The 53245-nt window shown below is 67.9% G+C and carries 61 protein-coding genes (1 of these 61 running past the window's edge); 21 read left to right on the top strand and 40 right to left on the bottom strand.

What is annotated here, in order from left to right; all coding sequences use genetic code 11:
• Together alaS and AC1DQJ_RS09345 are read left to right on the top strand one after the other, a co-directional pair.
• Nucleotides 1-2160, top strand: partial view of an alanine--tRNA ligase gene (alaS, locus tag AC1DQJ_RS09350; RefSeq protein ID WP_477602507.1) — the 3' portion only. It extends 480 nt beyond the left edge of the window; the window shows 2160 of its 2640 coding nt (coding positions 481-2640); its start codon lies off the left edge, out of view; its stop codon occupies nt 2158-2160.
• 290 nt (nt 2161-2450) lie between these two features.
• Nucleotides 2451-3077 carry a PEPxxWA-CTERM sorting domain-containing protein gene (locus AC1DQJ_RS09345; protein ID WP_477602505.1) on the top strand — a complete coding sequence of 209 codons (627 nt, stop codon included), beginning with the start codon at nt 2451-2453 and terminating at the stop codon, nt 3075-3077.
• A 74-nt stretch (nt 3078-3151) separates the two neighbouring features.
• Here the strand turns inward: AC1DQJ_RS09345 and AC1DQJ_RS09340 are convergent, their stop codons facing one another.
• The 5 genes from AC1DQJ_RS09340 to AC1DQJ_RS09320 form a co-directional block, all read right to left on the bottom strand.
• Complete coding sequence (locus tag AC1DQJ_RS09340; protein ID WP_477602503.1) at nt 3152-4081, bottom strand: hypothetical protein; 930 nt, start codon at nt 4079-4081, stop codon at nt 3152-3154.
• Nucleotides 4082-4141: 60 nt separating this feature from the next.
• Nucleotides 4142-4519 (bottom strand): VOC family protein, encoded by a 378-nt coding sequence (locus tag AC1DQJ_RS09335; protein WP_477602501.1) that lies wholly within the window; start codon nt 4517-4519, stop codon nt 4142-4144.
• Nucleotides 4520-4581: 62 nt separating this feature from the next.
• Nucleotides 4582-5313 carry a ribonuclease T2 gene (locus AC1DQJ_RS09330; RefSeq protein ID WP_477602499.1) on the bottom strand — a complete coding sequence of 244 codons (732 nt, stop codon included), beginning with the start codon at nt 5311-5313 and terminating at the stop codon, nt 4582-4584.
• Entirely contained in the window at nt 5310-5876 is a 567-nt protein-coding gene (locus tag AC1DQJ_RS09325) for a DUF2939 domain-containing protein (protein ID WP_477602497.1), read from the bottom strand. The genes AC1DQJ_RS09330 and AC1DQJ_RS09325 overlap by 4 nt, the downstream gene beginning before the upstream one ends.
• Nucleotides 5877-5880: 4 nt before the next feature.
• Complete coding sequence (locus AC1DQJ_RS09320) at nt 5881-7104, bottom strand: NADP-dependent isocitrate dehydrogenase (protein ID WP_477602495.1); 1224 nt, start codon at nt 7102-7104, stop codon at nt 5881-5883.
• Nucleotides 7105-7260: 156 nt separating this feature from the next.
• Between AC1DQJ_RS09320 and AC1DQJ_RS09315 the strand changes: the two genes are divergently transcribed.
• Nucleotides 7261-8043 (top strand): RNA methyltransferase, encoded by a 783-nt coding sequence (locus AC1DQJ_RS09315; RefSeq protein WP_477602493.1) that lies wholly within the window; start codon nt 7261-7263, stop codon nt 8041-8043.
• On the opposite strand, the gene AC1DQJ_RS09310 is transcribed toward AC1DQJ_RS09315, so the two are convergent.
• A complete protein-coding gene (locus tag AC1DQJ_RS09310) occupies nt 8040-9758 on the bottom strand; it encodes a hypothetical protein (RefSeq protein WP_477602491.1) in 1719 nt (572 codons plus the stop codon). The genes AC1DQJ_RS09315 and AC1DQJ_RS09310 overlap by 4 nt on opposite strands.
• A 72-nt stretch (nt 9759-9830) precedes the next feature.
• Complete coding sequence (locus AC1DQJ_RS09305) at nt 9831-10025, bottom strand: hypothetical protein (RefSeq protein ID WP_477602489.1); 195 nt, start codon at nt 10023-10025, stop codon at nt 9831-9833.
• Nucleotides 10026-10070: 45 nt separating this feature from the next.
• On the opposite strand from AC1DQJ_RS09305, the gene AC1DQJ_RS09300 reads away from it, so the two are divergent.
• The 3 genes from AC1DQJ_RS09300 (at nt 10071) to AC1DQJ_RS09290 (ending at nt 12558) form a co-directional block, all read left to right on the top strand.
• Entirely contained in the window at nt 10071-11006 is a 936-nt protein-coding gene (locus AC1DQJ_RS09300) for a sulfotransferase domain-containing protein (protein ID WP_477602487.1), read from the top strand.
• 462 nt (nt 11007-11468) lie between these two features.
• Nucleotides 11469-12086, top strand: a complete 618-nt coding sequence (rpsD, locus tag AC1DQJ_RS09295; protein WP_477602485.1) for a 30S ribosomal protein S4 — start codon at nt 11469-11471, stop codon at nt 12084-12086.
• Nucleotides 12087-12186: 100 nt separating this feature from the next.
• Entirely contained in the window at nt 12187-12558 is a 372-nt protein-coding gene (locus AC1DQJ_RS09290) for a hypothetical protein (RefSeq protein WP_477602483.1), read from the top strand.
• Here AC1DQJ_RS09290 and AC1DQJ_RS09285 read toward each other — a convergent pair.
• From AC1DQJ_RS09285 to AC1DQJ_RS09255, 7 genes are all read right to left on the bottom strand, one after another.
• Nucleotides 12555-13277: an N-acyl homoserine lactonase family protein gene (locus tag AC1DQJ_RS09285; RefSeq protein ID WP_477602481.1), complete on the bottom strand. Its 723-nt coding sequence runs from the start codon at nt 13275-13277 to the stop codon at nt 12555-12557. The two genes, AC1DQJ_RS09290 and AC1DQJ_RS09285, sit on opposite strands and share 4 nt — an antisense overlap.
• A 22-nt stretch (nt 13278-13299) precedes the next feature.
• A complete protein-coding gene (locus AC1DQJ_RS09280; RefSeq protein ID WP_477602479.1) occupies nt 13300-13719 on the bottom strand; it encodes an acyl-CoA thioesterase in 420 nt (139 codons plus the stop codon).
• Complete coding sequence (gene grxD / locus AC1DQJ_RS09275) at nt 13716-14060, bottom strand: Grx4 family monothiol glutaredoxin (RefSeq protein ID WP_477602477.1); 345 nt, start codon at nt 14058-14060, stop codon at nt 13716-13718. Before grxD ends, AC1DQJ_RS09280 begins: the two co-directional genes overlap by 4 nt.
• Before the next feature lie 74 nt (nt 14061-14134).
• Nucleotides 14135-14968, bottom strand: a complete 834-nt coding sequence (locus tag AC1DQJ_RS09270; protein ID WP_477602475.1) for an aldo/keto reductase — start codon at nt 14966-14968, stop codon at nt 14135-14137.
• 85 nt (nt 14969-15053) lie between these two features.
• Nucleotides 15054-15287: a BolA family protein gene (locus AC1DQJ_RS09265; RefSeq protein ID WP_477602473.1), complete on the bottom strand. Its 234-nt coding sequence runs from the start codon at nt 15285-15287 to the stop codon at nt 15054-15056.
• 87 nt (nt 15288-15374) lie between these two features.
• Nucleotides 15375-15779, bottom strand: coding sequence for a VOC family protein (locus AC1DQJ_RS09260; RefSeq protein ID WP_477602471.1), 405 nt, complete (start codon nt 15777-15779; stop codon nt 15375-15377).
• A 17-nt stretch (nt 15780-15796) separates the two neighbouring features.
• Nucleotides 15797-17029, bottom strand: a complete 1233-nt coding sequence (locus AC1DQJ_RS09255; protein ID WP_477602469.1) for a serine hydrolase domain-containing protein — start codon at nt 17027-17029, stop codon at nt 15797-15799.
• 95 nt (nt 17030-17124) lie between these two features.
• On the opposite strand from AC1DQJ_RS09255, the gene AC1DQJ_RS09250 reads away from it, so the two are divergent.
• Nucleotides 17125-17604, top strand: a complete 480-nt coding sequence (locus tag AC1DQJ_RS09250; RefSeq protein WP_477602467.1) for a CinA family protein — start codon at nt 17125-17127, stop codon at nt 17602-17604.
• 112 nt (nt 17605-17716) lie between these two features.
• On the opposite strand, the gene AC1DQJ_RS09245 is transcribed toward AC1DQJ_RS09250, so the two are convergent.
• The 4 genes from AC1DQJ_RS09245 to AC1DQJ_RS09230 form a co-directional block, all read right to left on the bottom strand.
• Entirely contained in the window at nt 17717-18142 is a 426-nt protein-coding gene (locus tag AC1DQJ_RS09245) for a hypothetical protein (protein ID WP_477602465.1), read from the bottom strand.
• Between the two features lie 2 nt (nt 18143-18144).
• Nucleotides 18145-20346: a phosphoribosylformylglycinamidine synthase subunit PurL gene (purL, locus tag AC1DQJ_RS09240; RefSeq protein ID WP_477602463.1), complete on the bottom strand. Its 2202-nt coding sequence runs from the start codon at nt 20344-20346 to the stop codon at nt 18145-18147.
• 67 nt (nt 20347-20413) lie between these two features.
• Nucleotides 20414-20623 carry a hypothetical protein gene (locus tag AC1DQJ_RS09235; RefSeq protein WP_477602461.1) on the bottom strand — a complete coding sequence of 70 codons (210 nt, stop codon included), beginning with the start codon at nt 20621-20623 and terminating at the stop codon, nt 20414-20416.
• Between the two features lie 74 nt (nt 20624-20697).
• A complete protein-coding gene (locus AC1DQJ_RS09230; RefSeq protein WP_477602459.1) occupies nt 20698-20967 on the bottom strand; it encodes a hypothetical protein in 270 nt (89 codons plus the stop codon).
• 313 nt (nt 20968-21280) lie between these two features.
• Here AC1DQJ_RS09230 and AC1DQJ_RS09225 point away from each other — a divergent pair, with 313 nt between their 5' ends.
• Nucleotides 21281-21910 carry a helix-turn-helix transcriptional regulator gene (locus AC1DQJ_RS09225; RefSeq protein ID WP_477602457.1) on the top strand — a complete coding sequence of 210 codons (630 nt, stop codon included), beginning with the start codon at nt 21281-21283 and terminating at the stop codon, nt 21908-21910.
• Nucleotides 21911-21959: 49 nt separating this feature from the next.
• Here AC1DQJ_RS09225 and AC1DQJ_RS09220 read toward each other — a convergent pair whose 3' ends face one another.
• The 3 genes from AC1DQJ_RS09220 to AC1DQJ_RS09210 all read right to left on the bottom strand — a co-directional run bounded on the left by AC1DQJ_RS09220 (nt 21960) and on the right by AC1DQJ_RS09210 (nt 25429).
• A complete protein-coding gene (locus tag AC1DQJ_RS09220; RefSeq protein ID WP_477602455.1) occupies nt 21960-22841 on the bottom strand; it encodes a PEPxxWA-CTERM sorting domain-containing protein in 882 nt (293 codons plus the stop codon).
• Between the two features lie 71 nt (nt 22842-22912).
• The gene (locus AC1DQJ_RS09215; protein ID WP_477602453.1) at nt 22913-23233 is read right to left on the bottom strand and encodes a DMT family transporter; all 321 of its coding nucleotides are present in this window, start codon (nt 23231-23233) and stop codon (nt 22913-22915) included.
• Between the two features lie 120 nt (nt 23234-23353).
• Nucleotides 23354-25429 carry a hybrid sensor histidine kinase/response regulator gene (locus AC1DQJ_RS09210; protein WP_477602451.1) on the bottom strand — a complete coding sequence of 692 codons (2076 nt, stop codon included), beginning with the start codon at nt 25427-25429 and terminating at the stop codon, nt 23354-23356.
• A 161-nt stretch (nt 25430-25590) separates the two neighbouring features.
• Between AC1DQJ_RS09210 and AC1DQJ_RS09205 the strand changes: the two genes are divergently transcribed.
• A complete protein-coding gene (locus tag AC1DQJ_RS09205; protein WP_477602449.1) occupies nt 25591-26001 on the top strand; it encodes a hypothetical protein in 411 nt (136 codons plus the stop codon).
• An 89-nt stretch (nt 26002-26090) separates the two neighbouring features.
• Complete coding sequence (locus AC1DQJ_RS09200; RefSeq protein WP_477602447.1) at nt 26091-26834, top strand: hypothetical protein; 744 nt, start codon at nt 26091-26093, stop codon at nt 26832-26834.
• A gap of 13 nt (nt 26835-26847) precedes the next feature.
• Here the strand turns inward: AC1DQJ_RS09200 and AC1DQJ_RS09195 are convergent, their stop codons facing one another.
• On the bottom strand, nt 26848-28038 hold the full coding sequence (locus AC1DQJ_RS09195) for a hypothetical protein (RefSeq protein WP_477602445.1): 1191 nt from the start codon (nt 28036-28038) through the stop codon (nt 26848-26850).
• A 195-nt stretch (nt 28039-28233) separates the two neighbouring features.
• On the opposite strand from AC1DQJ_RS09195, the gene AC1DQJ_RS09190 reads away from it, so the two are divergent.
• On the top strand, nt 28234-28719 hold the full coding sequence (locus AC1DQJ_RS09190) for a VOC family protein (protein WP_477602443.1): 486 nt from the start codon (nt 28234-28236) through the stop codon (nt 28717-28719).
• 93 nt (nt 28720-28812) lie between these two features.
• Here AC1DQJ_RS09190 and AC1DQJ_RS09185 read toward each other — a convergent pair whose 3' ends face one another.
• Entirely contained in the window at nt 28813-29643 is an 831-nt protein-coding gene (locus AC1DQJ_RS09185) for an acid phosphatase (protein WP_477602441.1), read from the bottom strand.
• A gap of 123 nt (nt 29644-29766) precedes the next feature.
• On the opposite strand from AC1DQJ_RS09185, the gene AC1DQJ_RS09180 reads away from it, so the two are divergent.
• On the top strand, nt 29767-30021 hold the full coding sequence (locus AC1DQJ_RS09180) for an acylphosphatase (RefSeq protein WP_477602439.1): 255 nt from the start codon (nt 29767-29769) through the stop codon (nt 30019-30021).
• Here the strand turns inward: AC1DQJ_RS09180 and AC1DQJ_RS09175 are convergent.
• The 3 genes from AC1DQJ_RS09175 to AC1DQJ_RS09165 all read right to left on the bottom strand — a co-directional run bounded on the left by AC1DQJ_RS09175 (nt 30018) and on the right by AC1DQJ_RS09165 (nt 32341).
• Nucleotides 30018-30842, bottom strand: coding sequence for an enoyl-CoA hydratase/isomerase family protein (locus tag AC1DQJ_RS09175; protein WP_477602437.1), 825 nt, complete (start codon nt 30840-30842; stop codon nt 30018-30020). The two genes, AC1DQJ_RS09180 and AC1DQJ_RS09175, sit on opposite strands and share 4 nt — an antisense overlap.
• A gap of 68 nt (nt 30843-30910) precedes the next feature.
• On the bottom strand, nt 30911-31150 hold the full coding sequence (locus AC1DQJ_RS09170; RefSeq protein ID WP_477602435.1) for a hypothetical protein: 240 nt from the start codon (nt 31148-31150) through the stop codon (nt 30911-30913).
• Nucleotides 31151-31195: 45 nt separating this feature from the next.
• Nucleotides 31196-32341, bottom strand: coding sequence for a pyridoxal phosphate-dependent aminotransferase (locus tag AC1DQJ_RS09165; RefSeq protein WP_477602433.1), 1146 nt, complete (start codon nt 32339-32341; stop codon nt 31196-31198).
• A 68-nt stretch (nt 32342-32409) separates the two neighbouring features.
• Here AC1DQJ_RS09165 and AC1DQJ_RS09160 point away from each other — a divergent pair, with 68 nt between their 5' ends.
• Nucleotides 32410-32871, top strand: a complete 462-nt coding sequence (locus AC1DQJ_RS09160; protein ID WP_477602431.1) for a GNAT family N-acetyltransferase — start codon at nt 32410-32412, stop codon at nt 32869-32871.
• Nucleotides 32872-32886: 15 nt separating this feature from the next.
• Nucleotides 32887-33396 carry a GNAT family N-acetyltransferase gene (locus tag AC1DQJ_RS09155; RefSeq protein WP_477602429.1) on the top strand — a complete coding sequence of 170 codons (510 nt, stop codon included), beginning with the start codon at nt 32887-32889 and terminating at the stop codon, nt 33394-33396.
• Here AC1DQJ_RS09155 and AC1DQJ_RS09150 read toward each other — a convergent pair.
• Nucleotides 33374-34702: an amidase family protein gene (locus AC1DQJ_RS09150; protein ID WP_477602427.1), complete on the bottom strand. Its 1329-nt coding sequence runs from the start codon at nt 34700-34702 to the stop codon at nt 33374-33376. The two genes, AC1DQJ_RS09155 and AC1DQJ_RS09150, sit on opposite strands and share 23 nt — an antisense overlap.
• A 95-nt stretch (nt 34703-34797) precedes the next feature.
• Here AC1DQJ_RS09150 and AC1DQJ_RS09145 point away from each other — a divergent pair, with 95 nt between their 5' ends.
• The gene (locus AC1DQJ_RS09145; protein ID WP_477602425.1) at nt 34798-35625 is read left to right on the top strand and encodes an AraC family transcriptional regulator; all 828 of its coding nucleotides are present in this window, start codon (nt 34798-34800) and stop codon (nt 35623-35625) included.
• Here the strand turns inward: AC1DQJ_RS09145 and AC1DQJ_RS09140 are convergent.
• Nucleotides 35622-36128: a response regulator gene (locus AC1DQJ_RS09140; protein ID WP_477602423.1), complete on the bottom strand. Its 507-nt coding sequence runs from the start codon at nt 36126-36128 to the stop codon at nt 35622-35624. The genes AC1DQJ_RS09145 and AC1DQJ_RS09140 overlap by 4 nt on opposite strands.
• 162 nt (nt 36129-36290) lie before the next feature.
• Between AC1DQJ_RS09140 and AC1DQJ_RS09135 the strand changes: the two genes are divergently transcribed.
• Both AC1DQJ_RS09135 and AC1DQJ_RS09130 read left to right on the top strand, forming a co-directional pair.
• Complete coding sequence (locus tag AC1DQJ_RS09135) at nt 36291-37559, top strand: MFS transporter (protein WP_477602421.1); 1269 nt, start codon at nt 36291-36293, stop codon at nt 37557-37559.
• A 147-nt stretch (nt 37560-37706) separates the two neighbouring features.
• The gene (locus AC1DQJ_RS09130) at nt 37707-38120 is read left to right on the top strand and encodes a hypothetical protein (RefSeq protein ID WP_477602419.1); all 414 of its coding nucleotides are present in this window, start codon (nt 37707-37709) and stop codon (nt 38118-38120) included.
• 63 nt (nt 38121-38183) lie between these two features.
• On the opposite strand, the gene purQ is transcribed toward AC1DQJ_RS09130, so the two are convergent.
• The 5 genes from purQ to purC are packed head-to-tail and all read right to left on the bottom strand — an operon-like array spanning nt 38184 to nt 40731.
• Nucleotides 38184-38846, bottom strand: a complete 663-nt coding sequence (gene purQ, locus AC1DQJ_RS09125; protein ID WP_477602417.1) for a phosphoribosylformylglycinamidine synthase subunit PurQ — start codon at nt 38844-38846, stop codon at nt 38184-38186.
• An 11-nt stretch (nt 38847-38857) separates the two neighbouring features.
• Nucleotides 38858-39343 carry a DUF3291 domain-containing protein gene (locus tag AC1DQJ_RS09120; protein ID WP_477602415.1) on the bottom strand — a complete coding sequence of 162 codons (486 nt, stop codon included), beginning with the start codon at nt 39341-39343 and terminating at the stop codon, nt 38858-38860.
• A gap of 13 nt (nt 39344-39356) precedes the next feature.
• On the bottom strand, nt 39357-39734 hold the full coding sequence (locus tag AC1DQJ_RS09115) for a hypothetical protein (RefSeq protein WP_477602413.1): 378 nt from the start codon (nt 39732-39734) through the stop codon (nt 39357-39359).
• A complete protein-coding gene (gene purS / locus AC1DQJ_RS09110; protein ID WP_374653939.1) occupies nt 39731-39973 on the bottom strand; it encodes a phosphoribosylformylglycinamidine synthase subunit PurS in 243 nt (80 codons plus the stop codon). The genes AC1DQJ_RS09115 and purS overlap by 4 nt, the downstream gene beginning before the upstream one ends.
• Nucleotides 39973-40731: a phosphoribosylaminoimidazolesuccinocarboxamide synthase gene (purC, locus tag AC1DQJ_RS09105; RefSeq protein WP_477602411.1), complete on the bottom strand. Its 759-nt coding sequence runs from the start codon at nt 40729-40731 to the stop codon at nt 39973-39975. Before purC ends, purS begins: the two co-directional genes overlap by 1 nt.
• Nucleotides 40732-40973: 242 nt before the next feature.
• Here purC and AC1DQJ_RS09100 point away from each other — a divergent pair, with 242 nt between their 5' ends.
• Together AC1DQJ_RS09100 and AC1DQJ_RS09095 are read left to right on the top strand one after the other, a co-directional pair.
• Complete coding sequence (locus tag AC1DQJ_RS09100) at nt 40974-41297, top strand: DUF1476 domain-containing protein (protein WP_477602409.1); 324 nt, start codon at nt 40974-40976, stop codon at nt 41295-41297.
• A gap of 162 nt (nt 41298-41459) precedes the next feature.
• On the top strand, nt 41460-41870 hold the full coding sequence (locus AC1DQJ_RS09095; protein WP_477602408.1) for a hypothetical protein: 411 nt from the start codon (nt 41460-41462) through the stop codon (nt 41868-41870).
• A 12-nt stretch (nt 41871-41882) separates the two neighbouring features.
• Here the strand turns inward: AC1DQJ_RS09095 and AC1DQJ_RS09090 are convergent, their stop codons facing one another.
• Both AC1DQJ_RS09090 and AC1DQJ_RS09085 read right to left on the bottom strand, forming a co-directional pair.
• A complete protein-coding gene (locus tag AC1DQJ_RS09090; protein ID WP_477602406.1) occupies nt 41883-43307 on the bottom strand; it encodes a coniferyl aldehyde dehydrogenase in 1425 nt (474 codons plus the stop codon).
• Nucleotides 43308-43419: 112 nt separating this feature from the next.
• The gene (locus AC1DQJ_RS09085; RefSeq protein ID WP_477602404.1) at nt 43420-44964 is read right to left on the bottom strand and encodes an arylsulfatase; all 1545 of its coding nucleotides are present in this window, start codon (nt 44962-44964) and stop codon (nt 43420-43422) included.
• Between the two features lie 159 nt (nt 44965-45123).
• Between AC1DQJ_RS09085 and AC1DQJ_RS09080 the strand changes: the two genes are divergently transcribed.
• Entirely contained in the window at nt 45124-45477 is a 354-nt protein-coding gene (locus AC1DQJ_RS09080; RefSeq protein WP_477602402.1) for a DUF1428 domain-containing protein, read from the top strand.
• Between the two features lie 99 nt (nt 45478-45576).
• Nucleotides 45577-46815 carry an acetyl-CoA C-acetyltransferase gene (locus AC1DQJ_RS09075; protein ID WP_477602401.1) on the top strand — a complete coding sequence of 413 codons (1239 nt, stop codon included), beginning with the start codon at nt 45577-45579 and terminating at the stop codon, nt 46813-46815.
• An 89-nt stretch (nt 46816-46904) separates the two neighbouring features.
• Here the strand turns inward: AC1DQJ_RS09075 and AC1DQJ_RS09070 are convergent, their stop codons facing one another.
• From AC1DQJ_RS09070 to AC1DQJ_RS09050, 5 genes are all read right to left on the bottom strand, one after another.
• Nucleotides 46905-47393: a pyridoxamine 5'-phosphate oxidase family protein gene (locus AC1DQJ_RS09070; RefSeq protein WP_477602399.1), complete on the bottom strand. Its 489-nt coding sequence runs from the start codon at nt 47391-47393 to the stop codon at nt 46905-46907.
• Between the two features lie 89 nt (nt 47394-47482).
• Nucleotides 47483-48805, bottom strand: coding sequence for an adenylosuccinate lyase (gene purB, locus AC1DQJ_RS09065; protein WP_477602397.1), 1323 nt, complete (start codon nt 48803-48805; stop codon nt 47483-47485).
• Between the two features lie 60 nt (nt 48806-48865).
• The gene (locus AC1DQJ_RS09060) at nt 48866-49549 is read right to left on the bottom strand and encodes a MarC family protein (protein ID WP_477602395.1); all 684 of its coding nucleotides are present in this window, start codon (nt 49547-49549) and stop codon (nt 48866-48868) included.
• Nucleotides 49550-49633: 84 nt separating this feature from the next.
• Nucleotides 49634-51121 carry a spinster family MFS transporter gene (locus AC1DQJ_RS09055; protein WP_477602394.1) on the bottom strand — a complete coding sequence of 496 codons (1488 nt, stop codon included), beginning with the start codon at nt 51119-51121 and terminating at the stop codon, nt 49634-49636.
• A gap of 75 nt (nt 51122-51196) precedes the next feature.
• The gene (locus AC1DQJ_RS09050; RefSeq protein ID WP_477602392.1) at nt 51197-52942 is read right to left on the bottom strand and encodes an ATP-binding protein; all 1746 of its coding nucleotides are present in this window, start codon (nt 52940-52942) and stop codon (nt 51197-51199) included.
• Nucleotides 52943-53245 lie beyond the last annotated feature (303 nt).

The following is a 53245-nucleotide window of genomic DNA, read 5'->3' as shown; positions in this document are numbered from 1 at the left end:
TGGTCCATGGGCGACACTGGCCCCTGCGGCCCGTGCTCGGAGATCTTCTACGACCACGGCGCCCACATCCCCGGCGGCCCGCCCGGCAGTCCCGATGAGGACGGCGACCGGTTCGTCGAAATCTGGAACCTGGTCTTCATGCAGTTCGAGCAGTTCGCCGACGGCCGTCGGATCGAGCTGCCAAAGCCGCAGATCGACACCGGCATGGGCCTCGAGCGGATCGCCGCGGTCATGCAGGGCGTGCACGACAACTATGACGTCGACCTGTTCCGCACTCTGATCGAGGCTTCCAAGAGCCTGGTCGGCGGCGGCTCCAACGGTCCCTCGCACCGAGTGATCGCCGACCACCTGCGCTCCACCAGCTTCCTGATCGCCGACGGCGTCTCACCGTCCAACGAAGGCCGCGGCTACGTTCTGCGCCGGATCATGCGCCGCGCCATGCGCCACGCGCACCTGCTGGGCGCCGAGGAGCCGTTGATGCACCGCCTGGCGCCGGTCCTGGTCGCCGAGATGGGCGAGGCCTACCCGGAACTGCGCCGCGCCGAGCCGGTGATTGTCGAGACCCTGCGCCAGGAAGAAGATCGCTTCCGCCGCACCCTTGGCCGCGGCATGACCCTGCTCGACGAAGCCACCGCCAAGATGAACCCGGGCGACATGCTGTCGGGCGAGACGGCGTTCAAGCTCTACGACACCTACGGCTTCCCGCTCGACCTGACCCAGGACGCGGTGCGCACCAAGGGCCTGAGCGTCGACCTGTCCGGCTTCGAAGACGCCATGAAGCGCCAACGCGACCAGGCGCGCGAAGCCTGGACCGGTTCTGGCCAGGCGTCGGCGGCGACCGAGTGGTTCGCGATCCGTGAGCGCCTGGGGGCCACCGAGTTCCTGGGCTACGACACGACCGAGGCCACCGGCAAGCTGCTGACCATCGTGGTCGGCGGGACCGAGGTCGCCAAGGCCAACGCCGGCGACACGGTTCTGGCGGTGTTCGACCGCACGCCCTTCTATGCCGAGAGCGGCGGTCAGGCGGGCGATGTCGGTGAGATCGAATGGAACGGCGGCAAGGCGCGGGTGCTCGACACCCAGAAGCAAGCCGGCGACCTGTTCGTGCACGAGATCGAGATACTCCAGGGCATCCTGGAGCCGGGCGCCGAGGTGCGCCTGGCGGTCGATCCCGACCTGCGCACGACGACCCGGGCCAATCACTCGGCGACCCACCTGCTGCACGCGGCGCTGCGCAACGTGCTCGGCCCGCACGTTTCGCAGAAGGGCCAGATGGTCGATGGCGAGCGGATCCGTTTCGACTTCAGCCATGGCGGCCCGCTGACCGCCGAGGAAATCGACCGCATCGAGGCCGAGGTGAACGCCGTCGTCCGTCAGAACCTGCCGGCGGTGACCCAGGAGATGGCGCCCGAGAAGGCCATCGAGGCCGGCGCCATGGCACTGTTCGGCGAGAAGTACGGCGATCGCGTCCGCGTGCTGGCGCTCGGCAAGGCGCTGGACGGCGAGGGTGACTACTCGGTCGAACTGTGCGGCGGCACCCATGTGGCGCGCACTGGCGACATCGCGCTCTTCAAGATCGTCTCCGAGGGCGGCGTGGCCGCCGGCGTGCGGCGCATCGAGGCGCTGACCGGCGAGTCGGCGCGTCGCTGGCTGATCGATCAGGCCGGCGTCGCCAAGGCGCTGGCTGATCAGTTCAAGGTTCCGGTGGCGGAGGTCGGCGCTCGGGTGGAGGCGCTGGAAACCCAGCGTCGCAAGCTCGAGAAGGAGCTGGCCGAGGCCAAGCGCCAGCTGGCCATGGGCGGCGGCGCGGGCGGCGCGGCGGCCGGTCCGGAAGAGATCGGCGGCGTGCAGGTGATCGCACGCGTCATGGAAGGCGTGGGCGGCAAGGACCTGCGGCCGATCGCCGAAGAGTTCAAGAAGCAGGTTCCGGACGGGGTCATCGCCCTGGTCGGCTCGGCCGAAGGCAAGGCGTCCGTGACCGTCGCTGTCACCGGCTCCGCGACCGGCAAGTTCAGCGCTGTGGAACTGGCAAAGGCGGCTGTCCAGGCGATGGGCGGTCAGGGCGCCGGCGGACGTCCGGACTTCGCCCAGGGCGGCGCGCCGGACGGTTCGAAGGCGGCCGAAGGGCTTGCCGCGGTCAAGGCGCTTCTGACCGTCTAGATTGCGACATCAGAGGGTAAGTCAGGCGGCGCGGAGAGCCCTCTCCGCGCCGTTTTTCTTAATGCGTCGGACGTCGGTGATTCGGTGCCGCCCCGCTCGAAATGTCGGCTATCCGCCTTATGGCGTGGCGTTTCGGGCCTTCGGTGTTCAAAATTCTAACGACGGTCGACGAACACGCAATCTTAATTCGCGCCTAAGGCGAGTGCTATTGTCTGCGTAATCGTTAAGGCCTAATTCACCACGTGAAATAGCGTCAGTTTGACGCGGGCTGTAACCAACCAGGGGCTTACATGAAGTACCTATCGTCCATCGTTGCGGCTGGCGCGCTCGCGGTCGCCGCCATCGCCGCCACCCCGGCCGCCGCCGTGACCTTCGTCGGCTCGTTCAACACCCAGTACCATGACGGCTCCAGCAACGGTCTGAACATCGACCTGAGCCGCTCGACCGGGAACCTGAACTTCAACCTCGACGCCACCTTCCCGTGGGATTTCGAAGTCGTGAAGCTGTTCGACATCTGGGCCGGCGAAAGCATCGGCTCGGACGATTTCGAAGCCGACCCGTTCAAGATCAACTTCACCTTCACCCAGCCGTCGGTTGGCGGTGACGTTTCGGGCAGCACCGAGGGCAACTTCGGCTGGTTCATCTTCCCGAACTACGGCACGATCGACTTCTCCAACCCAACCGACAGCTTCAGCTTCGGCGGCACCGGCCTGATGAAGGTCTTTGTCTTCGCTGACAACTCCGGCACGTTCGGCCAAGGCCAGAACAACTCGACCGGCGTCTACGCCAAGTTCTACCTGGAAAGGATGCCGACCTCGGCGGTTCCGGAACCGGCGACCTGGGCGATGATGATCACGGGCTTCGGCCTGGCCGGCACGGCGATCCGCCGCCGCCGCTCGGCCTTCGCGACCGCCTAAGCAACGCCGAATTCCATCTACGGAAAAGGCCGGGGTTCGCCCCGGCCTTTTTTGTCGCTCAGTTCCTGCCGCGGCTAGTCCTGGCAGAGCACGCGCTTGATCGGCGCGCTCTTGGAGCCACGGGCCAATTCGGTGTCGTAGAGGAAGCCCTTGCCATCCGGCAGCCAGGCCACGGCTTCTTCCTGAGGCATCGGGTCGAGCTTCACGACCCGGTAGTCGCGGCCCTCGATCCATTCGGCCGGCATGCCCTTGGAGAGATCGAAGCCCAGGTCCACGGCCGCCAGATAGGTCAGCAGGATCGCCCGCTTGCCGTCGGCGGAGATATCGAGGCCGGTGGAGATCGAGGCGGGGAAGGGCGCCTTGCCCATGAAGGTCGGCAGGTCGATTTCGCCGACGTGCTCGAAGGTCTGCACCTCGTGGTCGTTGCGGAGCTGGGCGGCGCTCAGCCGGTAGACCCTGGCCGGGACCGGCGTCGCCATCACCGCGTCCGCGGGCTTGGTGACCAGGAAGAGGTCGCCGTTCGGATGAACGGCGAAGGCCTCGGCGTTGTGCGGGCCGTCCGGATAGCGGGCGCGCACGGTGCGCAGCGGGTTCACCTTGTTTGCGAAATCCTCGACCTCGCGGACCAGCGTAAAGACCACCTCGGTGCGCTTAACCGGGTTGTCGCCGATATCGCCGAGGTAGAGGCAGGTGTCCTGGCCGCAGGGACCCAGGGACAGTTCTTCGATATCCAGCGGCTTGGGGCCTTCGACGTCGACGGCGCGCGCGGCTTCGCCCTTGAGGTCGGAGAGGTAGAACCGCAGGTCGTCGCCGGAATCGTTGTTGTGGTAGAGCCGGTCGGGATAGCCGACCGAGACGTCGAGACCGCTGGCTTCGTTCACCAGCGCCGTGTCGAGCACGCCGAACGGCTCGGCCGGTCCCCAGGTCTTGCACACCTCAGCCCCCGCGGCGCCTGGACCAGCGAGCATAAGAATGCAGGCGAGCGTGGAGGCTGCAGTGCGCATGGGACGATCCTCAGGGGGCGAGGCCGCCAGGATGGGAGACCCCGCCCGCCATGGTCAAGCTCAGGGCTTGGTGAAGATGGCGATCTTGTTGCCCGTCGGATCGCGCACATAGGCGCCATAGAAGCTGGTCGACTCAGCCGGGCGGGCGCCTGGCGCGCCCTCGTCGCTCCCGCCATGGGCCAGGGCCGCGGCGTGGGCGGCGGCGACCGCCTCCTTCGTCTCGCCCTTGAAGGCGATCATGATGCCGTTGCCGCCGCGGGCCGGCTGGCCGTCGAAGGGCGGGCAGATGAAGGTGTTGGCGTCCTGGCCGGAGGGGCCGTAGCCGGCCCAGCCGCCGTCGAAGAACTGCCGCTCATAGCCGATCGCGCCCAGCACGGCGTCGTAGAAGGGCATTGCGTCCTCGACGTTCAGCGCGCCGATCGTGACATAGCCAATCATGTGGTTCGTCTCCCGTTGATTGGCGCGAAACCTAACGCCGCGGCGAGAACGAAACAAGAACCTTAGCGACCTATCGGTTCGATGGTCAGACGAACATGGTCGGGCGCGCCGAGGCCGGCGCAGGCCTTCGGTTCGAACTTGAGGTCGTAGCAGACGCGGACCTCCTCCAGCCGATTGCCGGAGCCGACCTTCACGTAAAGGCTGTCGCGGCCCAGGCGGGGATTGGCGGCCACGAAGGCTTCACGCAGGTCTCCCGCGGTGCCGGACCCGGCGGGGAGTGCGCGGAGATCGGGAGCGTCCAGCTGCCGCCAAAGGCGGTCGGCGGCCCGGAAATACTGGTCGGGGTTGGTCCAACCACAGACGCCGTGGGCGGCCCACTCATGCTGCAGCAACTGCGGCGATGGGGTCATGCAGAAGTGGCGGCGAACGGTGGCGGGCTCTAGCGCGCCGGCCGGCTGGCAATAGCGGGGATGTCGCTTGCCGGTCCCGTTCGGCCACAGCCCATGGACGGTGAAGCTGAAGCGGTTGTCGCGGCACTGGCCCCGGCCCTCGGCTGTATCCGCGTGCGTGCGGCACCATTCCGGCGACCAGATCAGGGCCAGCATGTAGGAGACGGTCTCGGCGTCGCGGACGATCTCGTGCGGCGGGGCAGGCTCGACCGGCGCCGGTTGCAGGTCAACGGGCACCGCGCAGGCGGCGTCTTCGGCCTCGGCGGCGGCCAGCGGGGTGTTGGGGGCGGCCCGGCTGCAGGCCCCGAGCGCCAGCGCGGCGAGGATCGGCGTCAGGGCTCTCATGCGGCCTGCGGCAGCCTGATCTGGACGAGCTTCCAGGTGAGCAGGTCGCGGCGCTCGAAGGTGAAGATCACGCCGTCGTCCTTGGCGTCCTTGGCGCCCTTGCCCTTGGGCCGGGCGATGAACCGGGCCCGATTGGGGTCCCAGTAGCGCAACTGCGGCAGCCACGAGCTCTTCGCGCCTGCCGGAGCGGCGCCTGGGGCGAAGCCGCGGGTGAGGTCGTAGAGCCCTGGCGCGCCGAGGAAGGGCTCGATGTTCGCCGGAACCGGGACGACCGGCTCGATGGCCCGCCGGACGGCTCCGATCGGGTCGGTCCAGATGTCGGGCGGCGCGGGGCCGGCCACCGGCTTGGCGGAGACCTGGGGGCGCAGGCCTTGGCGCACCGCCGGATAGTCGATCAACTGCGCCAGGGTGTAGCCGTCGCCGTCGCGGGCCGCGGCCTTCACGGCCCGAAATGCAAAGAACGGCGCGGCCACGAAGGCCAGCGCCGCTCCCACGATCAGTGTGACGATCAGCCGGAAGACCGCGCGGCCGAGGTCGAACTCGCCGGCCGCGCGGTCGTTCACGGCCTTAGGCCGCCGACTTGGCCAGGGCCACTTCGAGATTGGCCGCGACCTTGTCGATGAAGCCCTCGGTGGTCAGCCAGCCTTGGGTGTCGCCGACCAGCAGGGCCAGGTCCTTGGTCATCGAGCCGCTTTCGACGGTGTCGACGCAGACCTTTTCCAGGGTCTCGGCGAAGTGCTCCAGCTCCGGATTGCCGTCCAGCTTGGCGCGGTGCTTCAGGCCCTGGGTCCAGGCGAAGATCGAGGCGATCGAGTTGGTCGAGGTCGATTCGCCGCGCTGATGCTGGCGGAAGTGGCGGGTCACGGTGCCGTGGGCGGCTTCCGATTCCATGATCTTGCCGTCCGGGGTGATCAGCACCGAGGTCATCAGGCCCAGCGAGCCGAAGCCCTGAGCGACCTGGTCGGACTGCACGTCGCCGTCGTAGTTCTTGCAGGCCCAGACGAAGCCGCCGGACCACTTCAGCGCCGAGGCGACCATGTCGTCGATCAGGCGGTGTTCGTAGACGATGCCGGCTTCCTTGAACTTGGCCGCGTATTCGGCCTCGTAGACCTCGGCGAAGATGTCCTTGAAGCGGCCGTCATAGGCCTTGAGTATCGTGTTCTTGGTCGACAGGTAGACCGGGTACTTCCGCTGCAGGCCGTAGTTCAGGCAGGCGTGCGCGAATTCGCGGATCGAGTCGTCGAGGTTGTACATGCCCATGGCGACGCCGCCGCCCGGGAACTCGAACACTTCGTGCTCGATGGTCTCGCCGTTGTCGCCTTCCCACTTGATGGTCAGGCGGCCCTTGCCGGGAACCTTGAAGTCGGTGGCCTTGTACTGGTCGCCGAAGGCGTGGCGGCCGACGATGATCGGCTGAGTCCAGCCGGGAATCAGGCGCGGCACATTCTTGCAGATGATCGGCTCGCGGAAGACGACGCCGCCGAGGATGTTGCGGATGGTGCCGTTCGGCGACTTCCACATCTTCTTCAGGCCGAACTCTTCGACCCGGGCTTCGTCGGGGGTGATCGTCGCGCACTTCACGCCGACGCCATGGCGCTTGATGGCCTCAGCCGCGTCCACGGTGACCTTGTCGTCGGTGGCGTCGCGGTGCTCGATTCCCAGGTCGTAGTAATCCAGATCGATGTCCAGATGCGGGAAGATCAGCTTGTCCTTGATCCACTTCCAGATGATGCGGGTCATCTCGTCCCCGTCGATATCCACGACGGGGTTGGCGACTTTAATCTTGGCCATGAGGGCGGAGCGCTCCAGTGGGAGTGAACGGATGGGGTAGTGGCCGTATACTAGGCCGGGGCGCGGACGCAAAGAGCACGGCGCGCGGTAGCTTCGCCTGAAGCCGCCGTGCAGGCCAAGCTTGCATTCGGCGCCCTCGCCAGTCGAAAACGCGGCATGGAATCCGCCGCCCCGCCCTGCATCATCCTCAACGCCCCGCAACTGGCCCAGAACATCGGGGCGGTCGCCCGGGTGATGGCCAATTTCGGCCTCGCCGACCTGCGCCTGGTCAATCCGCGCGACGGCTGGCCGCAAGAGCACGCCTGGGCCGCCGCGTCCGGGGCCGAGTGGCCGCTCAACGCCGCCCGGGTCTATGACAGTGTCGAGGAAGCGATCGCCGGCCTGCACCTGGTCTACGCCACGACCGCGCGCCCGCGCGAGCTGCAGCTGCCGGTGATCACGCCGCGCGAGGCGGCGGCCACGCTCTCGGCCGAGGTCGCGGAGGGCCGGTCGGTCGGCCTGCTGTTCGGCGGCGAGCGCGCCGGCCTGGAGACCGCCGACATCGCGCTTTGCCAGGCGGTGGTCACCCTGCCGATCGACCCGCGCTTCCGCTCGCTCAACCTGGCCCAGGCCGTGGCGATCAACGCCTACGAATGGCGGATGACGGTGGAGACCGGCGCGCCGCCGATCTTCCGCGAAGGCCCGCCGCCGGCCGACGCCACCGCCATGCTGGGCCTCTACGAGCACTTCGAGCGCGAGCTGGAGGACGCCGGCTTCTTCCATCCGCCGGAGAAGAAGCCGTCGATGGTCCAGAACCTGCGCTCGGCCCTAAGTCGGGCGCGGTTCTCCGACCAGGAGGTGCGCACCTTCCGCGGCGTGGTGACGGCGCTCTCCAAGGGCCGCGGCCGCTCGCTGGAGAAGATGGCGCGCGAGAAGGCGGCCCAGAAGCCGCCCTCCTAGAACCGCGAAGCGGTGAGCTTCACGTCGGCCATCTTCCAGGCGTCGTTGAACTGCGCCGTGGCGGCCGCCGCATCCTGCGTCTTGCCCTGGCGGGCGAGGGCCTGGCTCAGGCCATAAAGCGCCCAGCCGTCGCGACGGTAGTGCATCAGGCTGTCGCGATAGACCGCCTCGGCCTCGCCCGCACGGCCAGCCTCAAGCAGCGCCGCGCCCAGATAGTGGGCGACCGGCTGATGCCAGTAGGCCGGTTCGGTATAGGGCAACTGCCGCTCCATCGCCGACGCGCGCTTGAAGCTGGCGACAGCCAGATCAAGATTGCCGTCCTTGCGGGCGATCTCGCCGTCCAGCATGGCCAAGGCCAGCTCGGTCATCGGCTTGGCCGGGATGGCGAAGGGCTCATAGGCGGAGAAGTCGGCCCTGGTCAGCGTCTCCAGCTCGGCGCGGTTCGCGCGGGCCGTGGCGCGGTCGCCCTTATTGGCCGCCGCGATCCCGTGCGCATAGAGCCAGATCGCGTTGTCGAGCTTCAGGCCTGCAGGCGGCCGCGGCGTCGCCAGCACCGCGTCCCACTGTCCAAAGCGCAGGTTGTTCACCATCGGGGTGAAGACGAACAGTTCGGCCAGCGGAAGCTGGGCGGCCGTCTTCTCGGCGTCCACCGCCTTGACCAACCGGCGCGCGGCGTCAGCTGAAGTCTTGGAGCGGCCCTCCATCTCCGCCGAGGTCCACAGGAAGTGGATGTTGTGGCCGTAGTAGCCGGCTGGATAGAAGCCCTGCGCACGGCAGGCGGCGATGTAGGCCTCGTCGGTCAGGGCCGCCTGCTCGTTGACGCGTGCGGCGTCGGCGTAGCGGCCGACCCGGTAATAGATGTGCGAGGGCATGTGCACGATGTGGCCGGCCTGGGGCATCAGGGGCGCCAGTCGGTCGGCGGCGGCTTCGGCCCGTTCGGGCGTGTTCGAGGCCTCGACCGCATGAATATAGAGGTGCAGCGCGCCGGGGTGGTCAGGCGCCTTGGCCAGAACGCTCTCAAGCGTGCTGAGGATCGCGGCGCCGTTGCCCTTTGGCGTCTTGGCGTCGGCCTCCCAGTAGTCCCATGGCTGGGTGTCCATCATGGCTTCGGCGTAGAAGGTCGCCGCGTCCAGGTCGGTTGGATCGGCTCGCGCCAGATCGCCCATGGCCTTGGCGAAGGCCACGTCCAGCGGCTTGCGGTCAGCGGTCGGCGCGGCGGCATAGCGGGCGGCCAGGGCGTCGATCCAGGCCTGTTCGCGCGGCGAGGCCTTGGCGCGCAGGGACTTGGCTTTGTTCAGCGCTTCCCAGGCGGGGGCGACGGCGTCCTCCGGCATCGGAAGGTTGATGTTGGGGCCCAGGGCGAAGGCCACGCCCCACCAGCACATCGCGCAGTCCGGATCCAGGCGCGCGGCCTCCCGGAACGAGCGGATCGCCTCGGCGTGGTTGAAGCCGAACAGCAGGTTGACGCCTTGATCGAAGAGCTTCTGAGCCTGCGGGTTCTTGGTCGAGATCGGGTGCTTGTGGGCGCCCAGCCCATCGAAGATCGGTGCGCCCGGCTTGTCGGCCTGGCCCATATAGACCGTCGGCATCGGGGCGCCCGGCATCCGCATCGGTCCCATCGTGTGACCGGCTGGCATGGATTGGGCGCTGGAGACGGCAGGCGACAGGTAAATCAGGCCGGCGCCAAGCGCCGCGGAAAGCAAAGCCACTCGCATCGGGATCTCCCAGAAACGATCTTCGTGACGTCGCCTGCTAGTTACGCCTGAAAACTGCGCTCTGGGAAGGCGCTACTCCCGGTAGCCATAGACGCGGCGGCGGTCGCCCGCCGACAGGTCTTCGGGATTGGGCCGCATGGTCGTGACCTTGACCCCGTCGGCGCGGACCGGGCGCGTCCGGCGCGACGGCGATGTGAGCGCGGCAGTGGCGCCAAAGAGGGCGAGGGCGGTGATGGCCTGCGCCACAGAAATGCGGGAAATTGCCAACCCCGCGAGAGGGTCATAGCATCGCCCGGAAGACTGGGAACGGCCATGCTCACTCACGCGCCGACGCGCGTCGTCCGCGACTATAACTCCGACAGCCGCTACTGGGAGCAGTACAAGCCCCGGCCGGGCGACATCATCATTGGCACCGCCGCCAAGGTCGGCACCACTTGGACGCAGCAGATCGTCAACCTGCTGGTCTTCCAGTCCCCGGAGCCGCGACATCTGGGCAGGTTGAGCCCCTGGCTGGACGCACGATTCTTCGCGCCGCTGGAGGCGATCCTGCCGGGGCTGGAGGCCCAGGAGCATCGGCGCTTCATCAAGACGCACCTGCCGATGGATGCCTTTCCGCTCTACGACGAGGTCCGCTACCTCCACACGGCGCGTGACGGGCGCGACGTGGCGATGTCGCACCTGAACCACCTGAACAACCGCACCGCCGAAGCCTGGGCGCGGTTCGACGCCGTCGGGCTTGGCGATCCCGCCATTGGCGCGCCGATGCCGCGCCCGCCGCGCACCGCGCGTGAGTTCTTCCACTACTGGGTGGAGGCCGAGGGCATGCATACCGCCGAGGGTTTCCTTGCGCTGGAGCGCACCTACTGGGACCGGCGCGAGGCGGACAACGTGCTGTTGGTCCACTACGCCGACCTGAAGGCCGATCTGGACGGCGAGATGCGGCGCATTTCCGCCTTCCTCCACATTCCCGTGAACGAGGCCATCTGGTCCGCACTGGTGGAGGCGGCCACGTTCGAGGCGATGAAGCGCGATGGCGACCGCTTGCTGGCTGGCATGGAGATGGGCCTCGAAGGCGGCCACAGGAGTTTCATGCACAAGGCCACCAACGGCCGCTGGAAGGGCGAGGTCGACGAGGCCGATCTCGCCCTCTACCGCGCCAAGGTGGAGGCCGCTCTGCCGCCAGCCCTGATCGCCTGGCTGGAGGGCGGCCGCGCCATCGCGGGTGATCCGCGCGTTTCGCCCGACTAGTCCCCGCCGATCTGCGCGTCCGACGGCGGAGCTGTGGCTATGTCCGCAATGGGTCAGTAGCGGAGATAGCCGTCGCCCCCATGAGCGGAAGCTACTGGCGTCCGCTACTCGCATTGGCGCGCTCGGAACGTCTGTTTGTGGGTGCGGAGCTCTGGTGAAGTCGTGATGCCGAGAGTCAGCGGGTAGGCTGCCCCGACGATTCCGCACCGACGCCATGGGCGCCACGGTGGTGCGCGACCAGAACGGCGTCACCACCCGCTGTCGCGTCGACGCCATGGGCAAGCCCCGCTGCCGATAGCTCCCGGCGTTGACTCCTGACGCCCGGGAGGTCATACACCGCCCCTTCGCGCCGCCGGGCACTGTCCGGTGGCCGCGATACTATGACGGGTGACCAGACGCCGCCGTTGAGATCGCGTCCCCAGTTGCGGGGACGCCGGCCCGGTCGAATAGAAAGAGACGACTATGTCGAAGCGCCATAGCGCCAAGTACAAAATCGACCGCCGGATGGGCGAAAACATCTGGGGTCGCCCGAAGTCCCCGATCAATCAGCGCTCGTACGGCCCCGGCCAGCACGGTCAGCGCCGCAAGTCCAAGGTCTCGGACTTTGGCCTGCAGCTGCGCGCCAAGCAAAAGCTGAAGGGCTATTACGGCAACCTGACCGAGAAGCAATTCTCGCGCACCTACGAGGAAGCCGCCCGCCGCAAGGGCAACACCTCGGAAAACCTGATCGGCCTGCTGGAAAGCCGCCTGGACGCGGTGGTCTACCGCGCCAAGTTCGTGCCGACCGTGTTCGCCGCCCGTCAGTTCGTGAACCACGGCCACGTGCTGGTGAACGGCAAGCGCGTCAACATCGCGTCCTACCGCGTGAAGGCCGGTGACATCGTGTCGGTCCGTGAGCGCTCGAAGAACATGGCCCTGGTGCTGGAAGCCCTGCAATCGGGCGAACGCGACACGCCGGACTACGTCGAGGTCGACGCCAAGGCGATGAGCGCGAAGTTCATCCGCGCTCCGGAATTCTCCGAGGTCCCGTACCCGGTGAAGATGGAACCGAACCTGGTTATCGAATTCTACGCGTCCTAATCGGCGCCGACGACCAGCGACAATTAGCGAAGGCCCCGGAGCGATCCGGGGCCTTTTGCTTTGCGGCGTTGTGTGGCGGATTAGGGCGATGAATCGCCGCTTGTTGCTTATCGCGGGGCTCGCCCTGCTGTCCGGCTGCGCGACCGCTGCGCCGCCGCCTGTGCTGACCGCCGCCGACAACAGCACGCATCCCGAACTAGAGGCGGTCTATTCCGCCATCGCCGGCCGGGACGCGCTGGTGATCCAGGTCGCGTCCAACGGCTGCACGAAAAAGGCCGACTTCGCCTTCTATGTTGAGCGCAAGGGCCAGGCGGTGACTCTGTCCTTCGCCCGCAAGCGCCTCGACCAATGCCGCTCGTTCGCGATGGGCAAGACCGAACTGAGCTTCACCTGGGCCGAGCTGGGGCTGGATGCGCGGGCGCCAGTCTTCCTGATGAACCCGCTGGCCGCCTGGACTGGGCCGGGCAGTTAGAGCCGGCTGACAGCGCTGGCCCGCACCGCGCTGCCGGCCGGGATGTTGTCCAGGAACGCCTCGTCGTGGCCGGGAATGACGAAATCTCCCTGCGCCCGCATCTGCACCAGGCGTCGCTTGGTCGCCAGGTACTGGGCCTTGTCGAACGGGTGAGGCTGATCGACGTCGTCACGGTCCAGCGAGCGGCAGAAGTAGCAGGCGTCGCCGGCCAGCACGTCGGCCCCGCCTTCCCGGAAGACCCGCAGCGATTGGTGGCCGCAGGTGTGTCCCGGCGTTGCGAACACCTCGACCGAGCCGTCACCGAACAGGTCGTGAGCGTCCTCGGTGCGCAGCAGGTCGTGGCCGCTGTCGAGAGTGCGCAGCTCCTCGTCCCGGTGAATGAGGATCCTGGCGTTGGGGATCAGCGGCGCGCCGCCGACGTGGTCGTAGTGGGAGTGCGAAAGGACCAAGGCCTCGATCCGCGTCGGGTCGACGCCCGCGGCGCTGGCGCGGGCCGCCACGTCATGTCCCACCGGCAGCTCATTGTAGAAATCCTCGAACAGGGTCGTGCCGTGATCGCTCAGCGCCAGGCCGGCGTCGAACAGGGCGTGGCGACCGCTCGGATGCCTGATGAGGAAGGCGTAGACCGGAATGGTCAGGTCGCCCGTCGCAGCGGTCTCGAGGCGCCTGGCGGGCGCACGCAGCGTGCCGCAGCGCAGGGGCAGGATCTCGGTACTCAACACTGACCCTCCTGGAACGGGCTCAGATGAAGCGTTCAACGATCTCAGGCGTGACCCGCTTGGGCCGGCCGGTGGACTGTTCGATCATGCACCAGACGGTGCGGGCCTGCGCGCACATCGCGCCGTCCGGGCCGTCGATGCGCACGAAGCGGTCGAAGCGCGGCCCTTCGGGCGCGTCGGAGACCCAGGTGCGGCCGGTGGCCGTCTCGCCCGGCATCAGGGCGCGGCGATAGTCGATCTCGTGCCGCAGCACGATCCAGGCCCACCGGGCCTGTTCGTCGTGCGGCTGGCGGGCGTTCCAGTGCGAGGTCGCCATGTCCTGAATCCAGCGAACATAGACGACGTTGTTCACATGGCCGTTGCCGTCGATGTCCGACGGCGCGGGGGTGAACTCTCGGGTGAAGACCTGTCGGCCGGCAGGCGGCTCGAGCAGTCGACTCACGCGGCCAGGACGCCCTGTTCGACCAGCAGGGTCTTCAGTTCGCCGGACTGGAACATCTCGCGGATGATGTCCGCGCCGCCGACGAATTCACCCTTCACGTAGAGCTGCGGGATGGTCGGCCAGTCGGTGTAGGACTTGATGCCATCGCGCAGGACGTCGCTCTGCAGGACGTCGACGCCGACGAAGTCCGCGCCCAGGTGATCGAGGATCTGCACGACCACCGAAGAGAAGCCGCAGCGGGGCTCTTCCGGCACGCCTTTCATGAACAGGACAACCGGGTTCTCGGTCACGGCCTTGGCGATGAACTCGTGGGAGGGATTGGCGGTCGTGGCGTCGGTCATGACTTGGGCCTTTGCGGCGAAGAATTCGCCTCAGAGCTAGGGAGCCCGGGGCTTCGGGTCAAGCACCGGGCGCGTCAGGCGCGGCGCTGGGTCGCGATCTGGCCGAACCGGGCCATCTCGATCTGGGCGGCGACGCCGGTCGGCATGTCGCGGTCGGGCACGGCGGCCATCTGCTCGATGGAGGCGGCTCGCCAGGCTTCCAGCTGGATCGTGGCGAAGGCCGGCTCGGTCAGGGCGAAGGCCAGGCAGAGCTCCTCGTGGGTCCAGCCCGGCGTGTCCTCGAGGAATCCATAGGCGCCGACGCTGGCCTGCAGCGGGTCCGGGCGCCGGCCGCCCAGCAGGCCGCGGCGCATCGGCCGCTCGGCTTCGGGGCGCACCGAGGGGGTGGCCTGCAGACCGGCCGGGAAGGGATCGCAGCCGATCAGGGTCATGTTGGCTTCGGAGGCGTCGCGAATGCGTCGCCGCGCCTGCCAATCGGAGACCAGGTTGAACGAGGTCGCCAGGACGTCGAAGACCTCGCTGGCGATGCAGCGCTCGATGGCCGGTCCGTCGCCGGCCACGCCGACCTGGAGGCAGACGCCGCTCGACTTCAGGTCGCCCAGATAGTGATGGGCGTCCGGCGTCAGGGTCTCGATCGCCGCCTCGTCCATCATCAGCAGGTCGAGATAGCCGGCGCGGGTCTTCTGCAACGCCATGCGAACGCTGTCGGCGACGTCGCGCGCGGTGATGACCCCGGCTGGGGTCCCACGCATCCGCCACCCGAGGAAGATCAGTCGCCGTTCCACGGCGCTCAGCGCCTCGCCGACGCCCAGCGCCAGGACTTCCGAACCGGCGGTGACCTCGAAGCAGTTCACGCCGCACTCCATCGCGGCGAAGGCGGTCGCCCGCCAGGCCGACGGCGAGCTCATGTTAGGAGCGTCCCGCAACAGCAGGCTTACGGCGGAAACCGCCTTTCCCGACGCGCCGAAGGGACGATAGCGCACCGGTCCCCCTTCAGCTCGGGGCGGAGGTTTCAAGGGCCAGGGCGTGCAACTCGCCGCCCACCTTGCCCTTCAGAGCGCCGTAGACCAGCTGATGTTGCTTGACCCGCGAGAGCCCAGCGAAGACGGGGGAGACGATGCGCGCGCGGTAGTGGTCACCGTCGCCGGCCAGATCGTCGATCGAGATATCGGCGTCCGGAAACGCCTCTCTCAGGTTGCTTTCCAGGTCGGCGATGGACATGGGCATGATGGCGGCTCCACTCAACGAATCTTTCTGCGTCAGAAAGCTTAACAACCGCTGGATTGGGCAGGCGGTTCGCCTGGGCGCAAGCCTTCAGATCGCGGGGGCGACCTCCTCATAGCCGCGCCCCAGAAACTGCAGCAGGCAAAAGCCGTTGCCGAAGGGGTCGGCCAGCACCGCGATGCGGCCCCAGGCGTGGGTCTCCGGCTCGGAATCGAGGGTGGCTCCGGCGGCCAGCGCACGGGCGAGGGCCGGGTCCAGGTCCTCGACCACGACGTCTAGATGCACGGGCGTCCAATGGCGCAGATAGCGGCGTGGATCCTCGCCGGCCCCGACCGAGCCTTCGGGCTTGAGCAGCAGATAGAGCCGCACCGGCAGGCCCGACAGTTCGACCCCGCCGTCGCCGAAGCGGCGGGTGACCTTGAGGTCGAAGGCGCTGGTGTAGAAGGCCTCGGCGGTGGCGAGGTCGGGGACGTCGATGTTGACGAGCAGGTCCATCGACGTCCCCTAAGTCCTCAGTCGACGATGGCGGAGTAGATCAGGCTCTTGAGCTGGCCGCGGAAATTGAAGGTTCCCGACGGCATCAGCTGGGTCATGAACACCACCGAGAGCTCTTCCTTCGGGTCGACCCAGAAGATGGTGGAGGCCGCGCCGCCCCAGTAGTAGTCGCCGGCGCCCAGCGAGCCGGTCTCCACCTGGCCCTTGGTCGAGGCGAAGCCGAGCCCGAAGCCGACGCCGTCGTTGGCGGTCTCCGAGAAGGAGCCGATCGCCATGGTCGACAGGTCCTGGCCGCCGGCCAGGTGGTTCATGTGCATCATCTCGAGCGTGCGCGGGCCGAGGACGCGGTGGCCGTCCAGTTCGCCGCCGCGGCGGAGCATCTCGCAGAAGCGCATGTAGTCGTCGGTGGTGCCGGTCAGGCCGCCGCCGCCGGACTTGAAGCCGGGATCCTGGGTGAAGGCCGAGGTGGCGGGATCGTCGATCAGCTTCAGCTTCTTGTCCGGGCCGCGCTGATAGTTGGCGCAGAACCGGTCGACCTTGTCGGGGGCGACGAAGAACGAGGTGTCCTTCATGCCGAGCGGGCCGAAGATCTCGTCCTGCAGGTACTCGGCGAACGGCTTGCCGGAGATCACCTCGACCAGGGCGCCGCAGATGTCGGTCGCCAGTGAGTACATCCAGCGCTCGCCGGGATGATAGAGCAGCGGCACCTGGGCCAGCTTGTCCAGGAAGGTCGTCATGGTGTCGGCGCCGCCGACGCTGCGGACCTTCAGGTCGCGGTAGATCTTGTCGACCGGGTGTTGGAGGCCCACGCCCGGCAGGCCGCCGCCATAGGTGAAGCCGCCGGTGTGGCAGAGCACGTCGCGGAAGGTGACCGGGCGGCGCGGCGCCTCGGTGACCATGCTCTCGCCTTCACCGGAGACCCACACGCGGTGGTTCTTCCAGGACGGGACGTAGCGGCTGACCGGGTCGGTCAGCTGGAAGTGGCCCTTTTCATAGAGGGTCATCAACGCGACCGAGGTGATCGGCTTGGTCATCGAATAGATACGGAAGATGGCGTCGTCGGCCATCGGCTTGTTGCGTTCCAGGTCCATGGACCCGAACGATTTGCGGTAGGCCAGCTGGCCGCGGCGGGCGACGGCGATCTGGGCGCCCATGATCTTCTGCGATCCGATGTAGGATCGTTCCATATGCTCGTCGATGCGCTCCAGGCGACCGGCGTCGAGCCCCGTCCACTGAGATTGGGCGTCCATAAAAATCCTCCCGAAAGAATACCGTTGGTTCTAATTGCGGGCATCATGAGCCGCGTGCGCCGGCTGGCAACGGAAAATCTGAGGGGAAGATCGGGATGCGGGCTCTAATGACGCAGGCGGCTGAACTGGGCGAGCGGCTGAAGGCGGCCAAGCATACCGTGGCGGTGGCGGAAAGCTCGTCCGGCGGGTTGATCAGCGCGGCGCTGCTGAGCGTGCCGGGGGCCTCGGCCTACTATCTGGGCGGCGGGGTGGTCTATACGCCCAAGGCGCGGGTGATGCTGATGGAGATCCCGAAGGAGGCGCTGGCGGGCATGCGCTCGTCCAGCGAGCCATACGCCATGCTGCTGGCCCGCACGGTGCGCGAGCGGTTCGGGGCGACCTGGGGCGTCTCGGAGACAGGCGCGGCGGGACCGACCGGCAATCCCTACGGCGACGCCGCGGGCCACACCTGCGTGGCGATCTCCGGCCCGATCGAATTCGTGACCACCATCGAGACCGGCTCGGACGACCGGGCCGCGAACATGGAGGCGTTCGCCGCCGCGGCCTTGGAGCTGCTCAGCAAGGCGACGGTCTAGACCCTTTCCGGTTCAGGTGGATTCACCTGAACCGGACAAAAAAAGGGTCTATCTTCAAAAGTGTAGAGCGTGACGGTCGCTTCAACCGGCTTCCACTTGAAGCTGTCAAGCTCTAGCGGCGGTCGCGCCGGAACTTGGCGGCGTCGGCGGCGAGGGACGAATAGACCGCGTCGTCGGGGTCGGCTTCGGCCTGGAAGGGCAGTTCGCCGGCCACGCCGCGCAGGGCGAGCCAGAGCTGCGGCGCGAAGTGGTCGAGCATCCGCAACGGGCGGCGCTTGTCGTCGGTGACGTCCCAGCCCTCGGCCTCGAAGGCGATCACCTGGTCGCGGGCCGGCTTGCGGTCGATGCGGTCCCAGCCCTCCGGCCGAGGCACGTCGTCGGCCTCGTCCTGGGTGATGCCGAAGAGGGCGCGCGAAAGCTCGTCGATCTCGGGATAGGTCGTGCGGGCGTCGGCGTCGGCGTAGCGCGGCTGCATCAGCGCCTTGTCCTCGAGGTCGCGGACGCCGGGAAGGTCGATGAGGCGGCGGAGCTTGGCCATCGTCAGCTGCCCATATAGGCGGGCATCCAGCCCTCGTGGGCGGTGCGCAGATCGGTCAACGGCAGGCTGAAGAGGCCCTCGACCGCCAGGTCCGAACCACCGGCCCGGCCGATCACGGCGGCCTCGACACCGGCCGCTTGCGCCGCGGCGAGGATGGGGGCGGCGTCCTTCACGGCGACCAGATAGCGGGCCTGGTCCTCGCCGAACAGCTGGGCGTGGACGTCGTCCAATTTGCGAAACACGAGGGAGAAGCCGCGCTTCGAGGCCAGCGCCATCTCGGTCGCCGCGGCGATCAAGCCTCCGTCAGAAAGATCATGACAAACAGTGACTTGGCCGGACAGGATCAGGTTTCGCACGAGGTCGCCGGTCTTGCGCTCCAGCGCCAGGTCGACCGGCGGCGGGGCGCCGGCTTCCTGGCCGAGCACCTCGCGCAGGTACATCGAGGCGCCCAGCTCGCCGACCGTCGCCCCGATCAGCACCAGGGCGTCGCCGTCCTGCATGCCGGCGAAGTCCGCGCGGCGGGCGTAGTCGGGGATCAGGCCGACAGCGCCGACCGTCGGGGTCGGCGGAATGGCCGCGCCGTTGGTCTCGTTGTAGAGCGAGACGTTGCCGCTCACGACCGGGAAGTCGAGCTCGCGGCAGGCCTGCGCCATGCCTTCGATCGCGCGGACGATCTGGCCCATGATCTCGGGCCGCTCCGGATTGCCGAAGTTGAGGTTGTCGGTGATGGCGACCGGGTCGGCGCCGACCGCGGTCAGGTTGCGCCAGGCTTCGGCGACCACCTGCTTGCCGCCCTCGTAGGGATCAGCCAGCACGTAGCGCGGGGTGCAGTCGGAGGTGACGGCCAGCGCCTTCTTCGACCCGTGCACGCGCACGATGCCAGCGTCGGCCCCGGTGGCGGAGTCCTCCAGGGTGTCGGCCATGACGTGGCGGTCGTACTGCTCCCAGAGCCAGCGCTTGGAGGCCATGTCGGGGCTCGACATCAGCTTCACCACAGCGGCGGCGTAGTCGGCCGGGGCGGCGACGTCGGCCGGAGCCAGGCGCGGCTGCAGAGCCGGGGCGACCCACGGACGGTCATAGAGCGGGGCGTCGTCGAACAGCGGCGCCAGCGGCACGTCGCAGACGACCTCGCCCTTGTGCTTCAGGACCAGGTGGCCGGTGTCGGTGGTCAGCCCGATGATGGCGGCGTCCAGGCCCCACTTCTCGAAGATGGCGTGGCCGTCGCGCTCGCGGCCGGGCTTGAGGATCGCCAGCATGCGCTCCTGGCTTTCCGACAGCATCATCTCGTAGGCGGTCATGCCCGTTTCGCGCTGCGGCACATGGTCGAGGTCGAGCTCGATGCCGACCCCGCCCTTGCCGGCCATCTCGACCGACGAGGAGGTCAGGCCGGCCGCGCCCATGTCCTGGATGGCGGCGACGGCGCCGGACGCCATCAGTTCCAGGGTGGCTTCGATCAGCAGCTTCTCGGCGAAGGGGTCGCCGACCTGCACGGTCGGGCGCTTCTCGTCCGAGGCGTCGTCGAACTCGGCCGACGCCATGGTGGCGCCGTGGATGCCGTCGCGGCCGGTCTTCGAACCGAAGTAGACGACGCTGAGCCCGGCGGCCGGAGCGGCCGAGTAGAAGATCTTGTCGGCGTCGGCCAGGCCCACGCACATGGCGTTGACCAGGATGTTGCCGTCATAGCCGCGGTGGAAGTTGGTCTCGCCGGCCACGGTGGGCACGCCCACGCAGTTGCCGTAGCCGCCGATGCCGGCGACGACGCCCGACACCAGGCGCTTGGTCTTCGGATGGCTGGGATCGCCGAAGCGCAGGGCGTTCAGCAGCGCCACGGGCCGCGCGCCCATGGTGAAGACGTCGCGCATGATGCCGCCGACGCCGGTCGCCGCGCCCTGGTAGGGCTCGATGTAGGACGGGTGGTTGTGGCTCTCCATCTTGAAGATGCAGGCCTCGCCATCGCCGATGTCGATCACCCCGGCGTTCTCGCCCGGGCCGCAGATCACCCGCGGTCCCGTGGTCGGGAACTTGCCCAGGTGGATCTTGCTGGATTTGTAGGAGCAGTGCTCGGACCACATCACCGAGAACACGCCGAGCTCAACCTCGTTGGGCTCCCGATTCAGGCGTTGCAGGATGACGTCGTATTCTTCCGACTTCAGGCCGTACTCGGCGGCGGTTTCGCGGAGGGTCTTGCCAGGCTGAGCGCTCATGGGCGCGCGTATAGCCGGACTCTCGCTCGAGGGGGAGGGGGGAGGCGGAAACTGCGGCGATCGTGTCTCAAGTCGACGGCGTAGAGTTGGCGCAGGAGAAGACCAGCTTGAAGTCGTCCTGCTCCGGGGGGCGGGGCGTCGCCAGCGTCGGCGGCGCCTCGGCGGCGACCGGGATGGGGCAGGCCGGCGTCAGCGACGCCGCCGCGTCGAGTCCCGCGCCGTGGGCTGCTTCCGAGGGCGCAAACGCGGCGACAAGAATGATGGTGCGAAGGAGCATCGGCTCGCCTTTCTGGCTGCTGTGCCGACCCGCAGCTCACGCCGCCCGTCGTGGCGGCGTGAGGGCCGTCGGGCCTAGTGCTCGGCGTGCGGATTGCAGGCGTCGCCGGGATTGAAGTCCTTCGGGTTGAGGTCGAAGAACAACATGTTGTGGCCCCAGTTCTGGACGCGGCCGACCGGGGGCAGTTCGGGGTCGTCGTTCAGCCCCGAGAACGCGCAGATCGAATTGGCGTGGTCCGGGGCCGCCGTCGATTTGCTGCTGCCGGTGATTTCGCCGGCCAGGACCGGAGTGACGACGAAACCGGCGATCGTTGCGCCGATCGCGATTAACGAAATAAATTTCATGCTCTTAATTCCCGCTAATCTGGTCGGCGGCCATTCGCCGAAGAACACAGGAAGAAACCGATCAGTCTCTGGCGTCATCCCGCAATTGCGGGATGCTCAATGTGTATTGCGACTATGTATCCGTGTACCTGCTTGCGGCTTAGCTTGGCAGGCGTACATTCTGAGTGAGTTGGTCGCGAGCGTCGGCATTCACCTAAGAGGGGCTTAGCGCATGGTTGAGGGGGAAGGACACCGATCCTGGGCGCCGGTCGCGCCCCCGCGCACGCCGCTGGACCCGTTGTTTTTGCTTGAGCCGATCGAGGCGAGATCCTTCATGCCCGCAGAACGCGGCGTGCAGCGCGCGGAGGCGAGCGGACCGCCGATCGTCATTGGCGGTCCGCTCGGCGCCCTTGGCATTGCCGCTTTCGTCTGCGACGGCCTAGCCAAGGTCAGGGCGTTGACGCCGGGCGCGGCCTCGGCGCTGGCGGTCGGACGGATCCGACTGGTCGATGGCAGGCTGCGGGCGCCGCGGAACTATGATGCGAGCGAAATGGAGACGGCCATCGCAGCCGCGGCCTGTCGCGATCTGGCGGCCACACAGGGCGAGACGGTGGTGAACCGCAATCACCGCGAACCGGCCGCGGTGCAGGTGGTCGACGTCATCAGCCTGCCCCGCGCGCCGCCCCCATCAGGGTTCGAGCCGCGGGCTATCGTCGTGCTGCGCGGCGGCGAACCGAGCTGGCAGGGCCTGGAGAAGGTGCTCACCCGCGCCTTCGGCCTCACTGCAGCGGAGGCTCAAGTGGCGGCGCGCATGGCGCTCGGCGTCCCGCGCGTGCAAATCGCCGCCGAGCGTGGCGCCTCTCTTCAAACCGTGCGCAGCCAGATCAAGAGCATCTTCGCCAAGTTGAACGTGACCCGCGAACGCGAATTGGTGTCGATGCTGGCAAGGCTCGCCCAGCGTTGAACCGTCGCCAGGATCGCCGGAGCGACGGCGCATCGCCCGATGGTCGCCTCTAGGCCAAGAGGCGCGCGCCTCGCGCTCGAAGTGTCGTCCCGACCAGCCCGAAACCGACGATCAGCATGGCCCAGATCGAGGGCTCCGGCACGGCAAGCGACACATTGCTGAGATAGCGCGACGCGAGGGCGACCTGATCGTCGCTCATCTCTGACGAGAAGCCGATGCTGAAGGTGTGCAAGGCGTCTGTGAGCCCCGGTTGGGACTGGAAAGTCAGCAGCCGAACGACGACGAAGAACTCCTGGCCGGGGGCCACATGGATGAAGCCGTCGCCAGCCCCACACATGCCGGAAGCGGTGTCGAACGTCGTGGAGCTGGCCAGCCGCCCGGGGTTGAGCACGGAGATAGCGCCGGTTCCGGAAGCGCAGCCCGTGGTGAAGAGACCGTCGGACGTGGAGCCGCTCCAAAGGCTGGCGACGGCCTCGTCGCGAACGCTTGAGTCCAGGACCGCCATGGTTGGCGTCACGAACCCGAAGTTGGTGGTGCGGTCGAAGTCCACGGAGCCGGTGAACCTGAGCAGCAGCTCTTGGTCGCCGGTGTTCGTAAAGCCCTGGAAGGCCGTGACAAACGCAGTGCTGGTGGCGGCGCCCTCAACCGTTGAAGCGGCGCCGAGGATTGGGAAGCCCAAGTTGCTGCTCGGCGTCGCATAGAGTTGGGCGCTGCCCTTGCCGTCGACGGCGATGCTGATGTCCGCGTTGTAGTTGGCGGCATAGGTGTTCTGCAGCGCGAGTTCGGCCTGCGAGCAGGATCCCGGCTGGCAGTCTCGGATCGCGGCAAAGCCCCAACTCCAAGGCAAGAGCTCGACGGCTTCTGCCGGAGCACCGTAGCCGACAGACAAAGCGACAGTCGCAGCCGCCGCGCACAGGGTTTGCTTCAGCATGGTCAGGCCTTTTTCAGATAACCATGTTCATTGAGCATCAGCGCTGGCGTGAGTCAAAGCAGGCGCTTCGCTCAGCCCTGCGTCGCGGCTTTCATGCCGACGACGCCAATAACGATCAGGCCCATGAAGCCGATCTGCATCGGCGAGAGCCGCTCGCCGAACAGCAGGGCGCCGCAAACCCCGACGCCGACCGCGCCGAGGCCGGTCCAGATGGCGTAGGCGGCGCCGGCCGGCAGGCCGCGCATCGCTAGGGCCAGCAGGCCCATGTTCACGAAGCTGAGCGCAATCGGCACGCTGGCGGCCTGCCAGGTGGCCTGGACCCCGGCCCACTTGAGGCTGAGCGCCCAGATGACTTCGGTGAAGACGGCGATACCAAGGGCGAGCCACGCCATGGGATTTCTCCTGCATGCGGGCTCGAGCGACGCGCGGCGGCCGGAAACCCGTAAGAGGCCGTTGCGCATGGGATAGGCGGCGGGTCTTACAGGAACGCCCCTGCCGGGCCAACCTGCTGCTCACTCAGCGGCGGGGACGTGTTCCAAGGGTTCGGCCTCCAAGGCCTGGGCGACGGCGGCGATCAGCTCGTCGCGGTCGATCGGCTTGGCCACGTGATTGCTCATCCCCGCCGCGCGGCAGCGCGCGACCTGTTCGGGCAGGACGTCGGCGCTGAGGGCGATGATCGGCACCGCGCCGACCGGGTGGGGCAGGGCGCGGATGGCGCGGGTGGCGGCCAGGCCGTCCATGACCGGCATGTGCACGTCCATCAGGATCAGGTCGTAGCCGCCGTGCTCGGCGGCGGCGAGCGCCTCGGCTCCGTCCCGCGCCGTTGCGACCTCGCAGCCGGCCAGGGTGAGGATCGCCTCGCCCAGCTCGCGATTGAGCGGATGGTCGTCGACCAGCAGCACGCGCGGCGCGGCTGCGGCTTGGGGCATGGCGGCGTCTCTTGCCGCCGAGACGGCCGGTTCGACGGCCTGGGCGGTTGCGGCGGTCAGCTCGATCCAGAAGGTGGAGCCGCGGCCCGGCGCGCTCTCGACGCCGATCCGCCCGCCCATCTGGGTGACCAGGGCGCGGCTGATGGCCAGGCCCAGGCCGGTTCCGCCATAGCTGCGGCTGATCGAGGTGTCGGCCTGGGTGAAGCGCTGGAAGAGCTGGGCTTGGACCTCCGGCGCGATGCCGATGCCGGTGTCGGCGACCTCAAAACGCAGCGCGCTCGCTGCCGGCCCGACGGTGAGCCGGGCGACGACCTCGCCCTCGGCGGTGAATTTTACGGCGTTGGCGAGCAGGTTCAGCAGCACCTGCCGCAGCCGCGCGGCGTCGAGCTGGAAGAGTTCCTCGCCCGCTTGGTCGACTCGGACCTGAAGCGCCAAACCCTTGGCGGAGGCTGACGACGCGACAATGGCGGCGGCGTCGCGCAGCGCTGTGGAGGGCGAGGCCGGGGCGAGATTGAGCTGCAGGGCGCCGGCCTCGACCTTGGCGAAGTCGAGAAGGTCGCCGACGATCTCGGCCAGCGACCGGCCCGCGCTGCCCACCAGTTCCAACCGGCGACGGTTCTCGGACGAGAGTTCGGCCTCGTCCGCGACCAGGGCGGCGAAGCCGAGGATGCTGTTCAGCGGTGTGCGGATCTCATGGCTGATGGTGGCCAGGAAGTCGGACTTGGCCTGACTGGCGGCCTGGGCGCGTTCCTGGGCGGCTCGGGCGGCGGCGTTGCGATGGACGAGCAGGGCCTGCAGACGCGACTGCCGGCTGAGCGTCAGCGCCGAGGCCATGCAGACGCCGTAGAGCACCATGTGGATCAACTCGGCGTAGCGCAGCGGCGGCAGGGCGGTTTCGACGTTGAGGCCGGTCTTGTACAGCACCGCCGGTATCGTGGCCGCCAGCGAGGCCGGAATCATCAAGGCGGCGGCGCGGGGGCCGCCTCGAAAGACGCCGAGCAGGGCCGGCGCGCACAGCAGCACCTGCAGCGCCGGGTCGATCAGGAAAATCGCCGCGGCGCTGGCCGCGGTCAGGATCGTCGAGAGGGCAATCTCGGACACGGAAGCCGGAAAGCTGTCGCGGTGCCGAGGGTCGAAGAGGATCAGCAGCGTCGGGAGGACGATCGCCACGCCCAGCACATTGGAGGTGATCCAGCCGTTCCAGCCGGTCCAGAACGGGTGGCCGGCCCACAGGCTGAGAACGCCGTTGACGAGGATATTGGTCGCAGCGGCGATGGTGCTGGACACCATGACGATGGTCAGGAACCCGCGCATGTCGCGCACGCGGATCGGGGTGCGCAGGAACTTCATCAGCTCCGCGCCGGCATAGACCTGAGCAAGGTCGAGAAGGGAAATCGCCAGCGTGAAGGGCAGCGGATCGCCGCCCAGCAGTCCGAGGGCCACGTGCAGGACCAATGCGGTCGCCAGCAGGAACGCGCCGTGGCGTCGGCTGAGCAGCAGCAAGCCGGCCACGATCACCGCGTTGGCGGTCCAGATGGTGGGAATGGCGTGGGTGGCCCCTGACAGGAACAGGCCATGGGCCAAGGCGGCCGCATAGACCGCCGTCAGAATCGCCAGCCGCCGCCAGCCGGCCCAGTCGCGTCCTCGACGCTGTCCCAAGCAGCCTTCCTCCCCACCCTTGAAGCGAACATGGACGTCGATCCGTGCGGTTTTGGTTAAGGCGCGGGTTTGTCGCCGCCTGCTCGCCGTGCCTAAACTCCCGGTCGAGGAGCAGCGGTGCACACGCCGCGGCTCAGGCTCGGGCGCAGGGGCTGGCGACGATGAACGGGATCACGCGAGTAGCCGGAGCGGCGTTCGTCTATTTCTGCACCCTGTTCACGACGCTCGGCATATCCCGCCTGGCGCGCGACGTGCTGGAACTGGCCGGCATCGAAGGCAAGCCGAGCCAGATCGTCGGCGCCCTGCTGGTGGCGTTCCTGCTGCTGCCGTGCGCCGGGTTCGCAGTCCGCACCTTCAGCGTCGCGCCCTCCACGCTGCAGAGGCTTGCAGTCGGATTTGGGGCTACCGCACTGATCTTCGCGGTGGGCGCGGTCGAGGTGACCTTCTTCCGGCGCTTCTTCGCTGCGGAGCTTCACCAGCCTGCGGATCGCTTTCTGGCCTATCTGACGGTGGGGCTGCTGTTCTACGCCGCGCTGCTTCCTCTGCTTCGCGAGCGCCACCATACCGGCTAACTGAAGCTGCAACGGGCGAGTCGGCTTTGACCGGCGCCCCAATGTGGACATCCTGGCGGGCCTAGCTCGCGCCCATGTGGAACTCGCCGATGCGTCAGCCGATTGCGGCGGTGCTCGCCGTCGCGATGCTCGTGACCGCCGCCGCCGCCCACGCTCAGAACTCCCCGGCCGCCCAACAGGTCCTCGACCGGGCCAGGTCCGCTTCCGGCGGCTCGGCCGGTTGGAACGCCCTGCGCGGCGTCCATGAGGTCGGGGAGGAAGACGGCCAGGCCTTCGAGCGCTGGCTCGACCCCTTGCGCTACGGGATGCGTGTGGAGACGCCGGCGCCCGGCGGCGGGGAGCTGGTGCAGGCCTATAACGGCGCGGCCGAGTGGCGCGTGCTGGCGGGCGGGGTGCTGACCGGCTCCGACCAGGGCGAATTCGTCGCCAAGGTGCGGTCGGAAGCCTTCTTCGGCGTCTATGGCTTCTACTATCCGAGCCGCTACGACCTTCGCAGCAGTCACCTTGGCGTGCGTGAACGCGGCGGCCGCTCGTTCGATGTGCTGCGGGTGCAGCCGGCCGGCGGCGTCCCGCGCGAGCTTTGGTTCGATCGCCGGACCGGTCTGCTCGGCGTGATGGTCGAGACCGTCAACGGGGAGCAGGTGACCACCGAGTTGTCGGACTATCGCAAGGTCGGGCCGGTCACCGCGCCATTCAAGCTGACCGTCTACGGACACGGGGCGGGCGAGCCGCGAGTGAGGGTGCTGAAGAACGTCGACTTCCGGCCGGTCAGCCGCGATCTCTTCAGCCTGCCGCCACCCAAGTCGGCGACGCCCGCCAAGCGGCCCCGCTGACCGCCGGCGCGGGTCAGAACAGCAGCGCCTTCACCTCCGACAGGATCACGCTGGCCGGCATCGAGATGAGAGCCGCCGGCACGAACGGCGCCAAGGTGAAGCCGACCAGGATCAGAATGCTGCGCGGGTCCACAGGCAGGAAGCGCATCGAATTGACGTTGCCGACGACCTGGTAGAGGTCGGTCGTCGCTGAGAAGTCGGGCTCCGCCAACATGGGGCGCGGCTGTGGGCCGGGCGGGCCGAGCCAGGCGTTTTCCAGCTGCAGGCCGATCTGGGTGGCCAGCCGTCCGTACGCCATACCCCCTTTGCGCCAGGCGCGCGCCAACGGGATTGCAAAGACTGCCAGGGGGCCCACGGCCAGCAGCAGAACGACCCCCACGGTGCCGCCGAGCAGCAGGCCGTTGGTGAACGGATTGGCCAATCCGTGCATGTACACGTAGGCGAAACGGCCGGCGACGATCCCGCCGAGGCCGATTCCCACAGCAGCGAAGGCCCGGACCGATTGAGCCAGGAAGCCTAGGCCGCCGGCCTGATCGGGGTGGGAAGCGATCAGTTGCAGGTCGAGCCGAGAGACTTGGCCCAGGAACCAGGCCCAGTTCGCGATGCGCCACGCCCAGCCAAGCAGCAGGATCATCAGCAGCGGAACACTCACCATCGCATGCCACCATCCGGCGGCCGTGAGATCGACGCCGTTCGCATCTGTCTGCCAAGCCGACAAGCGCAAGGCTTCGCCTTCGGTATTGAGCGCCGTGAAGGCCAGCAGGTAGGTGGCGATGAAGACCAGGGCTTCGGCCCACAGGGACCGCACGCGCCGCCGCGTCGCCTCCAAGGCGGCCGCCATCCGGCGCTGGTCATGCTCGTTCAGTAGTCCGGCGACGAGGAAGTGGTGGGCGATCGCGCCGAGACGTCGCGCGCAGAGCGCATGGGCGAGCACCAGGGCCGGCGCCGCGAACGCGTAGCGTGCGTGAACCCCGATGTCCCTGCCGAAGGTCGGCAAGACCTGGGGGCGGCCGGTCAGCGCATCCAGCAGGACCAGCGCCGCCAGGGGCGCCCAGGCGATGCCGATCACCAGCAGTAGCCGAACGAAGGCGTTAGGGCAGAGCGGCGAGGGCAGGCGGGCGAGCGCGGTGAGCCGGCGGGGGGGACCGCCTTCGAAGATGCCTTCCACGTTGTCCAAAGCGGTCGTGGAAGGCTGCGCCGTCATGGCCGTCGTCCTGTTGGGGGCGGCTGAAGCTTGGGCGCTCGGCAAGGGACTGGGCAATCAGGCGTTTCACGGAGGGGGCAGAGCCAGTGTCGGATTGGCGAGGGCGCGTTCGTCCTTTGAACGCCGCTGGCTTTCGGCCGGCGTCAGCCCTCTAAATCAGCGGGCCGCGCGCGCGCCCAATGGAAGGACGACGACATGCAGAAGATCCATCCGTTCCTGTGGTTCGACGGACAGGCCCACGAGGCCGCCGAGCTCTACTGCTCGCTGTTCCCCAACTCGAAGATCCTGTCGGTGGTGCGCTATCCGGCAGGCTCGCCGGGCGGCATGGCGGGCCAGGTCATGACGGTCGAGTTCGAGCTCGACGGGGTGAGGTTCTCGGCCCTGAACGGCGGGCCGAACTTCAAGTTCACCGAGGCGGTGTCCTTCGTCATCGATTGCGAGGACCAGGCCGAGGTCGACCGCTACTGGGACGGGCTGATCGCCGGCGGCGGCTCCCCCAGCCAGTGCGCCTGGCTGAAGGACCGGTTCGGCGTCTCCTGGCAGGTCGTGCCCAAGGCGCTGCCGCGGCTGATGAGCGACTCCGATCCGGCCAAGGCGCAGCGCGTGGTCCAGGCCATGCTCAAGATGAGCAAGATCGTCGTCGCCGACCTCGAGGCCGCCTACGCCGGCGAGACCGTGTGAGCGTGACAGCCGCAAGTGGGCGCCGGTTGCGGCGCCCGTCACGCTCCACTCTCTAAGCAAGACCGGTTCAGACGCTTCCGTCTGAACCGGGGGCTAGCCGGAGGCCAGGGCGGCGGCCTCGGCGGCGCAGTCGCGGGTCGGCTTGTGGCCGGCGGCGCGGGCGGCGGTGAGCTCGGCCCGGGCCGCCTCCACGTCGGCGAGGAAATCCGCATTGCCTTGCAGCTTGGCGACCGTGGCCGAGCCCATCATGCGGCCCTCCTCGGTGTCGCTGGTCCAGTGGACGTTGCAGACCACCCGGCTCTGGGTGAAGGCGCGGCCGCGCGACAGGATGGCGTCGGCCCGGTCCGGCGCGACCTGGGTCAGGATCAGCGCCCAGCCCCAGCCGATGGCGCTGTGGCCCGAGGGATAGGAGCCGTCCTTGCGCAGGGCCGCTTCCTCCGCCGGCGTGCAGATCGGTGTGTTGCTGACCGTGAACGGCCGCGCGCGCTGATACTTGTTCTTGGTCGGATAGGTCGAAAGACCGCTGTCCGCCAGGGTCCGCCGCAGCAGGGTGTAGAGCCGTGGCGTGGTCTCGGGGCTGATCTTCACGTCGAGCGGGCAGGAGAAGGTCTCCGCCGCGGCCGGGAACTTCAGGTCGGCGTCCTGGATCGCAACGTTCCAGCGCGGCGTCCCCTGAATGGCGACGGCGGCCTTGGCGGCGGCGTCGTCGCGGGCCTGCGCCGCGGAGCCGGGCGCGGGCGGCGGCGGGACGATCGCCAGGCTGTTGGGCGCGCCGCCCATCGGCAGGTAGCCGGCCAGCACGCCGGGGCGGAGCTCCGGGATCGGCTTGGCGGCCTGCGCCTGCGGCTGAGGCTTGCTAGGCGCGGTCGCCGCGCATCCTGCAGTCAGCGCCGCCAGCGCCAAGGTCCATCCCAGTCTGGCCATGCCAGGTCCTCCCACCAATTTTACTCACGCCAGATTAGGCCGATGACCATGGGGCAAGGAAAGGGGTGGAAACCCGGAGCCGTGGTCCCGCATTTCCCGTCCATGGAACGGCGAGCGGTCAGATTGCGGATCAGCGGCCAGGTGCAGGGCGTCGGCTACCGCTGGTGGGCCGAGCGCCAGGCCCAGGCGCTCGGGCTCGACGGCTGGGTGCGCAACTGCGCCGACGGCTCGGTCGAGCTGCTGGCGATCGGCGACGAGGCGGCGCTCGAGCGCCTCACCGAGGCCTGCGCGAACGGGCCGCCGGCGGCGTCCGTCCGCGCAGTGCAGAGCCTGGGGGCGGACGACGACGGCAGCGTGGGGTTCGCCGCGCGGGCCTAGCGTCCGTGGAAGTCCGCGGGCCGCTTTTCCAGGAACGAGGTCATGCCCTCCTTGAAGTCCTGGGTGCGGATCAGCTGCAGGAACTGCAGATAGACGTGGTGGACGTGGTCGTTGAACGTCTCCGACAGGCCCATCCGCATCAGCCGCTTGGCCGACTGCACGGCCAGCGGTGCGTTGGCGGCCATCTCCAGGGCGATCTCGCGGGTCTTGGCGGCCAGTTCGGCGTCGGGGACGACGTGGTTGACCAGGCCCAGTTCGAGGCTCTCGCGCGCCGACAGGGTGCGGCCGGTGAAGATCAGCTCGGCGGCCTTGGCCCAGCCCAGCAGGCGCGGCAGGATCCAGGTGCCGCCGCTCTCGGGCACCACGCCGCGCTTGACGAAGGCGGCGGCCATCTTGGCGCTCTCGCCGGCGATGCGGATGTCGCAGCCCATGGCGGTGTCCATGCCGTAGCCGGCGGCCGAGCCGTTCAGCGCGCAGATGGTCGGCTTGTCCATGGCGAACAGCACGGTTGGCGGGGTGTTGCGCAGGTCGATGTTCACCGAGACCGTGGAGACCTGCTTGTCCGAGCCGATGCCCGAGCCCTGGGTGGCGTCGACCAGGTCGAGCCCGGCGCAGAAGGCGCGGCCGGTTCCGGTCAGCACGATGACGCGGACCGCGGGGTCCTCGTTGGCCTTGATCAGCAGCTGGGTCAGGCGCGCCAGCATCGGGCCGGAGATGGTGTTGAGCCGCTCGGGGCGGTTGAGGGTCAGGGTCGCGACGCCCTCGGACACCTCGTAGAGAACCTCTTCGGATTTCTGGACCGTTTCCACCGCCGCGCTCATCGTCGCTTCCCTTTATGGCGTAAATTATTGGTCCGAGCCTAGGCCCCCGATTACCGGCGAGCAAGCGTTCAGGACACGCCGCGCAGGGCCACCCAGATCATCCGCAGGCCCACGATCAGCGCGATCTGGCCGATCGCGGCGACCAGCGCCGAGCCCGCCAGGCCAAGGTCGATCATCGCCCGCTCGCAGGTCGCGCCGCTGCAGTTGAACACATAGACCAGCGCCGCCAGGATCGCCGCGCCGACCAGACTGAGGGCCACGCCGCCGGCCAGGCGCCAGCCGTCGGCAGGGGCGGTGATTTGGGCCATCGGACGCTCCAGGTTCGCGTCCAGATCAAACGCGCGAAACCGCCGTCAGGCGCCGGGCGTGCGCGCCTGGGCGGCAAGCCAGGGCTCCAGGCGGGAAATCGCCTCCTGGATTTCCGGGGTCGAGACCGCGAACGACATGCGGATGTAGTGCTTGCCCTCGACCGGGTCGAAGTCGATGCCTGGCGCGGTGGCCACGCCGGTGTCCTGCAGCAGGCGCTGGCAGAAGGCGAGGCTGTCGTCGGTCAGGTGGCCGATGTCGGCGTAGATGTAGAAGGCGCCGTCGGGCGGGGCGATGGCGGTCAGGCCCAGCCGCGGCAGGGCTTCCAGCAGCAGGGCGCGATTGGCGCGGTAGACCTCGACGTGGCCCTCCAGCTCCTCGGTCGCATCCATGGCCGCCAGCGCCGCATGCTGGGCGAGCGACGGCGGGGTCAGGAACAGCGCGCCCATATAGGCGACCGCCGCCTTCACATGATCGGGCGGCGACAGCAGCCAGCCCAGCCGCCAGCCGGCCATGCTGAAGTATTTGGAGAACGAGTTGACGATGAAGGCGTTCGGCTCGAACTCCAGCATCGAGCGGGCCGGCTCCACATAGGAGAGGCCGTGATAGATCTCGTCGGAGACGATCTTGATCCCGCGCTCGCGGCAGACCTTGGCGATGGCCTCCAGCTCGTCGGCCGGGATGATGGTGCCGGTGGGATTGGCGGGGCTGGCGATGATCACGCCCTGCGGCGGCGGGTCGAGCGCGGCGATCCGCTCGGCGCTCAGCTGGAAGCGCTCACCCACGCCGCAGGCCAGCTCCACCGGCTCGATGTGCAGGGCCTTCAGAGTGTTGCGATAGGCGACGTAGCCGGGCCGGGCCAGCGCCACGCGGTCACCGGGCGAGAAGGCCGAGGACAGCGCCAGCACCAGGGCCGGCGAGGCGCCGCAGGTGAGGGTCAGCTGGTTCGGCGCGACGGTGACGCCGTACTTCTCCTGGTAGTGCTGGGCGATGCGCGCCTTTAGCGTCGGGCTTTCCCAGTAGCCCATCGGATCGCTGTCGAGCACGCGATGAGCCGTCTCGATCGCCGCCTTCGGGGCGCCGGTGGAGGGCTGGCCGAACTCCATGTGGATGACGGATCGCCCCTCGCTCTTCAGGCGATGGGCCAGGCCGCTGACTGAGATGGCGTGGAACGGATCGATGCGCAGGGACATGCCGCTCCAGTGGCCCAAGGCCGCGGCCAAATCAAGGAATGGCGGCTATCTGTGCTAGGCTCGAACCCATGCAGGTGCGGCTGGCGAGCGGTGCGGAGCGGGAGGCGGCGATCGCGCGGCTGGTCGCCGAGTGGGGCGAGCCGATCCTGGCGCGGGGCGAGGCCTACACGATCGGCGAATGCGAAATCTTCGTGGCCGGCGAGATGGCGGGGCTGGCGGCGGTCAGCGGCCGCGACCGGCCGACCGCGGAGTTGGTGGCGATCAACGCGTTCGCACCCCGCGAGGGCGTGGGCACGGCGCTCCTGAACTTCATCGCGGACCACCTCGAAGGCTTCGTGGCCCTGCGGTTGACAACCACCAACGACAATCTCGACGCGCTGCGCTTCTACCAGCGGCGGGGCTTTGAGCTGGCGGCCTTGCGGCGCGGCGCGGTCGATCAAGCTCGGAAGCGAAAACCTTCGATCCCCCGGCGCGGGCACTACGACATCCCGATCCGTGACGAGCTCGATCTGGTGCTAAGGCTGGGCTGAGACCTGGAGGGAGCGATGCCGGACGTCGAACTGAAGGTCGCCGAACCCCACGAGCGGACGGCGATCGAGAACCTGATGCAGCTCTACACCCACGACTTCTCGGAGTTCTGGGCCGGGCGCGCCGACGGCGAACTCGGCGCGGACGGGCGCTTCGCCGAATACCCGCTCGATCCCTACTGGCGCGACGAGGGCCACGTTCCGCTGCTGCTGCGTTCGCAGGGGCGGCTGATCGGCTTTGCGCTGCTGAACAGGACACCGCACTCGGGCCGGCCGCTGGACCGCAACATGGGCGAGTTCTTCATCGTGCGGAAACACCGCCGCGGCGGCATGGGCACGACGGCGGCGCACGCCATATTCAGCCGCTTTCCCGGGATCTGGGAAACCGCTGTCGCCCGGCGCAACGTCGCGGCCCTGGCCTTCTGGCGCCGCGCGGCCGCCAGCCATCCGCAGGCGCAAGCGATCGAGGAGGCCGACTTCGACACCGCCGACTGGAACGGCCCGATCATCCGGTTCCAGATCGGCTAGGCGGAGCGACGAAACCGCCGAACTCGCGCTCCACAAGACCGGCGAAGGCCAGGGTCGTACGGTCCTCGCCGATCGCGCCGATCGCCTGGGCGCCGATGGGCAGGCCTTCAGGAGAGAGACCAAGCGGGATGCTGGTGGCTGGATTGCCGGCGATGGTGGCCAGGCTGCCCCACAGCGGCTGGCTCTCGTAGGCGATCTCGATCCCGTCCTGTGCGAGGACCGTCCCCATCGGGTCGCCCTCGCGCAGGGGAAAGGCGGTGGTCGGCATGGCAGGGCAGAGCACGACATCCCATTGCTCGAACAAGGCGCGCCATTGGCGGCCGATCTCCTGGCGCCGGCGGTCGGCCTCGGTCCAGGCGGCCTGGTCGGCCTCGGCGAAGAGCGCCATCAGCAGGACCTGGAACACCTCGGCCAGCTCCGCCAGGTCCGGAAGCAAGGGGCTGCCGCGGCCGACTCGGCAGCCCACAGCCTCCAGCTGGGCCCCCAGATTGGCCAGCGCCCCGCGCACGACCGGCGAGGTCTGCAGGAGCGGGTGCTCGTCCAGCACCAGCACGCGGTGGTCGGCCAGCGTATGGTGGCGCGGGGCCGGGAGGGAGGCGCCCGCGGCCACATCAAGCGCCAACTCCAGATCGGCCGGGCAGCGCGCCAACGGACCCAGCACCGAGAGGTCGATGGGCGGCCCATCGGCCGGTGCGCCAGGTGGAGCAAAGCCGCCGGTGGGAACCAGGCCATAGGACGGCTTGTGCGCATAGACGCCGCAGAAGGCGGCCGGGCAGCGCAGCGAACTGGCCAGGTCGGAGCCGAACTCCAGGGCCGAGAAACCCGCCGCCACGGCCGCCGCGCCGCCGCCGGACGAACCGCCTGGCGTGTGTGTCTGGTCCCAGGGGTTGCGGGTGACGCCATAGACGGGATTGGCGCTCTGCCAGTCGGCGAGCATGGCCGGGGTGTTGGTCTTGCCCAGGATGATCGCCCCGGCGGCCTTCAGCCGCTCGACCACGACGGCGTCGCGGGCGACCGGGATGTCGGCGGTTCCCGGAAGGCCCCAGGTGGTCGGCAGTCCGGCGATGTTGAACGACTCCTTGATGGTCATCGGCAGGCCCAGCAGCGGGCGGTCCTCGCCGCGGGCGCGGGCCGCATCGGCGGCCTGGGCCGCCTGGCGGGCGCGGTCGAAGTCGCGGACCACGACGGCGTTGATCGCCCCGTCCCGGGCCTCGATGTCGGTGATGGCGGCGGCGGTCAGTTCGGCGGCGCTGACCTGGCCGGTGCGCAGGGCGGCGAGAAGCTGTTGGGCGGTGTGCGTTTCCACGGGACGCCTCCTCTGATGAGCAACGGGTAGCGCAGGCGCTCAGAGCGCATTTGATCGCGATTGCGGGTCGGCCAAATTGTTGCGACCACTGCCCCATGTCGCTGACGCGTCGGGCGCTTTGGGTGATCGACCGCAACCTCGGCCGCGACTTGTCGCTGGGGGAGATCGCGCAGGCCTGCGGCGTCTCGCGGCACCACCTGGCCCACGCCTTCGGCGAAGCGAGCGGCATGTCGGTGATGGCCTATGTCCGCGGCCGCCGGCTCGGCGAAGCCGCCCGCGCCCTCGCCGGCGGCGCGACCAGCATTCTCGATGTGGCGCTGGAGGCCGGCTACGGCTCGCATGAGGCCTTTACCCGCGCTTTCGGCGCTCAGTTCGGCGTCAGCCCCGAACAGGTGAGGGCGCGCGGCGTGGAGGGACTGATCTTGCAGGAGCCGCTGAAGTTCGCCGACGATCCCTTAGCCACGGTCGGTCCTGCGCGGTTCGAGACGGCCGGCGAAATCCTGGCGGTCGGCCTGCGCGGTCCGTGCGGGTTCGACAACGCCGAGGCCATCACCCTGTTATGGCGGCGGTTCGGCCCGCAGTTCGCCGGTATCTCCGACCTGGCGAACCCGATTCCGGTCGGCCTGATGACCCCGGCCGACGAGGGCGGGGGGTTCGACTATGTCTGCGCTGCGGAAGTGACGAGCTTCGCCCAGGCGCCGGACGGTTTCGCGCGGGTGCGTATCGCCCCGGCCCGCTATGCGGTGTTCGACCACCCGGGGCACGTGACCACTATTCGCGCCACCTATCGCGGCATCTGGGATCGCTGGCTTGGCGAGAGCGGCGAGATCGCCGCCGAGGCGGTGAGCCTGGAGCGCCACCATCCGAGCTTCGATCCGCGCACCGGGCTGGGCGGCCTGGAGGTCTGGATTCCGCTGGCCTAGAGCTCGAGGAAGTCCACGCGGTCGGCCGAACGGCGCATCGGGCCGGTGTAGTCCGGTCGGCGGCGGCGGCGGCGGTCAGGCCCGAAGAACTCCTCGCACTGCACGTAGGCGCGCGCCTTGAAGATCACCGAGTTCAGCCTCAGCACGATGTCGCGCGCGGTCACCGGCTTGGCCAGGAATTCGTTCACGCCGCGGTCGCGCGCCGCGTTCAATCGGACCAGATCGGAGTGGCCGGTCAGCATGATGATCGGCAGGAAGCGGACATCGCCCGGGCGGGCGCGAACCTGGGAAATGAAATCGAGGCCGTTCATGACCGGCATCTCGTAGTCGACAAAAGCCACGTCGATCTGTTCGCGGGTCAGCACATCCAGGCCGTCGCGGCCGTCCTTGGCGTAGAACAGGCGACCGACGCCGAGGGCCAGAAGCACGGTGCCGATGATGATCCGCATCTGCTCGTTGTCGTCGACGACGAGAATGCGCAGCGCCTTCAGGCCTTGAGCCATACCGGTTCGCCCTCCGAATCACCCTGTCCTTAGGTAACCGAGTTCTCTGGTCTCGGCAGCTATCAGTTGCAGGCTTTGCAATTGTTCAGGTGCGACCGGCCGGCCGCTTGACCTCAAGGCCCGCAGGAGCCAAGCCGGGCGGCGTAAAAACCGGGGATGGGAATGGCGAAGAGTACTGAGGCGCCGTCGGCGCGGCGGGTCCTGGGCGCGAGCCTGGTCGGGACCGCAGTCGAGTTCTACGATTTCTACATCTACGCTACCGCGGCCTCGCTGGTGTTCGGCCCGCTGTTCTTCCCCGCCGCCTCGCCTTCGATGCAGCTGCTCTCGTCCTACGCCAGCATGGCGGTGGCGTTCTTCGCTCGCCCGGTCGGCGCGATCGTCTTCGGACACTTCGGCGACCGCATCGGGCGCAAGTCGACCTTGGTCGCCTCCCTGCTGCTGATGGGCGGCTCGACCGTGGCCATCGCCTTCCTGCCGACCTACCAGATGGCCGGCTGGCTGGCGCCGGTGCTGCTCTGCGTGCTGCGCTTCGGCCAGGGCTTCGGCCTGGGCGGCGAGTGGGGCGGCGCTGCGCTGTTGGCGGTGGAGAACGCGCCGCCCGGCTGGCGCGCCCGCTATGGCATGTTCCCGCAGCTCGGCGCGCCGGTCGGCTTCATCGCCGCCAACGGCCTGTTCCTGATCCTCGGCGTGCTGCTGACCCCCGAACAGTTCCAGGCCTGGGGCTGGCGCCTGCCGTTCCTGGGCAGCGCGCTGCTGGTCGGCGTCGGCCTGTGGGTGCGGCTCAAGCTCACCGAGACCCCGGCCTTCGCCAAGGCGCTGGAGGAGGAGAAGCCCTCCGACGTGCCATTGGCCGAGCTGTTCAAGCGCCACTTGCTGCCGACCCTGGCCGGCACCTTCGCGGTGGTGGCTTGCTTCGCCACGTTCTACCTCTCGACCGCCTTCGCGCTCGGCTACGGCACCCAGACCATGGGCCATAGCCGCGAGACCTTCCTGGGCGTGCAACTGGGGGCGATCGGCTTCATGGCGCTGGGCATCGTGCTGGCCGGCTATTGGTCGGACGCCACCAACCCGCGCCGGGTGCTGATGGCCGGCTGCGTCATGGCGATCGGGGTCGGCGCGCTGATGGCCCCGATGATGGGCGGCGGCTCGCTGCTGGGCAGCTGGGCGTTCCTGTCGCTGGCGCTACTGGCCATGGGCTTCGTCTATGGCCCGCTGGGCGCGTTCCTGCCCGGTCTATTCCCGGCGCGGGTCCGCTATACCGGCGCCTCGATGTCCTTCAACGTCGGCGGCATCATCGGCGGCGGCCTGACCCCGATGATCGCCCAGGCCCTGGCCACCAAGGGCGGCCTGGTCCCGGTGGGGATCTACCTGGCGGTGGCGGCGCTGATCAGCCTGATCGCCTTGCTGCCGCTCAAGCAGCAGCAGGCGTGAAGGAAATTTGCCTTCTGCGGCGCGGGTGGTCTTGCTTCGCATCCAGACCTGCCGATGACGCGGCGCACCGCGGCCACGATCCATTAGGCTTGGCCGCCTTATGAGGCGCATGGATCGAGGGATCTGTCGCACACAGGAGCGGGATCAATGAGCGAATTTGGCGAAGAGCCCGGCTTCGACGGCGGCGGCTACGATGTCGACGACTGGACGCGGCTGACCGCGTTCACCGGGTCGGTGGCGACGCTCGAGAACGTGCAGGCGCGCCAGGCGATCTTCGCCCTGGGCGACACCCGCGGCGGCCGGACGATCGACATGGACCTGCCGCAGCCGGTGATCTGGTGGGACGACGACGGCGAGGTCGCCGCGGTGGCCGTTCAGGCCGAGGCCCACGACAGCGAGGACGGCGAGACCATGGAAGTGCTCGGCCTGGTCCTGCCCGACGGGGCCGGCGCGGTGGCGCTGCTGGAAGACGTCGACCTGGTCGACGATAGCGACCCGGTGTGGCGAAAGCTCGTCGCCGAGGCGATCGGCGACGAGACCGGCGAGGACGATGACGACTAGACCCGGTCCTTAGAGCGTGGCGGTCGCTTCAACGGCTTCCACTTGAAGCTGTCACACTCCAGATCAGGCGCTGGCCAGGGCGCTCTGGAACAGCAGGGCGCCGTCGGCCGAGCCGAGCTCGGCCTCGAAGGCGCGGTCGGGGTGGGGCATGATCCCCAGCACGTTGCCCTGCTTGTTGACGATGCCGGCGATGCTGCGCGAGGAGCCGTTCGGGTTGTCGAGATAGCGGAAGACCACCTGGCCTTCGCCCTCCAGCCGGTCGAGGGTTTCCTCGTCGGCGAAGAAGTTGCCCTCGCCGTTGCCGACGGTCATCTCGACCTCGCGGCGGCCGTTGTAGGCGGCGGTGAAGCGGGTCTGAGCGTTGGTGACTTCCAGCGCCACCGGCTTGCAGACGTACTTCAGCTTCTCGTTCCGCAGCAGGGCGCCGGGCAGCATCTTCGACTCGGTCAGCACCTGGAAGCCGTTGCAGATCCCCACGACCGCCACGCCGCGATCGGCGGCGGCGCGAACCTCGGACATCACCGGGGCCAGCGAGGCCATGGCCGCGCAGCGCAGGTAGTCGCCATAGGAGAAGCCGCCGGGCAGCACGATCAGGTCCAGGCCATCGGGCAAGGAGGTCTCGGCGTGCCAGACCATGTCGACCTTGGCGCCCGTGGAGCGCTCGACGGCGACCTTGCAGTCACGATCGCAGTTGGAACCGGGGAAGACGATGACGGCTGCTTTCATGGGCGGGCTCTTTAGGCGCATTTGTCGAGAATTGGGAGGGGGGAGGTGGTCGCATCCGGCGCCGGGAACGGCTGGCGGAAGGTGAAGGCCTGCGCAGTCGGGCCGTCGCGTTCGATCAGGGCCAGCTTGGCGAGCGCCTCGGCGAGGGACGGCGTGTGGTCCGCGGGGACCCACCAGAGCGCCATGAACACCTCCATCTCGTGGAACCACTCGGCGCGGCGGCGCATGATTTCCACGTGGCCGGAGCGGTAGACAAAGGCGCCCAGGGCGGCCGGGCTTTCCCACACAGACATGTTGGTGATGATCATCGGGTCGTCGAAGGCGACCAGGTCGGTGGCGTCGTCGCCCTCGCCGGTCAACCGCCAGACGAAGCCGGGCGAGGCCTCGGCGATCGCGTTGATGCGGTCGAGGTTGTTCTTGAAGTCCGCCGTCTCCGGCGCGTCCATCGGCGCCTTGAGGCGCGCGACGTTGATCTGGGCGAGGTGATGACCGCTCATGGGATGTGCCCCCTCATCTGGCGCTGAGGCTCTCCAGATAGGTCATCATCTTGTCGAATCCAGCCTTGTCGCCATAGGCGCAGCCGGTGTTCTTCATGACCTTGCGGCCGTTCTCCTGCACCGCTTCCTGCTTGAAGATCGCCGGATGGCCGGGCGCGCCTTCGACGGTGAAGACAAAGGCCTCGCGGCCGCCTTCCATGTTGAAGAAGCGATAGGGCTCGCCCCGTTCCGCCGGCGCGGCGACCAGTCCCGGCTGGGCGATCACCTTGGTCGAGAGCACGGGGTAGGGAAGGCTGCAGTCCAGCGCCAGCCGCGGCCGTACCGCGGGCGGCTCGGGCGAGCAGGCGGAGGCCAGCAGGAGAAGTGAGAAGAGGGCGGAGTGCGCCCTCACGCCACCTCGACCCGGTAGCTTTCGATGACGGTGTTGGCGAGCAGCTTCTCGCACATGTCCTTCACCTGGGCTTCGGCCGCCGCCTTGTCGGTGGCGTCCTTCAGGTCGAACTCGATGGTCTTGCCGACGCGCACGCCGTCGACCTGCGGCCAACCCAGGCCGTGAAGAGCGTTCTCGACGGCCTTGCCCTGAACGTCCAGCACGCCCGGCTTCAGAAACACATGAACTTTCGCGCGCACTAGTGCAGGCCTCCTTGGATGACGGTGGGCATCTCTTTCATGATGCCTAGACGGCGGGCCACTTCGGTGTAGCCCTCGATGACGTCGCCCATGTCGCGGCGGAAGCGGTCCTTGTCCAGCTTCTCGTTGGTCTGGCTGTCCCAGAGGCGACAGGAATCCGGGCTGATCTCGTCAGCCAGGATCACGCGGGGGAAATCGTTCTCGTAGACGCGGCCGAACTCGACCTTGAAATCGACCAGGGTGATGCCGACCCCGGCGAACAGGCCGGTGAGGAAGTCGTTCACCCGCAGCGTCAGCGCCATCATATCGTCGATCTCCTGGGTCGAGGCCCAGTTGAAGGCGGTGATGTGCTCCTCGGCGACCATCGGGTCGTTGAGCTTGTCGTCCTTCAGGTAGAACTCGATGATCGAACGCGGCAGAGCCTGGCCTTCGGGGAGGCCGAAGCGCTGCGACAGGCTGCCGGCGGCGACGTTGCGGCAGACGACCTCGAGCGGAATGATCTCGACTTCACGGATCAGCTGCTCACGGAGGTTCAGACGGCGAATGAGGTGGTTCTGAACCCCGATCGAGTTCAGCTTGATCATCACGTATTCGCTTATGCGATTGTTGATGACGCCTTTACCTTCTAGGATCGCCTTCTTCTGAGCGTTGAACGCAGTTGCATCGTCCTTGAAGTATTGGATTAGAGTTCCGGGCTCCGGGCCCTCGTAGAGAATCTTGGCCTTGCCTTCGTAGATCTTCTTGCGGCGGGTGGTCATATGCGCCTTCTCCCAGAGCAAGGGCTCGGCCGCTACCGGAAAACGAAAAAAGCGCGCGTTTCGATCCGTCGCGCGCGGTTCCAGTTTTAGGCTCTCTCACTCATTTGAGGCCTTTTGAAATTAGCGGAAGCGCCGCCTGGGCGCAAACAGCGTAAGAGCCGCAGCGTCTCCTCGTGCGTTTACGTTGCGGGGACCGGGCGCAGAGGATATGCAACGCCGACCGACCGCCTACTGGGGAACACATGACGACCTTCGACGATCGCGAGCGTGGCTTTGAAAAGAAGTTCGAGCTCGACCAGGAGCAGGAATTCAAGGCCGGGGCGCGTCGCAACCGCATGCTGGGCGAGTGGGCTGCCGGCCTGATGGGCCTGGGCGTCGACAGCGTCGCCGAGTACGCCAAGGCTGTGGTGAAGTCCGACTTCGAGCTGCCGGGCGACGACGACGTGCTGCGCAAGGTGTTCGAAGACCTGAAGGGTTCGGGCGTCGCGGTCAGCGAGGGCGAAGTCCGCATGAAAATGGACGAGCTGCTGGCCCAGGCTCGCGAACAGCTGCGCTCCGGCGAATAACGTCCGACGTTCCGACCAACAAACAGCGCCGTCCTTCGGGGCGGCGTTTTTTGTTGCCCGATCCCCAGCAGCGCAAATCGTTGTTTCGTAACGGCTTCTAATTGCCGCGCCTGAGCGCATGCTCCCACTGTCGTCTGCGACAGAACAGGATGGGAGAACGTCATGCGTACGGTTTTCGCTGTTTTCGCAGTGCTTGGCGTAATGACCGCAGCCGCCCCCGCCGCGGCGCAGGAGGCCCCGAGGTCGGTCGTCAGCATCTACCGGGCCGCGCCCGGCCAACAGGTGGCGCTGCTCAGGTGGTTCGCCGGCCAAGACCAGATTTCACAGGCGGCGGGAATGGCGGCCTCGCAGCTCTACGTCCACCAGGACGGCGCCAGCTGGGACTTCGTGGTCATCGCCCCGGCCGCGACCCGCGAGCAGGACGCGACCCTCGACGCCGCCGCCAAGAAGCTGGGCATGCCGACCGGCCCAGCGGTCGGGCTGGAACTGCGCAAGTCCATCGCCGAGCACTCCGACACCTTCGCAGCCGGCCCAACCACGGCCGCCGCCTGGCTCAAGCAATTGGGCCAGTAGCGAAGGCCCCCCTTACCGCTTCAGCTGACCGTCCAGGTACTTGCGGATGCCAGGCCCGAACGGCGGGCGCATTTGTTGCAGCGGCTTGTCGGCCTTGATCTGGGTGTAGATCGACTTGGCGTGGCTGAACTCGCGGAAGCCGTCGACGCCGTGATAGCTGCCCATGCCGGACGGGCCGACGCCGCCGAAGGGCAGGTTCTCCTGGGCGACGTGGAAGATCACGTCGTTGACGGTGACGCCGCCCGAGGTGGTGGAGCTCAGCACCTTCTCGCGCTCAAACTCGTCGGACCCGAAATAGTAGAGGCCCAGCGGGCGCTCGCCCTTGTTCACATAGGCGATGGCCTCGTCGATGCCGGAATAGGTCTTCACCGGCAGGATCGGGCCGAAAATCTCCTCCTGCATGACCTTGAGGTCGTCGCTGGGGTCGATGATCAGGGTCGGGGCGATCTTGCGATGCTCCTGCTGGGAGAGGTCCTCGCCCTCGGGCTTCAGCTCGATCACCCGCGCGCCCTTGGCGCGGGCCTCGTCGACATAGCCCTTGATCCGGTCGTAGTGCCGCTGGGCGACGATGGCGGTGTAGTCGGGGTTGTCCCTCAGGGTGGGGAACAGCTTGGCGACCGCGCCCTGGGCGCCGGCGATGAACGGCTCCAGGCTCTCCTTGGGCGTCAGCACATAGTCGGGGGCCAGGCAGATCTGGCCGGCGTTGAGGGTCTTGCCGTTCATGATCCGGGCGGAGGCCACGCCGATGTCGGCCGACTTGCCGAGGATCACCGGGCTCTTGCCGCCAAGCTCCAGGGTCAGCGGCACCAGGTTGTCGGCCGCCGCGCGCATGACGTGGCGGGCGATCGAGGTCGCGCCGGTGAAGACCAGGTGATCGAAGGCCAGACCGGCGAAGGCCTGGCCGACCTCCGGTCCGCCGGTGACGACGGCGACTTCTTCGTCCGAGAAGGCGCTGGCGAACATCTTGGCCAGCAGCTCCGAGGTGGCCGGGGTGAACTCCGACGGCTTGATCATCGCGCGGTTTCCGGCCGCCAGCACGCCGGCCAGCGGCGCGAAGGTCAGGTTCACCGGGAAGTTCCAGGGGCTGATGATCCCGATCACGCCCTTGGGCTGGAAGCGGATCTCGGCCTTGGCGCCGAACAGGCCGAGGATGGCGGGGGTGGGCTTGCGCTTCTCCGGGCGCATCCACTTGGCCAGGTGCTCCTTGGCGTGCTTCAGCGGGCCGATCGAGCCGGAGATGTCGGTGAAGGCGGTCGCCTCGCGCGAACGCGAGCCGAAGTCCTGGTTGATCGCGTCCTCGATCGCGGCGCGGTTGTCGATCAGCAGGGCGATGGCCCGGTCGATGCGCTCGGCCCGGACCTGGGCCGACGGCTCCCCGTCTCGCAGGTGGGCGGCCTTCTGCTTGGCCAGCAGGGCGTTCATTGCGGCGGCGTCCATGGCGTGTCGTCTCCTCCCGAATATCCGGCGGATGTTCGGATAGTGACGTTACGGAATGGAAGCGCGGCGCGGAAGGAGCCGGAGCGACCGTGGTCGCTCCGATCCGTCGGGCCTAGGACGCGCCGGTCGTGGAGGCTTCCTGCAGCGCCGAGATCGCGTCGTCGATCGTGAAGCTGTTGGGCTTCTGGATCGGCGGGAAATCCTTGAACGTCGCCGCCCACTGATCGGCGATCGCCCAGGCCCCGTAGAGCATATAGGCGTGGTAGAGGAACCACTCATAGTAGCTGTTGGAGGTGACGTCCGCGAACTCGTAGGGGTCGGTGCGGAGGTTGAACAGCTTGGGGAGCCGCAGACGGGTGAATGGTTCGGCCCAGATCTGCATGGTGCCCTGGCACCGCTGCTCCATGAACACGACCTTCCAGTTGTCGTAGCGGATACCCAGGATGTCGCCGTCGTCGCTGATGTAGACGAACAGCTTGCGCGGGCTCTCCTTCTCCTGGCCGGTCAGGTAGGGCAGCAGGTTGTAGCCGTCGATGTGGTTCTTGTAGGTCCGGCCGAGCGCCTGGTAGCCCTTCTTGGCCTTCTCGACGATGTCGGGCTCGCCCGCGATCGCCAGGAACGTCGGGAACCAGTCGTGGTGCTGGACGATCTCGCGCGAGACCGAGCCGGCTTCGATCTTGCCGGGCCAGCGGACCAACTCGGGAATGCGGAAGGCGCCTTCCCAGTTGGAGTTCTTCTCGCTGCGGAACGGGGTCATGCCGCCGTCCGGCCAGCTGTTGCGGTGCGGCCCGTTGTCGGTCGAGTACATCACGAGGGTGTCGTCGGACAGGCCGAGCTCGTCGAGGTAGTCGAGCAGTTCGCCGACGTTCCTGTCATGGTCGATCATGGTGTCGTGGTAGGGCGACTGCCAGCGGCCCGCCTGGCCCAGGCTCGACTTCTTGGTGTGGGTGAACATGTGCATGTGGGTGGTGTTCACCCACACGAAGAACGGGGTGTCGGCGTCGTTCTGGCGCTTGATGAAGTCCTTGGCGGCGGCGACGAACTCGTCGTCGCAGGTTTCCATCCGCTCCTTGGTCAGCGGGCCTGTCTCTTCGATCTTCTGCTTGCCGACCTTGCCCCAGCGCTCGTGGACGGTCGGATCCTCGACGTCGGTCGCCCAGGAGTGGATGACCCCACGCGGGCCGTTCTTCTTACGGAAATTCGGGAAGTCCTTGTCCGGGAAGTAGTCGTACATCTCCGGCTCTTCCTCGGCGTTCAGGTGGTAGAGGTTGCCGAGGAATTCGTCGAACCCATGGTTGGTGGGCAGCATGTGGTTGAGGTCGCCCAGGTGGTTCTTGCCGAACTGCCCGGTGGCGTAGCCCTGGTTCTTCAACGCCCCCGCGATGGTCAGGATCTTCTCGTTCATCCCGACCGGCGCTCCGGGCGCGCCGACCTTGGAAAGTCCGGTCCGCAACACGCTCTGACCGGTGATGAACGAGGATCGGCCGGCTGTGCAGGACTGTTCCCCGTAGGAGTCGAGGAACATCATGCCTTCCCTGGCCAGGCGATCGATGTTGGGCGTGTTGTAGCCCATGAGGCCATGGGAATAGCAGCTGAGGTTGCTGATCCCGATGTCGTCGCCCCAGATGACCAGGATGTTGGGTTTTTTGGCAGGCATGGCGCACTCCGATGCTGAGGCGGCCATAAAATGGGGGTGCCCCTGCACTCGGGATCAGGTGAAACCCCTGATGTCGGCGCCATTTCCCCCTGCGGTCTTTGTCGGAACCGGCGGGCGGCGAACGTCCTTGAGACGTGAAGCAGCAAAGGGAGGGCCGAAATGCCCTATGTCGATGGCTTTGTGTTGGCGGTGCCGAAGGGAAATATCGAGGCGTACAAGGAGATGGCGCGGCTGGGCGGTACGGTGTGGATGGAGCACGGTGCGCTGAGCTACGTCGAATGCCTGGGCGACGACACGCCCTATGGCGAGTTGACCTCGTTCCCGCGGGCCGTGCAGGCGACCGACGACGAGATCGTGGTGTTCTCGTGGATCACCTATGAAAGCCGCGAGGCGCGCGACGCGGTCAACGCCAAGGTGATGGCCGACCCGCGGTTCAAGGACATGCCGCAGAACCAGCCGTTCGACGGCAAGCGCATGATCTACGGCGGCTTCCAGAGTTTCCTGGAGCTCTAACCTCCGGGACTGAAAAGCCTCTGGACTGACGTGGCGGCGGGTGGGCTTGTTTCTTCCAAACGTCGGGTGCGCGCGCCCGGCCAACAGGAGGAAACCACAATGCCCGAGGCCCTGATCATCGACGCCTGCCGCACGCCACGCGGCATCGGCAAGGTCGGCAAAGGCGCGCTGGCCGATTTCCACCCGCAGCACCTGGCTGCGACGGTGCTGAAGGGGTTGGCCGAGCGCAACAACCTGAAGACCGGCGAAGTCGACGACATCATCTGGGGCACCTCCAGCCAGCGCGGCAAGCAAGGCGGGGATCTCGGCCGGATGTCGGCGCTCGACGCCGGCTACGACGTCAAGGCCAGCGGCATGACCCTGGACCGGTTCTGCGGCTCGGGCATCACCGCCGTGAACCTCGCGGCCGCGCAGATCATGTCGGGCATGGAAGACCTGGTGATCGCCGGCGGCACCGAGATGATGTCCTACACCAGCTCGACCGGGGACCCGTCGGTTCCGCCGATGATGGACGGCGGCAACCTGCGCCTGCGCGCACGGCACCCGCAGAGCCAACAGGGCGTCTGCGCCGACGCCATCGCCACGCTCGAGGGCATCGACCGCCGGGCGCTCGACGAACTGGCGCTGCTGAGCCAGCAGCGGGCCGACGCGGCGATCAAGGGCGGCCATTTCGACAAGTCGCTGGTGCCGGTCTACCGCGAGGACGGCTCGCTGGCGCTTGACCGCGAGGAATTCCCGCGCCCGCAGACCACGCTGGAAGGGCTTTCGGGCCTGAAGGCCTCGTTCGAGATGATCGCCAACGTGCCGGTCGACGATAAGGGCACGACCTACGGCGACCTGATCCGTCAGGTCTATCCGGACCTGAAGATCACCCACATGCACCACGCGGGGAACTCCTCGGGCGTCGTCGACGGCGCGGCCGCGGTGCTGCTGGCCTCGCCGGAATACGCGGCCAAGAACGGGCTGAAGGCCCGCGGCCGAGTGGTGGCCATGGCCAATATGGGCGACAGCCCCACCCTGATGCTGAACGCTCCGGTGCCGGCGGCCAGGAAGGTCCTGGCCAAGGCCGGTCTGACCCTCGACGATATCGACCTGTTCGAGATCAACGAGGCCTTCGCGGTGGTGGCCGAGAAGTTCATCCGCGACCTCAATCTGGACCGCGACAAGGTCAATGTGAATGGCGGGGCCATGGCGCTCGGCCATCCGATCGGCGCGACCGGATCGATCCTGATCGGCACCATCCTCGACGAACTGGAGCGCCGCGACCTGAAGCGCGGCCTGGTGACCATGTGCGCCGCCGGCGGCATGGCCCCGGCGATCATCGTCGAGCGGATCTAACCCAAAGTGCGGCCCCTCTCCCCGGCGGGAGAGGGGCCGCTCTTGGATCACGACGAGGCCGCTGGCGGTCCAGGTTGGCCCGGACGGCGTCAGTTCAGGCGAACGTCGGCGACCTTGTCCTGGTAGTCTTTCTTCGGATCGCCGCCGAGCAGCAGCTTTACGCCCGCGAACAGGCTGTTCTCGTTGAGCCAGATCTGGGCGCGATCGGGTTCGAAGCGGATCAGCAGCAGCTTGGGGTCTGCCTTGCCGCCCTCGAACCAGGCCGCGACGAACCGGTTCCAGAGCCGGTCGATCACCGTCGGGTCGTCGTCGACGACCAGGTCGCCGTGCAGGGTGGCGAACAGGTCATGGCCCTTGGAGGCGAAGTGGGCGAGCGCCTCATGCCGGTCGCCCAGGGCCTCGGCAAGATCGGTGTCCTTCGAGGTGAAGAACCAGATCGAACCGGGGCGATCCTCGTCCAGCTGGGCGGTCATCGGCTGGGCCAGGCCCTCCTCGACGCCGGACAGACCCAGCATCAGGGTCATGTCCGACTTCAGGGCCTTCCAGAACTTGGCTTCGATCTCGCTATTGCTAGGCATGTGGTCCTCCGTTCAGGCGGTGTGAACGGAGGCTCCCACGGGCGGTTCCAGCTAAGCCTTTGAGATTATTTCTCGTTCCAGCTTGGAACTTACTCGGCCGCCTTGGCCATCGCCGCCTCGCCGAACACGCGGGCGAAGACGGTGTCGACGTTCTTGAAGTGATAGCCGAGGTCGAACAGTTCCTCGAGTTCGGCGTCCGACAGAACCACCTCGGGATCGGCCTTCAGGAAGTCGAGGAAATTGCCCTCGCCGCGCCAGACCTTCATGGCGTTGCGCTGGACCGCGGCGTAGGCGCCTTCGCGCGAAATGTCCTTCTGGGTCAGGGCCAGCAGCACGCGCTGGGAGTGGACCAGGCCGCCGAGGCGGTCGAGGTTCTTCAGCATGTTGGCCGGATAGATCAGCAGGCGGTCGACGACATTGGCCAGGCGGCGCAGGGCGAAGTCGAGGTGGATGGTGCTGTCCGGGGCGATGCCGCGCTCGACCGAGGAGTGGCTGATGTCGCGCTCGTGCCAGAGGGCGACGTTCTCCATCGCCGGCACCACGGCCGAGCGGACCAGGCGGGCGAGGCCGGTGAGGTTCTCGGTCAGGATCGGGTTGCGCTTGTGCGGCATGGCCGACGAGCCCTTCTGGCCGACCTCGAAGAACTCTTCGGCTTCAAGCACTTCGGTGCGCTGCAGGTGGCGGATCTCGACGGCCAGGCGCTCGACCGAGCTGGCGACCACGCCGAGTGCGGCGAAGTAGGCGGCGTGGCGGTCGCGCGGGATCACCTGGGTCGAGACCGGCTCGACGGCCAGGCCCATCTTCTCGGCCACGTGGGCTTCGACCTCGGGGGCGACGTTGGCGAAGGTGCCGACCGCCCCGGAGATCGCGCAGGTGGCGATCTCGAACTTGGCCATGGCCAGGCGCTCCTTGGCGCGCTGGAACTCGGCGTAGTGGCCGGCGAGCTTGAGGCCGAAGGTGGTCGGCTCAGCGTGGATGCCGTGGCTGCGGCCGACGGTGGGGGTCAGCTTGAACTCGAAGGCGCGCTTCTGCAGCGCGGCCAGGACCAGGTCGACGTCCTCGATCAGCAGGTCGGTGGCGCGGCTGAGCTGGACGGCCAGAGCGGTGTCGTTGACGTCCGAGGAGGTCATGCCCTGGTGCAGGAAGCGGGCTTCCGGGCCGACGATCTCGGTGACGTGGGTCAGGAAGGCGATGACGTCGTGTTTCACTTCGCGCTCGATGGCGTCGATGCGTTCGACGTCGAAGATCGCGTCGCGGCCCTTCTCCCAGATGGTCTGGGCGGCGAGCTTCGGGATCACGCCGAGCTCGGCCATCTTGTCGGCGGCGTGGGCCTCGATCTCGAACATGATCTTAAACCGCGTCTGCGGGTCCCAGATCTTGGCGGCTTCCGGGCGGGCGTAACGGGGGATCATGGCGGGGCTCCTTCGGGCGGGTGTTAGCCCCGAAGGCCGAAAATCGCAATGTCGGGCGGGCTAGTTCGCGGCCTTAAGATAGGTCGGAACAAGGCTTTCCAGGCCGCTGGAGATGATCTGCACGCCGACGCAGAGCAGCAGGAAGGCGACCAGGCGCGAGAGCACCCGCGCGCCGGAACGGCCCAGCAGCGACAGCACGACGCCCGACCAGCGATAGGAAATCCCGACCATCAGGGCGACCAGGACCGCAGCGATGCTGACCCCGATGAAGAACGGCACGACGCCCTGGCCGTCGGACGGGCGCTGCGAGGCCAGCGCGATGGCCACCGAGATCGCGCCGGGGCCGGTGGTGAAGGGCATGGTCAGCGGGAAGAAGGCGACGTCGTCGTGCGCGCCCTTCTCGGCCGGGGCCGCGGCGTTGGCCTTGCGGTCCTCCTGCACCTCCGGATCCATCAGCAGGCTCCAGGCCCGGATCGCCACCACCAGGCCGCCGGCCACCCGCAGGGCGCCCAGGCTGACCCCGAAGAAGCCGAGGATGTAGCTGCCCAGCAGCAGCGAGCCGAGCAGGATCAGCAGGGCGTAGCCGGCGATGCGCCAGGCCAGCTCATGGCGGTCGGGCCGTCCCTCGGTCACCTGATGGAAGGTGAGCGCCGCCCCGACCGGGTTGACGATCGAGAACAGGGCCGGGAACGCCAGGAGAAAGGCGCCGACGACGGTGGTGAGCGGAAGCGGGCTGAGATTCATGCGACGCCCAGCCTAAGCGCAAGCATGGTCGGCGCGCCAGAGCTTGGCGATCGGCAGGCTCGCCCGCCGATCGCCATGGAGCGGTCACGCCGCGGCGGTCGCCTCGGCTTCGGTGAGGCGCAGGGCTTCGGCCATGTCCTTGGGCAGGGTGATGGCGGCCAGCAGGTAGTGGATGCCGGCCCAGGCGTAGATCAGCAGGTTCCAGACGATGCCTTCGCGGGTGCCCTGGGCGACCGCGGCCTTGCAGGCCGCGTCGATCGCTGCGCCGGCCCCTTCCTTGCCGACGCCGCCGGGGCACATGTCGAAGAACGGTCCGAGGTCCTTGGCGGCGAACTGGGCCTGGCTGAGCGTGTCGATCACCCAGCCGCAGAACGGAGGACCAAAGCCCAGGGCGATCAGGTTGAGCACGAAGAACAGCAGGGCCGTGGCGGTGGCGCGCATGCGCAGGCTGACGGCGTTCTGGATCACCCCGAAGGTCGGGCCGAGGTAGGTGTAGTGGAAGATGCCGGGGATCAGCAGCAGGCCGGCGGCCAGCTTCCAGTCGTCGCGAGTGTAGACGAGGATGTAGAGCGGGCAGGCGATCAGCAGGCCGAAGGCCGGGACCAGGGCGTACCAGCGCCCTGAGCGCTTGGCGGCCCAGTCGGTGAGGAAGCCGCCCAGCAGCGTGCCGATGCCGGCCGCGATCCCGCCGACCACGCCGAAGATCAGCCCCACCGTGGCGAGGTCCAGACCGAACATGCGGATGAAGTAGGGCGCCGAGTACTGGCCGGTGCCGTAGCCGGCGAACGAGGCCATGGTGATGCCGGCGACCATGTGGAAGAAGCCCCACTTGCCGAAGATGCGCTTGGCGACCGCCAGGATCGACGGCGGCTTGGCGTGCACCGGCGGGGCGGTCTCATCGCCCTCCAGCACCGGCAGGTCGGCGGCCTGATCGGCAACCAGGCGGTCGGAGTAGCCGCGCGGCGGCTCCTTGACGAAGACCTTGAGCAGGACGGCGACGATGACGCCCGGCAGGCCGACCATCATGAAGGCCATGCGCCAGTCTAGGTTCTGGGCGATCCAGCCGCCGGCCACGGCCCCGAACATGGTGCCGAGCGGAATGCCGAACGAATAGATCGACAGGGCCGAGGCGCGTTTCTGCGGCTCGAAATAGTCGGAGATCAGGCTGTGGGCGGGCGGTGAAAGGCCGGCCTCGCCGACCCCGACGCCGACCCGGAACAGCATCAGCTGGAAGAAGCTGCCGGCCATGCCGCAGAGCGCGGTGAAGCCCGACCATATGACGATGGCGATGGTGATGATGTTCACCCGGCTATGGCGCTCGGCCAGGCGGGCGATGGGGATGCCGAGCGTCGTGTAGAGCAGGGCGAAGGCCAGGCCGCCGAGCAGGCCAAGCTGGGTGTCGGTGAGCTTCAGATCGACTTTGATCGCCTGACCGATGGTCGAGATGATCGTCCTATCGATGAAGTTGAAGGTGTAGGCCAGGACCAGCAGCCAGAGGACCGACTGTTTGTAGCTCTCCGAGAAGAGCGGCTTGCGTGCGGGCGCGTCGGCGCCGGCGTGGGTCGCGGCCATAGTCTAGGTTCCCTCCCCCGGGGGACTTGTTGTTCCGACGAGGTTACGCACGCCGTGGCGGCGAGGGGAAGGGCTTCAGTCGCCCACCGTCGGCAGCCAGATGGAAACCGTCGTGCCCTGGCCGACGACGCTTTCGATGCGCAGCGCGCCGCCTAGCTGGGACGCCAGGCCATGGGCCATGGAAAGGCCCAGACCCGTGCCCTTGCCGACGCCCTTGGTGGTGAAGAACGGTTCCACGGCCTGGGCGATCGTGCTGGCGTCCATCCCGCAACCGGTGTCCTTGACCGAGAGGCGGATGTAGCGGCCAGGCGCGAGGTCGCGGGCCTTGGCGACGCTCTCTTCGGCGACCTCGATCGTCAGGTCGCCGTCCCCGCCCATGGCGTCGCGGGCGTTCACGCAGAGATTGACCAGCGCCATTTCCAGCTGGTGCGGATCGGCGAGCGCGAGCGGCAGGCCAGGCGTTCCGATCGTCCGCAGGCGCAGCTGCGAACCGACGATGCTGGTCAGCAGGGACTGCAACTCCTCCGCCAGCTTCAGGACGTCGACCGGCTCGGTCTTCAGCGGTTGCTGGCGAGCGAAGGCCAGAAGCCGCTGGACCAGGGCCGAGGCCCGGTCGGCCGAGGCCATTGCGTTCTCGACGAGCCGCAGCTCGCGTTCGGGCAGGTCCCGCCGGTGCAGGATGTCGAGTGCTCCGAGGATCGGGGTGAGCAGATTGTTGAAGTCGTGGGCGACGCCGCCGGTGATCTGGCCCATCGCGTCCAGCTTCTGGCTCTGGCGAAGGGCGGCCTCGGCTTCCATCAGCTGCTGGGTGCGTTCGGCGACGCGGGTCTCCAGGGTCTGGGCGAAGGCGCGCAGCTCCGCCTCGGCGCGGGCGCGCTCGACGGCTTCCCAGGTGCGGGAGGCGACATCGAGGGCGAGGGTGGCCTCTTCGTCGGTCCAGCGGCGGGGCAGAAGGTCGTGCAGGTAGAAGACCGAGCGCAGCCTGCCGGCGCGGATCAGCGGCACCACCAGGGCCGCCCGGGCGACGACCGCGCTTTCGCGGACGAAGTCGGCCGAGCGGGGGTCGTGCAGCACGTCCTCGACCCGCAGCAGCTGGCCCCGACGCAGGGCCTCGGCGATGTTCGGGCCGAAGTTGTCGAGCCGGCGGGTCTGGCCCCCGAGGGTGGGGACGTCGCCGTTGGTCCAGTCCAGGTCGATGCGGACGTGCTCGACCGCCTCGTCGATCTGGCCATAGCCGGCTCGGCTGATCTTCAGGTGCTCGCCCAGGATCTGGGCGGCGGCGTTGGTGATCTCCACCGGATCGGCGAGGCTGCGGATGCTGTCGTTGAAGGCCAGCAGGAACGACTTGCGCCGCTGCGACAGCACCTTGCTGGTGGAGTCGCTGCAGACGTCGAGCACGCCGACGATCTCGTCTTCGTCATTGCGCACCGGGCTGTAGGAGAAGCTCCACCAGGTCTGCTCGGGATAACCGTTGCGGGTCATCACCAGCGGCATGTCTTCGGCCCAGGTGGCTTCGCCGGAGAGGGCCTGAACGACCAGCGGCTGGATGTCCGGCCAGACATCGGACCACACCTCGGCCATCGGCCGACCCATCGCGCCCGGATGCCGCGCCCCCAGGAAGGGCGCGTAGGCGTCGTTGTAGAAGAAGGTGAGCTCGGGCCCCCAGCCCAGGCACATGGGATGGCGCGAGGATAACATCAGGTCGAGCGTGGTTCTGAGCGCGACGTCGTCCTGCGGCAGGCCCGCGAGGGCGATGCTGTCCCAGGCTCGCTCGCCGAGCTGTGCGGCGATCTCCGGAGCCGGCAATTCCTGGGCGGTCACTGGCTGTGTGTCTGAAATGGATATCAAGTCCGAAACTAGCGCAGAACGCCGCAGGAAGTGTCAAGCAAGGCGTCGACCAAGTCCTGGGCCCGTATTCAATATTGCCCGGCGTTCCGGCATCGGCTGTGCCGTGGGCGACCGCGGCTGTGCTCGGGCGTGGAGAGGTCTTGTGCGGAATCTCCGTAATATTCGTACAATTGATCGTGGATGTTCCTCAGGGGAAGCGCGCAGTGTCGGCCTTGATGGCGGGCTCCAACAGAAGCTCCGACCTGATGAATGCCAATGCGCAGCGAAATGTCGCAC

The organism is Phenylobacterium sp. P4_E10 (genome assembly GCF_056401675.1).
This window is presented reverse-complemented; position numbering and strand designations above follow the sequence as displayed.

Coding starts and splice junctions, on each gene's coding strand:
- AC1DQJ_RS09080 (WP_477602402.1), top strand. CDS start 45,124: ATGCCCTATGTCGATGGCTTTGTGTTGGCGGTGCCGAAGGGAAATATC.
- AC1DQJ_RS09095 (WP_477602408.1), top strand. CDS start 41,460: ATGCGTACGGTTTTCGCTGTTTTCGCAGTGCTTGGCGTAATGACCGCA.
- AC1DQJ_RS09090 (WP_477602406.1), bottom strand. CDS start 43,307: ATGGACGCCGCCGCAATGAACGCCCTGCTGGCCAAGCAGAAGGCCGCC.
- AC1DQJ_RS09310 (WP_477602491.1), bottom strand. CDS start 9,758: ATGCGAGTGGCTTTGCTTTCCGCGGCGCTTGGCGCCGGCCTGATTTAC.
- AC1DQJ_RS09225 (WP_477602457.1), top strand. CDS start 21,281: ATGCCCGCAGAACGCGGCGTGCAGCGCGCGGAGGCGAGCGGACCGCCG.
- AC1DQJ_RS09120 (WP_477602415.1), bottom strand. CDS start 39,343: ATGAGCGGTCATCACCTCGCCCAGATCAACGTCGCGCGCCTCAAGGCG.
- purQ (WP_477602417.1), bottom strand. CDS start 38,846: ATGAAAGCAGCCGTCATCGTCTTCCCCGGTTCCAACTGCGATCGTGAC.
- AC1DQJ_RS09300 (WP_477602487.1), top strand. CDS start 10,071: ATGCTCACTCACGCGCCGACGCGCGTCGTCCGCGACTATAACTCCGAC.
- AC1DQJ_RS09195 (WP_477602445.1), bottom strand. CDS start 28,038: ATGACGGCGCAGCCTTCCACGACCGCTTTGGACAACGTGGAAGGCATC.
- AC1DQJ_RS09070 (WP_477602399.1), bottom strand. CDS start 47,393: ATGCCTAGCAATAGCGAGATCGAAGCCAAGTTCTGGAAGGCCCTGAAG.
- purL (WP_477602463.1), bottom strand. CDS start 20,346: ATGAGCGCTCAGCCTGGCAAGACCCTCCGCGAAACCGCCGCCGAGTAC.
- AC1DQJ_RS09235 (WP_477602461.1), bottom strand. CDS start 20,623: ATGCTCCTTCGCACCATCATTCTTGTCGCCGCGTTTGCGCCCTCGGAA.
- AC1DQJ_RS09315 (WP_477602493.1), top strand. CDS start 7,261: ATGGAATCCGCCGCCCCGCCCTGCATCATCCTCAACGCCCCGCAACTG.
- AC1DQJ_RS09255 (WP_477602469.1), bottom strand. CDS start 17,029: ATGGACGCCCAATCTCAGTGGACGGGGCTCGACGCCGGTCGCCTGGAG.
- AC1DQJ_RS09270 (WP_477602475.1), bottom strand. CDS start 14,968: ATGAGCTCGCCGTCGGCCTGGCGGGCGACCGCCTTCGCCGCGATGGAG.
- AC1DQJ_RS09185 (WP_477602441.1), bottom strand. CDS start 29,643: ATGGCCAGACTGGGATGGACCTTGGCGCTGGCGGCGCTGACTGCAGGA.
- AC1DQJ_RS09220 (WP_477602455.1), bottom strand. CDS start 22,841: ATGCTGAAGCAAACCCTGTGCGCGGCGGCTGCGACTGTCGCTTTGTCT.
- AC1DQJ_RS09155 (WP_477602429.1), top strand. CDS start 32,887: ATGCCGGACGTCGAACTGAAGGTCGCCGAACCCCACGAGCGGACGGCG.
- AC1DQJ_RS09215 (WP_477602453.1), bottom strand. CDS start 23,233: ATGGCGTGGCTCGCCCTTGGTATCGCCGTCTTCACCGAAGTCATCTGG.
- AC1DQJ_RS09075 (WP_477602401.1), top strand. CDS start 45,577: ATGCCCGAGGCCCTGATCATCGACGCCTGCCGCACGCCACGCGGCATC.
- grxD (WP_477602477.1), bottom strand. CDS start 14,060: ATGACCGACGCCACGACCGCCAATCCCTCCCACGAGTTCATCGCCAAG.
- AC1DQJ_RS09175 (WP_477602437.1), bottom strand. CDS start 30,842: ATGAGCGCGGCGGTGGAAACGGTCCAGAAATCCGAAGAGGTTCTCTAC.
- AC1DQJ_RS09170 (WP_477602435.1), bottom strand. CDS start 31,150: ATGGCCCAAATCACCGCCCCTGCCGACGGCTGGCGCCTGGCCGGCGGC.
- AC1DQJ_RS09260 (WP_477602471.1), bottom strand. CDS start 15,779: ATGGACCTGCTCGTCAACATCGACGTCCCCGACCTCGCCACCGCCGAG.
- AC1DQJ_RS09130 (WP_477602419.1), top strand. CDS start 37,707: ATGAGCGAATTTGGCGAAGAGCCCGGCTTCGACGGCGGCGGCTACGAT.
- AC1DQJ_RS09205 (WP_477602449.1), top strand. CDS start 25,591: ATGAACGGGATCACGCGAGTAGCCGGAGCGGCGTTCGTCTATTTCTGC.
- AC1DQJ_RS09200 (WP_477602447.1), top strand. CDS start 26,091: ATGCGTCAGCCGATTGCGGCGGTGCTCGCCGTCGCGATGCTCGTGACC.
- AC1DQJ_RS09245 (WP_477602465.1), bottom strand. CDS start 18,142: ATGGCCAAGCTCCGCCGCCTCATCGACCTTCCCGGCGTCCGCGACCTC.
- AC1DQJ_RS09320 (WP_477602495.1), bottom strand. CDS start 7,104: ATGGCCAAGATTAAAGTCGCCAACCCCGTCGTGGATATCGACGGGGAC.
- AC1DQJ_RS09140 (WP_477602423.1), bottom strand. CDS start 36,128: ATGGCTCAAGGCCTGAAGGCGCTGCGCATTCTCGTCGTCGACGACAAC.
- AC1DQJ_RS09060 (WP_477602395.1), bottom strand. CDS start 49,549: ATGAATCTCAGCCCGCTTCCGCTCACCACCGTCGTCGGCGCCTTTCTC.
- AC1DQJ_RS09190 (WP_477602443.1), top strand. CDS start 28,234: ATGCAGAAGATCCATCCGTTCCTGTGGTTCGACGGACAGGCCCACGAG.
- AC1DQJ_RS09135 (WP_477602421.1), top strand. CDS start 36,291: ATGGCGAAGAGTACTGAGGCGCCGTCGGCGCGGCGGGTCCTGGGCGCG.
- purB (WP_477602397.1), bottom strand. CDS start 48,805: ATGATCCCCCGTTACGCCCGCCCGGAAGCCGCCAAGATCTGGGACCCG.
- AC1DQJ_RS09145 (WP_477602425.1), top strand. CDS start 34,798: ATGTCGCTGACGCGTCGGGCGCTTTGGGTGATCGACCGCAACCTCGGC.
- AC1DQJ_RS09165 (WP_477602433.1), bottom strand. CDS start 32,341: ATGTCCCTGCGCATCGATCCGTTCCACGCCATCTCAGTCAGCGGCCTG.
- AC1DQJ_RS09160 (WP_477602431.1), top strand. CDS start 32,410: ATGCAGGTGCGGCTGGCGAGCGGTGCGGAGCGGGAGGCGGCGATCGCG.
- AC1DQJ_RS09345 (WP_477602505.1), top strand. CDS start 2,451: ATGAAGTACCTATCGTCCATCGTTGCGGCTGGCGCGCTCGCGGTCGCC.
- AC1DQJ_RS09340 (WP_477602503.1), bottom strand. CDS start 4,081: ATGCGCACTGCAGCCTCCACGCTCGCCTGCATTCTTATGCTCGCTGGT.
- AC1DQJ_RS09335 (WP_477602501.1), bottom strand. CDS start 4,519: ATGATTGGCTATGTCACGATCGGCGCGCTGAACGTCGAGGACGCAATG.
- rpsD (WP_477602485.1), top strand. CDS start 11,469: ATGTCGAAGCGCCATAGCGCCAAGTACAAAATCGACCGCCGGATGGGC.
- AC1DQJ_RS09055 (WP_477602394.1), bottom strand. CDS start 51,121: ATGGCCGCGACCCACGCCGGCGCCGACGCGCCCGCACGCAAGCCGCTC.
- AC1DQJ_RS09330 (WP_477602499.1), bottom strand. CDS start 5,313: ATGAGAGCCCTGACGCCGATCCTCGCCGCGCTGGCGCTCGGGGCCTGC.
- AC1DQJ_RS09230 (WP_477602459.1), bottom strand. CDS start 20,967: ATGAAATTTATTTCGTTAATCGCGATCGGCGCAACGATCGCCGGTTTC.
- AC1DQJ_RS09085 (WP_477602404.1), bottom strand. CDS start 44,964: ATGCCTGCCAAAAAACCCAACATCCTGGTCATCTGGGGCGACGACATC.
- AC1DQJ_RS09100 (WP_477602409.1), top strand. CDS start 40,974: ATGACGACCTTCGACGATCGCGAGCGTGGCTTTGAAAAGAAGTTCGAG.
- AC1DQJ_RS09265 (WP_477602473.1), bottom strand. CDS start 15,287: ATGCCCATGTCCATCGCCGACCTGGAAAGCAACCTGAGAGAGGCGTTT.
- AC1DQJ_RS09250 (WP_477602467.1), top strand. CDS start 17,125: ATGCGGGCTCTAATGACGCAGGCGGCTGAACTGGGCGAGCGGCTGAAG.
- purC (WP_477602411.1), bottom strand. CDS start 40,731: ATGACCACCCGCCGCAAGAAGATCTACGAAGGCAAGGCCAAGATTCTC.